Origin of the sequence: Streptomyces sp. NBC_00876, from assembly GCF_045207435.1 — a bacterium.
Lineage (GTDB): Bacteria > Actinomycetota > Actinomycetes > Streptomycetales > Streptomycetaceae > Streptomyces.
In genome coordinates this window covers 8,032,103-8,089,773 of the sequence record NZ_CP108800.1, presented here as the reverse complement: position 1 = coordinate 8,089,773, position 57,671 = coordinate 8,032,103, and the positions used below count along the sequence as shown (strand labels likewise).

Genomic DNA, 57,671 nt, shown 5'->3' with positions numbered 1-57,671 from the left:
CTGGTGGTAGTGGTTCTCCGGCGGCTCGTCGCCGGTGTTCGCGGGACGGAAGCAGTGCGTCCCGATCCCGTCCTTGTGGTAGACGGCCTTGGGGTGCGTCCCGTCCCACTGCATCTGGTCCCGGCCGTACACGTTGAAGGAGCCGTGGGCGGAGGTGGAGACGTACTTCGCCTCGTTGTCCTGTACCCAGACCACGACGTGCTCCCAGTCGTGGCGGTGACCGCCGAGACCGCTTCCGGCCACCGCCTGGTCCTTCTCGAAGTAGAGGCCGTACATGATGGCGCACCAGCCGTTGTTGCACTTGGAGCGCGCGTAGCCGTTGGTGTTGTCCAGGTCCCAGGAGTCGTGGCAACTCCCGTTGACGGCGCCCGTGGTCTTCAGTCCGGGAGCCACGGCCCCGTCCGCACCAATGGCGGGTGTCGGGTAGCACCCGTCACCGTCGTAGTCGAAGGCCGGCTGGAACGTCTGCTCCAGCCCGTCCGCGTTCGCCGGCAGGGCGCCTGGCACCGCCGCGAAGGCGCTGCCCGGCGAGGCCACGACCAGCACCGCGGCGGTGGCCAGGATGAGCGACGCCTTGCGGAGTCGTCCTGAGTTCTTCACTGCTTCCTCCTGGGTGACACATACGGACTCGGCCATGCGGTGACATGCCCATGCCTACGCTTAGGGAACCGCGTGACCCGGTCGGGCGCCATGGATCTCACCGCGGTGAAGGCTCGGCCAACAGCAGCGCGGTGGAACCGGGGTGACTCGGCAGTGCGACCGGGGTGACCCGGCGACGCGTCCGGCTCGGCACCGTCACGCCGCCGCCGGGGAAGGAGCTCCGCCCTCCGCCCCTGCGTCGACGTCACGGTGAATGGGCGTCCGCGAACCGGTCAGCGGGGCCCCCGTCCCACCCCGGCGCACCGCGACGATCTCGGCCGCGATGGACAGGGCGGTCTCCTCAGGGGTCCGGGCGCCGAGGTCGAGGCCGATCGGGGAGTGCAGACGGGCCAACTCGGCTTCGGTGAGTCCGACTTCACGCAGCCGCCGGTTACGGTCCTCGTGGGTGCGGCGCGATCCCATCGCACCGACGTAAGCGGCCGGCAGCCGCAGGGCCGCCTCCAGCAGAGGAACGTCGAACTTGGCGTCGTGGGTGAGCACGCACAGGACGGTCCGTTCATCGGTCTCGGTGTGCCGGAGGTATCGGTGCGGCCAGTCGACCACGAGATCGTCGGCGCCGGGGAAGCGGGCACGGGTGGCGAATACCGGGCGGGCATCGCACACGGTCACGTGGTACCCGAGGAACTTGCCCGCCCGCACGAGCGCCGTGGCGAAGTCCACGGCACCGAACACGATCATCCGGGGCGGCGGCACGCTCGATTCCACGAACAGCGTCAGCCCGCCCGGACAGCTCGTCCCGTCCTCCGCGATCTCGACGGTGCCGGTGCGGCCGGCGTCCAGGAGCGCCCGCGCCTCCGCGGCCGCCCTGCGGTCCAGGGCCGGACGCCCGTCGAGAGTGCCCTCGTAGGACCGGCCGGGCCGGACCAGCAGCGCCCGGCCGAGCAGCCCGTCCGGCCCGCGGACCACCCGGGCGAGCGCCGCAGGCTCATCACGGCCGACCACCGTCAACGTGGCCCGGAGCACCGGCGCGTCCGGACGCACCGGTGTGACCAGGACATCGATGACACCACCGCAGGTGAGTCCCACGGCGAACGCGTCCTCGTCGCTGTATCCGAACCGGCTCCGGACCGTCCGGCCGTCCTGGAGCGCCTGGACACACAGCTCGTACACCGCCCCCTCCACGCAGCCGCCGGAGACCGAGCCGATGGCGGTGCCTTCGCTGTCGACGGCCAGGGCGGCGCCGGGGCCCCGTGGCGCACTGCCGCCGACCTCCACCACGGTGGCGACGGCGAAGTCCCGGCCCTCCTGCGACCAGCGGAGCAGCGCCGAGGCGATGTCAAGCACCCCCGGCTCCCTCCGCCGGCCGCTGCCGCGCCTCTTGTGCCGCGGCCAGGACGCGGTCGGGACGGATCGGCAGCCGGCGGTGGCGTACACCGGTCGCGTGCCACACCGCGTTGGCGATCGCGGCGGCGACGCCCACGATGCCGATCTCGCCGATGCCCTTGATCCCCACCGGGTCGTCCGGGTCGTGGTCCGCCACCCAGTCCGCCTCGATGTGCGGCACATCGGCGTGGGCGGCGACGTGGTAGCCCGCGAGGTCGGCGTTGACGAAACCGCCGGATGCGTGGTCCCGGACCGCCTCCTCGTGGAGGGCCATGGAGAGCCCCCACGTCATGCCGCCGACGAGCTGGCTGCGGGCGGTGAGCGGGTTGACGATGGTGCCCGCCGCGAAGATGCCCAGCAGCCTGCGCACACGTACCTCGCCGGTGGTGATGTCCACCGCGGCCTCGGCGAACTGTGCCCCGTAGGAGTGCCGCTCCTTCTGTGCGAGGGCGGCGATGGCCTCGCCGGTGTCCGACCGGGTGGTGAGACCATCCGGCGGAACGGACGCGCCGAGCGCCAGCAGCTCCCGCAGTTCGTCCGCCGCCAGCTTCACCGCCCAGGCCCAGGAGCGCGTGCCCATGGAACCGCCGGCGATCCACGCCGGGCCCAGGTCACTGTCCCCGAGGCGCACCAGGATGCGGGCCGCATCCACCTTCAGCGCGTCCGCGGCGACCGACGTCATCGCCGTCCTCGCCCCGGTCCCGATGTCCGCCGCGTTGATCCGCACGGTGAAGCGGCCGTCCGGTTCCGCCGTCACGGCAGCCGTGGACGGGCCCACGCCCGCGGGGAATGACGCCGCGGCCATACCGGTCCCGAGAAGCCAGCGCCCCTCGCGGCGCAGTCCCGGGCGCGGGTCCCGGTCCGCCCATCCGAACCTGCGGGCGCCCTCCTCGAGGCAGGCGCGCAGGTTGCGGCCGCTGAAGGGCAGGCCGGAAACAGGGCCCGCACCGGGTTCGTTGCACATCCGCAGCTCGATCGGGTCCAGGCCGCACTTCTCGGCCAGCTCGTCGAGCGCCGACTCGACGGCGAAGGACCCCGGCGCCTCGCCCGGCGCCCGCATCCAGGTCGGGGTCGGCACATCGAGCCGCACCAGCCGGTGCGCGGTGCGATGCGCGTCTGCGTCGTACATGACGCGTCCCACACTGGCGCTCGTCTCGACGAACTCGTGCACGGTCGACGTGAGACTCAGCGACCGGTGATCGAAGGCGCACAGACGGCCGCCGGCGTCTGCGCCGAGCGTGACGCGCTGCGCCGTGGGGCTGCGGAACCCGACGAGCGAGAACATCTGGCGACGGGTCAGGACGACGCGGACGGGGCGGTGGAGAAGAGTCGTGGCCATGACGGCCGCCACCTGGTGCGGGGACAGGCCCTTCGATCCGAAGCCGCCGCCGACATGCTCGGACCGCACCCGGACGGAGCCCGGGTCCAGGGAGAAGAGCGAGGCGAGTTCACCGGCGACCCAGGCGGTGCCCTGGTTGGAATCGACGACGTCCAGCCGTCCGCCCTCCCAGCGGGCCGTCGCCGCGTGCGGCTCCATGGAGTTGTGGTGCTCCTCCGGGGTGGAGTACTCCTCGTCGACGACGAACGCCGACGCCCGCAGCCGGGCCTCCATGTCCCCCTTCTCCGTGTCGGCCTGGAGCATCGGATTGCCCTCGGGGGTGAACGCACCGGAGTGACCGGCGAAGAACGCCACGTCGTGCGGTTCCTCGTCGTAACGGACCACCAGCGCCTCGGCGGCCTCCCTGGCCTGCTCGGAGGTCTCGGCGACGACCAGCGCCACGGGCCAGCCCATGAAGGGCACCCGGTCGTGCTGGAATAGCCCGACAACCGGGTTGGGCCGCCCCAGCATGCCCATGTAGTCGGTGTCGACGCGCGGCGCGTTCCCGTGGTGCAGGACGGTGAGGACTCCGGGCATGGCCAGGACGGGAGCGTCCTGCACGGACCGGATCCGGCCGCGCGCCACGGTGGACAGCACCAGCCAGCCGTGGGCGAGTTCGGCGAACGGGATCTCCCCGGCGTAGCGGGCGGCACCGGTGACCTTCTCCAGGCCCTCCACGCGTGTACGGGCGGAGCCCACGGCCCCCGTCACAGCGGTGCTGTCGGTCGTCGTGGTCATCGGGCGGCCTCCTCTGCGAGTTCGCCGAGGACGGCCACGACGAGGTTGCGCATCAATGTCACCTTGTATCCGTTCTCCGGAAGGGCCTCGGCCGCGGCCAGTTCCGCGTCCGCCGCGGCGGCGAACGCCTCCGCGTCCGCGGGACCGCCGGTCAGCGCCCGCTCGGCCACGCGGGCCCGCCAGGGCCGGGATGCCACCGCTCCGAAGGCGAGGCGTACTTCGCGTACGACACCGTCCTGGACGTCGAGCGCGGCGGCGACGGAACCGATCGCGAACGCGAAGGAGGCACGCTCGCGCACCTTGCGGTAGCGGGACCGCGCGGCGACCTCGGCAGGCGGCAGGGTCACCCCCGTAATCAGCGCGCCGGGCGGAAGAGCTGTCTCGATGTGCGGGGTCTCACCGACGGGCAGGTAGAAGTCCGCGATCGCCAACTCACCAGGACCGTCAGCTGTTTCGTACGAGATGACGGCGTCGAAGGCCGCGAGCGCGACGGCCATGTCCGAGGGGTGCGTCGCCACGCAGTGCTCGGAGGCACCGAGGATCGCATGGTTGCGGTGCTCGCCCGCGGGAGCGGGACAACCGCTGCCCGGGGTGCGCTTGTTGCACGGCTGGGCGAGGTCGGCGAAGTAGCCGCAGCGGGTCCGCTGGAGCAGATTCCCGCCCACCGTGGCCATATTGCGCAGCTGTCCGGACGCGCCGGCCAGAACCGCCTGGGCCAGCGCCGGGTAGTGCCGCCGCACCTCGGCGTGTGCGGCGAGGTCGCTGTTGGTGACGGTCGCACCGATGCGCAGCCCGCCGCCACGGGTGAACACCACTTCGCCCAGAGGAAGTTCCTGGACGTCGACCAGAAGCGTCGGCCGTTCCACACCGACCTTCATCAGGTCGACGAGGTTGGTGCCGCCGCCGAGCAAGCGGGCACCGGGATCCTCGGCGAGCAGGGCCACGGCCCCGGAGACGTCGATGGCACGTTCGTATCCGAATTCCTTCATGCCACAGCCTCCTCGGCGTCGGCAGCGACCGCTTCCGCCGCATGCGCGACCGCCTCCACGATCGACACATAGGCGCCGCACCGGCACAGGTTGCCGCTCATCCGCTCACGGATCTCCTCGGCGGTGAGCGCGGGCACCCCCGCTTCCGGCCGGACGTCGTCGGTCACGGCGCTCGGCCAGCCCGCCGCGTGCTCCTCGATCACCGCGAGGGCCGAACAGATCTGCCCCGGCGTGCAGTAGCCGCACTGATAGCCGTCGAGGTCGAGGAAGGCCTGCTGTACCGGATGCAGGCGCTCGCCGTCGGCCACACCCTCGATGGTGGTGATCGCGCGCCCCTCGGCCGCGACCGCGAGCTGCAGGCAGGACACGGCCCGGCGCCCGTCGAGCAGCACCGTGCAGGCGCCGCACTGGCCCTGGTCACAGCCCTTCTTGGTACCGGTCAGATCAAGATGCTCGCGCAGGGCGTCGAGCAGGGTGGTGCGATGGTCGACGGGCAGCGTGTGCTTTTCGCCATTGATGTTCAGGGTGATGGCACTGGACGTCATCGGGGCCATGATCAGCCTTCTTTCGCATTGCTTATGCGCGTCGAACGAGACGTTCCCGGCAGCAGGCCCGGGAGGGAGAGGGCGATGCGGGTGAGTGAACCAGAGACAATGCGTATCGGTCAGCCGCAATGGCCGGATCCAACGCTATGGTGAGGCTAAACGGACAGCTGTCCACTTCTCTGTCGAACCTAGCGGACAGTTGTCCGGTCAGCAAGGACGAACTGTCGTGATTCCGGAAGGAGAAGGCGTGCCGGACGAGAAGGGCGACGCGCCCCTGCGTCCCGATGCCCAACGGAATCGCGAGCGCATTCTGGCCGTCGCACTGGCCGAACTGACGCGGTCCGCGGACGCCCCGGTAAGCGTGATCGCGAAGAAGGCCGGCGTCGGACAGGGGACGTTCTACCGCAACTTCCCCAACCGCGAGGCCCTCGTTCTGGAGGTGTACCGCTACGAGATGCAGCAGGTCGCCGACACCGCCGCCCAGCTGCTCCAAAAGCGCGCCCCCGACCGGGCGCTGAGGGAGTGGATGGACCGGCTGGCGCAGTACGCGATGGCCAAGGCCGGCCTGGCCGACGCTCTGCGCACGGCCGCCGGCAAGTACGGCAGCCTGGCCCGGCTGGGCCACGGCCCGGTGACCCAGGGCATCACCCTCCTGCTGGACGCGAACGAGGCGGCCGGCACCATCCGCCCCGGAATCACCCCCGACGACTTCGTACTCGCGATCGCCGGCCTCTGGCAACTCGACCCGCACAGCGACTGGCAGCCACGTGCGGCCCGGCTGCTCGACCTCGTGATGGACGGTCTGCGCGCGGGAGCGCCGGGAACCGGCGGGCGGCCGGCGGACCGGCCGGCGGACACGGGCAACTGAGCGGGAATTCCGGAGTGCTCGCAGCCCGGTCAGATGAAGAATGGACGGAAATAGAACATGAGGATCAGCGCGTTCAGGACGGTCGCGGTGGTCAGCGCGCCGGTGCGGGCTCGTCGTCTCATCAGCCTGATCCCGTACCACACGCCCGCAGCAGTCATGACAACAGAGCCGTAGAACACCACAGTGAAGAAGACCGCCCAACCGGTCGAATAGTCCAACTGCAGGACCACAGAAGTGATCACGTAGCTGACGAAGATCTGCGGCAGGCCGAGGATCCACACCCAGGCCGTCTCCTTGCCGGAGGGACGAAGTCGCGGTGGCGCCATGGAAGGCGCGTGAAGCGCCGTTTCCAACAGGCGCCCGAAGGCGGGATCTGCGGCCACCGCGTCGGTCAGAACCACGTAGAGAACATCCGTGGAACTGTCTCCGGGCTCATTCTCGAACCGGGCGAGGGCGGACGTTCCGAGCGGGGTCCGGGTGAGTTGTCTGCGCACGAGTTCGGATACCAGAGCCCGTTGGACCGACGAGGCGGCTCCTGCCGGCTCCGCGAGTATGCGTACGGCTGTTGCGGCCAGGTCCAAGCCCTGCATGTTCGCCCCCGCGTCCGCCTGGATGATCGAGGGGCGATCCTACGAGGCCGGCGCCGGTTCACACAGTACGCTTCGCGCCATTTCGGCCCCCCGTTCCTCGTCTCAACTCTTTTCTAAAACAGTCACGTTGCTTCTATGATCGCCCTCTGTTCGACCAACAAGGGGGGACGAGTGGACGCGGAACGTACGGCCACTATGGCGATCGAGATGCTGGTACTGGCCGCTTCGGGCACGGGATCAGCGAAGGACGCACGGGTGGGCCGAATGGTGGAGACCCGGCTCGAGGCATTCCCGGAGGGAAGCCGCGCCATAGCCGGTCTTCGACAGGATCCGTCCTCTCCCGAAGCGGAAGCAACCGCGCGCTCCTTGGTGGTCCGGGCCATCGCCGCAGATCCGGACTTCGCACGGATTCTGGAGCGTCTGGTGAGCACCGACGGCGCTCCTGAAGGTGGGCCCCTGACTGCTGCGGGCGTGACACCCCCTCCGGGCGGACCGGGGAACGGTGGATGGGCCGCAGCGGGGGTGACCACACCGAACGCGGCGTACCGAAGCCAGACTCTGCGCTACGAGCCGGTCGAGCTCGGCTTCGACGAGTCGGTCCCCTTCCATACCGTGCTTCAGATGGCGTTCAACGCAGCTCTGGCAGCGCTGGGCGTGTGGGTCATCGCCTTCCTCCTGATCTTCAGCACCTCCGAGGACAGCGGAGCCATGTTCGGCGAGGTCGGTGACTTCTTCGGGGCCATCGGCGGAGCGTTCGGCTGGGCCTTCCTGGCGTTCTGGGTGATCTTCCTGTCCGAGGGCAAGGACGAGCCGATCTCGGAGTGGAAGTCCCTGATCGAGGACCGGGCCGACGCTGCTGAACTGGCCTATGCCGCGATTCAGGGATCTCTGAGCCGGCGCAGGATGCCTCTGGGGTCCTCACCGGAACGTATACGGAGCGACCTCGGCCCGGAGATCGTGACGCATCGGCTCGTCATCGGTTACGGGCCCTACGTCGCCTACGTGACCGTGTTCGCCTACGGAACCAGTCTCTATCTCGGCTGGACGATGTGGCGGCGGCGCACCGGAATCTCCTACGTCGCGACCTTCTGGAAGGACGTGCTCGGGGGGTTGCTCGGCCGCACCGGAACGGTCAATCAGATGCTGCGTACGGAGGGGGCCAGGGCGATGCGCGAAGCCGTCCATTCCGCCGTCCGTGAGGGAGTGGAGGCGGTGGCCACGAGTCTGGACCGGCCGACCGCCACCACCTTCGGCGCGGCGCCTCCGCCCGGCCGTGCAACCCCGCCGGCCTCCCCCGTCCCGCCGGCGCCACCCCGCCCGGCCCCCGCTCCGCCTTCGCCCTTCGCTCCGCCGTCACCCCCCGCTCCGCCATCGCCTTTCGCGCCGCCTACGCCTCCGGCTCCACCGAGCCCCGGCGGTCCACCGGCCGATCCCCCGAGCAGCGGCTGACAGAGCGGGAGCACCTCCATGTCTCTGTCGTCGCCCAGCCCTGACCAGGGCGTCCTTACCGTCTCCGACGCCCACGGAACCTGGGCATGGACGTCGGTGCGCATCGACGCGGCTGCGGATCTTCCTGAGCTGCAGGAGTACGCGGACCTGTCCGAGACCAACCGCCGGATCAAGGCCATCGAGGCCGAGACCGCGTGGCTGGCCGGACAATGGGACCTTGCGCACGGTTCCCGGATCGAGCTGCGCTACCTCACCGATCCCGCGACCCGGCGCCTCTCCTGCGCGCTGCTCGGGAGGACCTTCGCCACCGACCGTGAGACGGCCGTGGCAGCCGCTCACGCGCTGCGCGTCCGGCTTTCCGCCGCACCACGCCATGTACACGCGAGCCCGGAGACCGATCCCGACGAAGTGGCGCGGTGGCTGACGCCGTTCTCCCCGGATCCCCGCGGCGTGGCGGAGATCCGGAAGCAGTACCGCTCCGGCCGGCCGCAACGCCCGGACGCAGGGGTGCACTTCTACCAGGTCCCCCAGCCGTTCACTGTGGCGATGCCGTCCTGGGAGTCGGTGTGGCAGGCACTGGTCACGCACCCGTCCCCGGTCATGCTCACGATCGGGCTCGAACCCTGCCGGGCACCGGCCGGTTTCGGAGCGATGCTCCAGGAGCTCGCCACTCATTACGGGCGGCTGGCCAGCCCCGGCCAGATGCCGGACGGTCTGTGGTCGTCCGGCATGCCGCTGGCACCCGACTCCTTCGCCGTCGACGCGGCACGGATCTACTCGGACGCCGCACGCCGCTACACCGATCGCGCCTTCCGCGTACGCATCGCCCTGGCCTCGCCCGCACCGCTGCCGGAACCACTTCTCGAACTCATCGGCTCCACCGTCTCCCCGCCCGAACTTCCCGGCACCGGAAGCAGCTTGACCTCGACGCTCAGCGGCAGTGCGCATCTCTCGGTCCGGCCGTACCGAGCGGAAGTGGACGCGTTGTGGCACAACCTCACCACCCTGGAGCAGGCGCCCTGGGGTGGTGACAGCGCCTGGCAACTGCCCGCACCCCTCACACCGCAGATGCGCCTGCTGGCCGACCTCGTCGACACACGTGAAGCAGCCGCCGCGTTCCGGCTGCCCCTCGCGACCCACGGCCATATGCCCGGCTTCCCGGTGCGCCGCCCCGGTCTGCCCACGGAGAGCGACTACACACCCACCGGACCGCAGATCACCCTCGGCAATCAGCTCATCGGCATCGCCCCCGCCGGACCGCTCGGAGTGGCCGTCGAGGACCTGACCCGCCACGCCCTCTTCGTCGGCACCACCGGATCAGGAAAGACCAACACCACCCTCGACTTCTGCGAACAGCTCTGGCGCGACCACCGCATCCCCTTCCTTGTCATCGAGCCCGTCAACACCGACCTCGACGACTACCGCTGGCTCGCCACCCGCCCGGGCTTCGAAGATCTGACGATCCTGACCGTCGGCGACGAGAGCACCGCGCCCTTCCGGCTCAACCCCTTCGAAGTACCCACCGGCGTACGCATCGGCGCCCACATCGCCGGACTGCTGGCCTGCTTCGACGCGGCCTTCGGCCTCTGGGACCCCCTGCCCAACATCTACAACCTCGCCCTGCGGGCGACATACGCACGCCGGGGGCTGGTCACCACCGACATCGCCGGCCCCGGCCACACCGGCCGGTGGCCAACTCTGCGCGACTTCGTCACCGAGATCCGCACGCAGTGCGAGCAGCTCGACTACGCCGGCGAGATCCGCTCCAACATCATCGCCGCCGCCCGCATACGTGCCGAGTCCCTCGCGGAAGGCGCCTGCGCCAGCACCCTCAACGTCACCCGCTCGTACCCCATCGAAGAACTCCTCTCCCGACCGGTCGTGCTGGAACTCGCCGCGGTGGGCGACAACGAGAAGGAACAGTCGCTGATCACCGCGCTGATCCTGCAGACCATGACCGAGCACTACAAGGCCACCCGCACCAACAGCGGCCTCAACCACGTCACCGTCATCGAAGAGGCCCACCGCCTGCTGGGCCGGCCCGCCGCCCAGGGCGACATCAAGGTCGGCAGCGCCCAGGCCCGCGCCGCCGAAGCCTTCGCCAACACCCTGGCGGAGAACCGTAAGTACGGCGAAGGCCTCGTCATCGTCGAACAGGTCCCCGGCAAACTCGTCGAGGACGCCTACAAGAACACCAACCTCAAGGTCATGCACCGCCTCCCCGCCGAGGCCGACCGCGAACTCATCGGCGGCACCATGCGCCTGACCCCCGATCAGGAACGCTACGCCGCCTCCCTCGCCCCCTTCCACGCCCTGGTCCACCACGACCGGCTCGACCGCCCCGCCCTCGTGCAGATTCCCAACGTCCGAGCACGCGCCGCCGCGGAAACCGGACTCGAACGCGCCCCACTGGCCACCAACCATGACCTGGCCCAACGCTTCCGCGAGCTCACCACCGCCACACCCGCGATCGACGCAGCCCTGGCGCCCTTCGAAGAATGCGAAGGCTGCGCACACCGCTGCCTCTTCCGCTCCCGCGCCGCCACAGCCATCCGGCCGCACCACACCACCGAACTCAAGAAGCGGGCCGCCGCCTACCCCAAAGACGCTGCCGGACAGTCCGCTTGGTGGCAGACCACGGCATCCTGGGTCACCGAAATCGGCGCCCCGGTCGCACCCGGCGCCCCCTCCCCCGAAGAGGCGAACGACTACCACGCCTGCGTCTTCATCCATGTCGTACGCGACGCCTGGGAGAACAAGACGCTCCCCTGGACCCGCCGCTTCCGCAACCAGCAGCGTGAGGACGCATGAGCGATGCCGTAGAAGAACCGCCGCCCCCGTCCGTCTCAGTCGCAACAGAGTCCACCGACGCCCCTGACTTGCCGGAACCCGAGACCGTAAGCCACGAGCCAGAGAACCGGCCGGGAACAGACGTTCAACACGAGCCGGAGAACCGCCCCGGGACCGACGTGGCACACGAGCCCGAGAACCGCCCCGGAACCGATGTCGCCGCTGAACCGGTAGTCGTAGACCTCGAGGGAATTCAACCCTCCGCCGAAGAGGTTTCTACCGCATCTGCCGAAGCCGGCCGCCAGGACCGGGAAGCCCCGGACCTCCCGGATCCCGTCGATGGGCCTGCACAGTCCGACCCCGCCCAAGTCAACGACGCGCAGAAGGCACAGGCTGACCTGGACGCAGGCAACGCCGCTGCCCAGGAGGCAGAAGAGCCATCTGACGACACACCGAGCCAGAATGACCTCGAATCGGACAACGTCGCCTCAGCAGGAACAGCTCCTCCTCTCGAATCAGACGGTGACGCAGACGAGCCGAGCGACACCCGTTCCGCCCCGCTGGACGGCCTCGGCACGAGCCCGGGCAACGACAACTCCGCTGAACAGGAAGATCAGGCTTCCGACAGGATCCAAACCGACGAGGCGAGCGAGACAGGCGACGACGAACCGCCGGGGCCGTCACTGACAGAGGACGGCGAGGAGGACAGCGGCGCGGCCGGTGATCACACCGAGTCCGACGAAGCTGCCCGTGCACAGGACACGAAACCGCCAACTGACAGCGCCAGTCCCAACACGCAACCAAACGAAGCAGACGAAGCATCATCCCAGCAGGTTGAATCACTAGGCGAGAACAGGAACTCCCCCTCACCTCAGGATTCCGCAGCCGATGGGGATCCCGACGATCACAGCAAGCCGATTGAGGAAGAGTCGCTCCAAAAGGAGCTTGAACCGGAACATCACATCGAACCCCCCGTCGCGATGACTGAAAGGGAAAGCAATGATATTTCCGCATCCATAGTCGAGGAAAAGTCAGCCCCGGGCCTCCCCGAGCCGGCAGAGTCCACTGGCGCGCCCGACCTACCGGAATCCGCAAGTCACGAGTCCCAGAACTTCACCGGAGCAGAGATCGCCACTGGACCAGAAGTCACAGACCTCGATGGAGTTCCTCCCTCCAGTGAACAGGCGCCCCTGCCATCCGCCGAAGCCAGCAGCCAGGACCGGGAAGTCCCAGACCTCCCTGATCCTGTCGATGAGCCTGCGAAAGCTGACCCCGCCCCAGCCAACTACACACAAAAGGCACAGGTTAGCGGAGACGCAACCGGTGCCCTCACACCAGAATCCGACAAAGCCTCAGATGAACGGGCTCGCGGCGAACGCGATCCCGAAGCCGTCGCACTGGAGCCCAGGACAGCACCACCACTCGACTCAACTAGTGACGCGGACAAAAACGGCAAAACCCATTCCTCCTCGCCGGACCGGCCACCCGCATCCCCGGATGCCAACAACTCTGTTAATCCGGTGAGCGCTGGAGCTCAGCACGCAGAACCGTCATTCGCCGGGGCCAGTACCGGCACGCGACCGGACGAAGAAGATGCGCACTCCACAGCACTGACAGACGGTGCCGGATCCAACTCGGCCGAAAATGACACCCTCGAACGCACCGAGATTGACGGGAGCCCCGAGCCCAACCAGCGGACAGATGATGAGCTGTACGCCTTCGGCAATAAGACGTCACCCCGTCCAGTTCGCCTGGAGAGGGATCTGCATGTCGAATCTGAAGATCAAACAATCGGACCCTTCGCACCAAATACGCCATCTGATAAAGTACTCGGCGCATCAACATTCATAGACCACGAAAGAGCGCCATTGAGTGGAAAGTATCTTGCGCTTCCACCCAATTATCAATTGTCCGAGGGGCTTGGTCTTCACGCAGACGGCGAGGATGTAGGCGGGCCGGAACCGTGGGGGCACCGCACCATCTATCCCACCCAGGCCATGTCGGCGGGAACTTTCAGGCAGAAAGTTGCCCAGCTCGACTGGGAGTACCGCGGAGACAAACCGAAGGGGAAGTAAGACACGTGAGTGACCAGACCAACGAATGGCAGAATTGGCTAAATGCCGCCAGCGCTGCAGAAGTATTCGAACAATCCCTCCCCGAGCTACGAATGGATCGAGCGGCAACATTGAGTGCCGCCCGAAGGGCCCTCGCCAACGTCGAGACGCGACGCGAGGCCTTGTTTATCATTGGATCACTCAGCACGGACTTCACCTCGCCACTGGTAGACGATTTGCTCGATATTGCGCTGAGCGATCGAGACACCCTTCGGGTACGCAATTTGCTCGGAAGGCTACCTCACGCCGAGGCTGGAGATATCATCCCTGAAGCGGTAGGAAGACTGCTGCACAAGGAGGATGACGGCTACGCATATCGGCGCATGGCAGAGCTGTTGCACCACCTCGGGCTCGCCGTTGCCTTGCAGACGCTGTGTGAGCAAGCGCGCGATCACATCGATGCAGAAGTCCGTGAAGTGGACCAAGACTTTCGATTCTCACTCGGGTGACGCTCCAGCGTGATCGGGGGCACCCAGCCACCTGCTCCAGCTTTCCGCTCATGTTTCACTGAGTGCTCAGCGGCGGGCGCCCCCGAGCACCGGCGGTCGCCCGTTCCAGCAGGACACCCCACCACGTGATCCATACACCGTCGCCGGGCTGGTCTCTGACGGAGCAGCCACGCGATCCACCCATCGCACGCCGCCCGCCGAATGCATCCTCGTCAGCACCTCGGCCTGGTGAGTCACCCGACAGCCGAACAACCATGCAAACACGGGGCGGCCCGTAAGCCTGCGCCCCCGTACCGATCCCGGATCGGACCATGTCAGTGCCTGATGGCAGGATCCAAGGGTGCTGATCAAGGGATACGACGACGGCCCGCTGGTGGCGGGCGAGTCACTGCTGACCCGCCCGGGCTTCTGGTCGAACTACCTGCTGGCGATGTGCAGTGACGGGGCGTGTGCCGAGCGGCCGGATCCGGAGTGGTTCGGCGACGACGGCGCCGATGCCGACGCCATGTCCGAGGTTCTCTTCGATCCTGAACACTGGCCGGCGTTCAGGGTGCCGGCCGAAGATGGCCCCGGAGCTGTGGTGATCTACCGCAACCTGGTTGGCGACTACGGCACCGACTACCTCCTCACCCATCCAGACAGGAGCTATGCCCAGCAGATCGCCAGTTGGGAAGGAGAATTCTCAGGGCATGGCCTGACGTGGCACGAACTGGTCTACATCGCTGACAACCCTTCCGCTTCGAACGAAGGCGTCCAGGACACAGCCGCCCGCCTGTTGCTGATCCTTCCCCTCCTCACCGACCCGGACCTTCCAGAGGCTGCCTCGGCAAGGCTCGCCACCGCCCTGACTGCGGTCGGCGCGCCCCAAGAATCCACCTCCACCACAGCCGAGCACCTGTTTGCCCACCTGGAGAGAAGGTCCGGACATGATCCCAGGTGGGAATCTCCTTTGAGCGGCAGCTAAACGGCAGGCCAACCCTCAGATCACCCCTTGGAATGTTCTCGGCATGCCCTGTGTGATTCCGGTGTCGGATTCGTGAGAGTGCGGATGCAGTCTGCAAGGGTCGACCATGGAGCCTCGCTGGCGAACCGTGCGCTGCTGGTCACGGCGTATTGGTGGACGAACTTGACGATGCGACAGATCGCGCCGCTGTTCGGCGTCTCGAAGCCTGCGCGCATGAAGACCTGGGCGATCCTCCGCGACTGTCGCCCAAGAAATCCTGACGAATTGAGTGGCGAGGGCAGCCCTTACACTCAGTGGCTATGAGTCAGAGCGGTTCGCAAGCGGCAGCATTCTTCCGAGACGTCCACAAAAGCAGAGTGGTCTGGTTTGTCCGGGATGACGAAGGAATGCCGACCTCTCTCTCCACGGACGGGACGCGAAGTCTTCCCTTCTGGTCGACCTGGGCCCGTGCCCAGAGAGCCACAAAGGTCTGGGGGCACGGGCTTCGCGTGGAATCCATGCCCTTGGACACCTGGCGCGATCGCGAACTGGCCGACTACGCCCGGGATGGGCTCAAGATCGGCATCAACTGGAGCGGGCCGCGCCTGGTCGGCTGGGACTTCACGTCCATGGAGGTTCTCAATCGACTGGCAGCGGCTGACTGACCCAGGGCATTGCTCGCCAGAGCGCGCAGGCGCCGCCAGCAGATGAGTGCGCATCCGAGGGTCCCGACCTCGCGGTCGGGCCCTCCACCGCGCCCATCGGCCGACACCACCTCGCTCAGCCGCCCATCGCCCCCAGCTGGAACAGCGAGGCTACGACGTGGCATCGAGGGGACGGAGGAAGCGGCGTTCGTACCTCTTGATGCAGCGGGTCCTGCGTGCCAGTTCGAACGCCTCCTGGCACTCCGGGTCGTTCATGCTCTCCGCACGGTACTGCTCGTACCTGGCGAGGCTGGGGAAGGAGAAGAGGGCGTAGGCGATGTCGCTGTCGCCCTCGCTGGGCAGGAAGTAGCCGTGGTGTGTCCCTCCGAGGCGATTCACGAGCCCCACCCAGCGCCGGCCGTACTCCTCGAAGTCCTCGAGCTTGTCGGCGTCGATCTCGTACTTCAGATGAATGGTGATCATGCGTCCATAGTGCCTGGTGGCGGCCGGGGACCACGGGACCGGGCGGGTACGGAACCGGCGAGGGCCGGGGCGTGGATGGTGAGGGTGAGGGTGAGGGCCGGATGTTCACGAGGCCGCGCGCCCGGCTGTCGCGTCGTGATCGGGATGGGCGAGGCCGAGGTGGTCGCGCAGTGTCGTGCCCTCGTACTCCGTACGGAACACGCCGCGTTCCTGGAGGAGCGGGACCACGGTGTCGGCGAAGACGTCCAGCCCGCCGGGGGTGATGTGGGGAACGAGGATGAAGCCGTCGGCGGCGTCGGCCTGGACGAAGTCGTTGATGGTCCCGGCTACGGTGGCCGGGGAGCCGACGAAGGCCTGGCGGTTGCCGGTCTCGATGACCAGGTCCCGGATCGACCAGTTCTTCGCGGCCGCGAGCTCGCGCCACTCGCGGGCGGTGGCCAGCGGGTCACGGTACATCCGTACCTGCGCGCGGCCGCGGGCGATGGTGTGCTCGCCGAGATCGGGATCGATGGAGGGAAGCGGTCCCTCGGGGTCGTACGCGGACAGGTCACGGTTCCAGACGAACTCGAGGTGTTTGATGGCGGTGGCGCCGCTGACCTGTTGCCGTCGGACCTCGCGGGCCAGTTCCTGTGCCTCGGCGTCCGTGTCGCCGAGGACGAAGGTCGCGGCGGGCAGGATCAGCAGCTGGTCGTGGGTACGGCCGTGGCGGGCGAGCCGGGCCTTGACGTCCGTATAGAACGCCTGGCCCTCGTTCAGGGTGCTGTACCGGCTGAAGATCGCGTCGGCGTCGGCGGCCGCGAACTCGCGTCCTTCGTCGGAGTCGCCCGCCTGGAAGATGACCGGGCGGCCCTGCGGGCTGCGCGGGACGTTGAACTGCCCCTCTATGTCGAAGTGCTGACCCTTGTGCGCGAAGGCTCCGGCGCACGCATCCCGGAGGAAGGCGCCTGCCTGCTGGTCGGCGACTATCTCGTCACCTCGCCATGAGTCGAACAGCTCGTTGGCGGTGGCCAGGAACTCCTTGGCCCGGGAATACCGCTCGTCCTGCGGGAGGAATCCGCCGCGCCGGAAGTTCTCGCCGGTGAAGGCGTCCCACGAGGTGACGACGTTCCACGCCGCCCGGCCACCCGAGAGGTGATCGAGGCTGGCGAACTGCCGGGCCACTTCGTAGGGCTCGTTGAAGGTGGAGTTGATGGTGCCGGTCAGTCCGAGGTGTTCGGTGACGGCGGCGAGGGCGGACAGCACAGTGAAGGTGTCGGGGCGGCCCACTACGTCCAAGTCGTATAGCTGGCCGCCCTGTTCACGCAGACGTAGTCCTTCGGCGAGGAACAGGAAGTCGAACTTGGCGCGTTCGGCGGTACGCGCGAAGTGCGCGAACGAGCTGAACTCGACGTGGCTGCCGGCAGCCGGGTCGCTCCACACGGTGGTGTTGTTGACACCCGGGAAGTGCGCCGCGAGATGGATCTGCTTCAACGGCTTGGCGGTGTTGCTGGCGGTGCTGCTGCCGGTGCCCTGGTTGGTGCTCATGTCGGTGGTCCCTCCGGCTCAGACGGTGGCGTAGCGGTTGGCGGGGCGGGCGAGTCCGAGCAGCCCGCGCAGGGTGTCGGCCTCGTAGGCGTTCCGGAAGGCGCCGCGGCTCTGCAGTTCGGGCACGAGTGCACGGGTGATCGCCGTGAGGTCGTGGCCGATCACGGCGGGGCGCAGGCGGAAGCCGGACAGCCCGGTCTGCTGCCATGCGAGGAGCAGGTCCGCCAGTTGCGCGGGCGTGCCGGTGAACACCTTCGCGTCGCTGGTGTACGGGCGGCCGGCCAGCCTGTCCAGGCGGTCGCGGCGGGCTGCCGCCGCTGCGGGGTCGTCGTCGAGGAACACCACGAGGTCACCGAAGATGTGCAGGGGTTCCGCGGCCCGGCCCGCCGCCGCCTGTTCGGCGCGGATCTCGTCGATGACGGCTGCGGCCTGCCCGGTGTCGTGCGGGGTGACGTAGCCGATGTCCGTCGAGCGGGCCACCAGTTGGAAGGGAACACTGCCGTGCGCCAGGGCACTGACGACCGGTTGCCCCTGCGGGGGCCGGGGCGTGATCGAGGGGCCCTTGACGTTGAAGTGGCGGCTCTCGAAGTCGATGTAGTGCAGCTTCTCGCGGTCGATGAAGCGGCCTGTGGTGACGTCGCGGATCTCCGCGCCGTCCTCCCAGCTGTCCCACAGCCGGCGTACCGCCTCGATGTGGTCACCGGCCTCGTCGAAGAGCTCGGCGGTCAGCTCCCGTACATCCGGACGGTCCAGGTCCTCGCCGCGCAGGGAGCGGAAGGCGGGGAAGGAGGGGAACGGACGGCGGCCGACGTGGGCCGCCTCATTGCTCCGGGCCGACACCTGGATGCGCAGACCGGCCCGGCCGGTGCTCACATAGTCGAGGGTGGCGATCGCCTTGGAGATGTGGAACGGCTCCGTGTGCGTGGCGACCACGGTCGGCACCAGCCCGATGTGCCGGGTCAGCGGGGCCACCCGCGCGGCGATGAGCACCGCGTCGAGCCGCCCGCGCACCTCGTCGGTGCGGCCGTCGGCCTCCGTGGGCTGCGAGGACTGGAGCCCGAACGCGTCCTCGATCGTCACGAAGTCGAGCAGGCCGCGCTCGGCCTCCTGGACGATGTCGGTCCAGTACGCGGCGGTGAGCAGATCGCGGGGACGTGCCGACGGCTCGCGCCATGCGGCCGGATGCCAGCCCGCACCGTCGAGCGCGACGGCGAGGTGAAGCGGAGAGGACAGGGCAGGGTGCGGCGATGGTGATGCGGACACGAAAGGGTGCCTTCCTGAACGACCGTGGGTGATCGCCGGGCCTCGTCGGGAGGTGCGGCGTCGCGGGTACGGGTCAGGAACGACAGAGCGCGCCGGCCACGCGCTGGAGATCGATGTGCGGCCGGGAGTACAGGTGGACGCGGCGCCTCGGAGCAAGAACCCTGACGAGCGGGCAGGAATCCGATGGCATGACCGTCGCCTCCGTTCGTCCGGATCGGCGGGCCCGAGGGCCTCGCGCCTGCGGGAACCCGGGCGGGTCCCGCCCGGTCTCCCCTGAAGCACCCCGCCACGCAGGAGGGTTGCCGGTCAGCGAGCCAGGGCTTGACGCTGACACTCATGACCTGTCAGGAACGCTACGCGCGGCGGCAGCGGCGCGCAATGCCCCTCAGATCATGGCCGTGCTCACACCGGGTTGCGTGCTCGTGTGACGTGCTCGTGTGACGTGCTCGTGTGACGTGCTCATGTGACCTTGAGAGGGAACACCGCGGCTGTGCCATCTGTTCCTTGTGCGTTCACGCGTTCACGCGTTCACGCGTTACGCGCGTCCCGCGGCCTTCTGGCTCCTGCGGGACAGGGAGTCGACGACCACGGCGGCGAGCAGGACCGATCCCGTGATCATGAACTGGACCGCGTTGCTGACGCCCATGATGTTCATCCCGGACTGGATGGATCCGATGACCAGCGCGCCGAGCAGCGCCGACCAGACGGAACCGCGCCCGCCGAACAGGCTCGTGCCGCCGATGACGGCGGCGGCGATGACGTTCATCAGCAGGTTGCCGCCTCCCGAGGTCTGACTCGCCGACTGGATCTGCCCGGCGAGGAAGAGGCCCCCGACGGCTGCCATGGTGCCGGCGATCGAGAAGACGGACATGCGGACGAACGGCACGCTGATGCCTGCCCTTCGCGCACCCTCCGAGTTGCCGCCGACCGCGAAGACCTTCCGTCCGTACGTGGTGCGGCGCAGTACGAAGTCCAGGACCACGAGCACGATCAGGAAGATCAGCAGGGCCAGCGGGAGGCCCTGGTACCGGTTGAGGATGTACGCGGTGGTGAAGGCGATCGCGGCAATGACGACCGTACGCAGCACGATTTCGGCGACCGGGCGGGAGGGCACTCTGGCTCTCCTGCGGCGCGCGGCGTCCAGCAGGGAGGCCGCCAGGAACAGTCCGACCCCTGCCGCCGCGGTCGCGTAGGCGGCTGCCGGGCTGTGGTAGATGGTCGAGTAGATCTCGGCGACGATGCTGTCGGCCGGGATGTTGACCGTGCCGCTGGAGCCGAGCACCTGAAGCATCAGCCCGTTCCAGGCGAGGTTGCCCGCAAGGGTGACGACGAACGCGGGTACTCCGACCTTCGCGAAGAAGAAGCCCTGGATGAGGCCGACGGCCGTTCCACCCAGCACGGCGATCAGGAGCGCCAGCCATTCGTTCATGCCGTTCAGGACGTTGAGTACCGCGAAGATCGCGGCGCACAGACCGCTGACGGACCCGACGGACAGGTCGATCTCGCCGAGGAGCAGCACGAAGACGATGCCGACGGCGATCATGCCGGTGCCGACGATCTGCTGGCTGAGGTCGGAGAGGTTCTGGGCCGAGAGGAACGTGCTGTTCAGACTGCCGAACACCGTCCAGATGATGATCACGGCGATGACGACGGGGAGGGAGCCCAGTTCCCCGCTGCGCATCTTGCGCCAGAACTCCCCGGCGTACCCGCGGATGCCCTCCTCGCGGACGAGCAGGCGGGTGTCGACGGCGGGCATGGCGTCGTGTGCGGGTTCCTGGGGGTCGTCGTGTGCGGGTTCCCGGGTCATCGCTCCTCCTCCTTCTCCTCCCGCTTTCGGGCCTGGCGGCGGGTGACGGCGCTGTCGGAGGCTCCGGTGATGGCGGAGATGATCTCCTCGGTGGTGGTCGAACGCCGGTCGAAGAAGCCGTTGTTGCGTCCCAGGCGCATCACCGCGATCCGGTCCGCGACCGCCATCACGTCCACCATGTTGTGGCTGACCAGGATGGTTCCGAGGCCGCGTTCCCTGAGCCGCTCGACCAGGTCTAGGACCTCGGCCGTCTGCTCCACGCCCAGGGCCGCGGTGGGCTCGTCCAGGATGACGACCTTCGGGTCGCCGATCAGGGAACGGGCGATGGCCACCGTCTGGCGCTGCCCTCCGGACAGGGAGGCGACGGGGATGCGGACGCTGGGGATGCGGATGGAGAGGGTGTCGAGCAGTTCGCGCGAACGCTGGTCCATGCGTACCTCGTCGAGCACGCCGAAGCGGCGGAGTTCGCGGCCGAGGAAGAGGTTGCCGACCACGTCGAGGTTGTCGCACAGGGCCAGGTCCTGGTAGACGGTCGCGATGCCGAGGTTCTGGGCGTCGTGGGGGCGGCCGATGGCGACCGGGCGGCCCTGCCACTCGATGACGCCCTCGTCCGGCGGGTTGACTCCCGCGATGGCCTTGACCGCGGTCGACTTGCCGGCGCCGTTGTCGCCGACGAGCGCGACGACTTCGCCGGGGTGGACCTCGAGGTCGAAGCCCGACAGTGCCTGGACGGCGCCGAAGCGCTTGGAGATCCCCCGCAGAGTGAGCACAGGTGCTTCCGGCAACGGAACCGCCTCCTGGGTTGCCCGTACGCACGGGCTGACACTCTCGGCCCCCGACGGGCGAGCCGCGCGGTGCGGCTCGCCCGGTTGCGTGGAGCCGGGGTTACTGGAGGCCGGCCTTCGCACAGGCGTCGGCGTAGGCGGGAGTGCAGATCTCATCGACGGTGTACAGGCCGTCCTTGACGACGGTTTCCTTGATGTTGTCCTTGTTGACCACGACCGGCGTCAGCAGCTTGGCCGGGACCTTCTGGCCGCTGCCGCTGGTGACGGTGATCGGCGTCAGGGACTTGGGGATGGCCTTGCCCTGGGCCAGGTCGACCGCCATCGCGGCCGCGGTGTCCGCCTCCGGCTTGTACGGCTTCTCGATGGTGATGGTCTGGGTGCCGGCCAGGATCCGCTGGATCGCGTCCAGCTGGGCGTCCTGCCCGGTCAGCGGAACGCTGATGCCGGCCGCCTTGAGTGCGGTGGCGATACCGGCGGCCAGGCCGTCGTTGGCCGAGTACACGCCGATGATCTTGTCCTTGCCGAGTGCGCTGATGGCGCCCGCCATCTGCTGGTTGGCGTTGTTCGGGTCCCAGTTCGGGGTGTCGTACTCCTTGCCGATCTTCACCTTGCCGTCGAGGACGGAGTGGGCGCCTGCCTTGAACTCGGCGGCGTTCGGGTCGGTCGGTGAGCCGTTCTGCATGACGATCTCGCCGCTGCCGGCCTTGTCGCCCAGTGCGGCGAGCAGTGCCTTGCCCTGCAACTCGCCGACCTTGTGGTTGTCGTACGAGACGTAGGCGTCGACGGGGCCCTGTGCGAGCCGGTCGTACGCCACCACCTTCACACCGGCGTCCCGCGCCTTCTGCACGGAGGACTGGATCGACTTGGCGTCCACGGCATCCAGGATGAGCACCTGGTCGCCCTTGGCGAGGGCGGTGTTCACCTGCTGCTGCTGCGTGGTGGCACTCTCGGCGGCGTTGTAGTAGTCGATCTGGGCGCCGGGGGCGAGTTCCTTGATCTTGTCCTCGATGTAGGGGCGGTCGAATTTCTCGTACCGGGTGGTTTTGCTCTCGGGCAGCAGCAGACCGATCTTCACCTGGTCGGCCGCGCGGCCCGCTCCCGGCTGCGCGGCGCCGCTCGTCGCCACCACTCCGAGTGACAGGGCTGCCGCTCCGGCCAGGGCTATCGCGCTCCGCAATGTACGGGTCATGGGAGGCTCCTTCTCGTACGGCGCCTCCCCTCCACCGGGAGAGCGCGGAAACGAAAATGCGCTTATGGCCTACATATCGACATTAGCGGCAACCCTGAGACCGGCAAGCGGGTGCCATCACCGCACGTCAGAGGGGTGGGAAGGCGGCTGGAAGCCGCTGCGGGGCGTGTTTCGCCCGTCCTGCGGGCGGATCGCGGGGCGGCATCGTACGGGCCCGTGCCGGTGACACCGGCACGGGCCCGTACGATGCCGCCGGGTCAGTCCGTCAGGCCGACGGCGAGAGTCGCCCCCAGCTCCCAGCACGCCTCGATATCGGCCTTGGCGGGCTCCCCCGTCACCGTCACGGCGTCCGCCGCGCGACGCCACCCCAGTCCGGTGGTGATCGACTCGATGGCCCGCACGGCCCCGGTGACGTCGTTGCCGCCATGCACGTAGTACCCGAAGGGACGGCCTCGCGTCGCGTCCAGGCACGGGTAGTAGACCTGGTCGAAGAAGTGCTTGAGAGCGCCGGAGATGTAGCCGAGATTGGCCGGGGTCCCGAGCAGAATGCCGTCGGCGGCGAGCACGTCGGACGCGGTCGCGGCGAGCGCCGCGCGCCGCACGACCCGGACGCCCTCGATCTCGTCGGTCGTCGCACCGGAGACGACCGCTTCGAACAGCGCCTGGCAGTTGGGCGAGGGCGTGTGATGCACGATCAGGAGAGTGGCCACACCCCGGAACCCTGCCCCGCCCGCCGCCCGGCCGCAAGCGAGGCACGCCTTGCGCGGCCGCGCCTCGCCCAGGGTGCGGCGCCTTGAGCCCCGAGCCGGCGGCCGGCGCCCTGTCCGATGGGCCGGCCCGTGTCGGCTCACGGACGTGTCTCAGCGGCTCCCCGAGCCACTCTGCCCTGACCGGCTCTCCCTGCTCCGTCAGGACCGGTGGCCGAAGAACTCGACCTCGGCGACGGCCACTCGACGGCCCTTGCCGGTCCCGAAGGCGGAGTCGACCGTGAGCCGGACCCGCACGATGTCCGTGCCCCGGGTATCGAAGGTCTGCTGACCCGCCTGGTCCTTCAGCGGGATCGTCCGCCTGGTCTCCTTGCCGTCCTTCGAGGTCAGGACCACGGTGATCCGAGCCGGCCTGGCCTGCGTGAGGAACTCGTCCTTGCGCGCGGACGTCCCGGAGAACACCACCATCTTCAGCGTACGAACGGGCTGCGCGAAGTCGCACTCCAGGTACTCCCCCGCGCCGTCACCGGTCTCCCGCACCGCCCAGTACCGGTTGTTGAAGCCGTCGAAGGCGGCACTCGCCCCGTGTCCGGACGCCGCGCCGGAACTGCGGAACGCCGAGGGCGGCAACGCCTCCGGCGCCCCCGTCTCCTCCTTGGCGAACCCGAGGAGGCCGGGCAGATGCGGCAGGGCGAACCAGATTCCGGTCAGCAGCAGGAGCAGGAGGATCGGCAGCATGATCCGGGGCCTGCGACGGGCCCGTGGCGGCCGTGTACCGGCGACATGGGCCTTGCGCGGCCCCCGGCGAAAGATCCGGCGCCACCAGGGCGGGCGGACTGCGGGAGGTGCTCCCGGATCGAGGAGCAGCGCGCAATGGATGCAGAGCGTGCGGTCAGGCGTGTTCTCCGTACGGCAGTTGGGGCACACCACCGGTACGCCAACGGCCGCCGGAGCCGACGATGCGGGGGCGCCGGGCTCCTCGCCGGGCGCCCAGGCCGCGGGGCCGGGCGCCGGCCCGTCCGGGGCGTCCCCGGGGCGCCGGGGCGCCGCCGCTGCCGGCGACGAAGGGGCCGGTGCCGTCAATGGGGGCGGTGGTATCCGTACGGAATCGGGCGCCTGAACGACGGGGGAAGCGGTCGGGCGGGCGGCCTGCGGAACGACTGGCGAACCGACCGGAGAAACGGTTGGCGAAACGGTTGGCGAAGCGGCCGGCGGAATGGGCCCCGGGCCGGGAGCAGAAACCGGCGCAGGACCGTATCCCGGGCCAGGACCGTATCCCGGGCCAGGAACGGGAACCTGCGCCGGCCCGGGGCCATGTCCGGGGCCGTGCCCGTGTCCGGGGAGTTGTCCGGGCCCCGGGGCCGACGGCGCCGGCGCCGGCGCCCCGGACGGACCGGTCGGGCCGCCCACCGGCCCCACCGGCCCCACGGGCTCCGGCGCGACGGCCACCGGCCCCACGGGCTCCGGCCCGTCCCTCTCATCCGGCTCCCACGCCAGAAACGCCTCGCAGGACGAGCAGAACTCCCGCCCCGGCGCGTTCCTGTGCCCACACGACTCGCAGATCACTGCGCAGCACCCCCCGCGCCCCCAACCGGGGGCAGGATCTCCAGTGTGAAGCCCACATGGGCCGGGACCTCCGTGCCGATGAGCTCCTCCAGCCGCACCCGGTCGATCGCCCGGCCCTCCTGTCCCCGGACCCGGATCGTCACCCAGGCGCGCGGCCCGCCGGGCAGAGCGGTGTACGGCACGGTCGACCAGGCCGTGCCGCCGCTCTCGGTGATCTCCGGCTCCGCACCGGTCTCCAGCCGCACGGCTTCGGCCAGCCCGCCCGCCGTCCCGCGCCGGGCGTGCCGGGCGACCGCGCCCTGTATCTCCGCCCGCCGCCGGTCGGCCGGAGCGTCCTCGTGCGGTTCCACCGCGACCCACTGGGCCAGCCACCCCAGGAAGTCCTCCGGGGCGCTGCGCGGGTCCAGGTGGGCGGGCAGGTTGTCGATCGTGAGCAGGACCGGGGCGAGCACGTCGTCGAGTGCGGCGAGGAACCGCTGGAGGAAGTCCTGCTCCAGGTAGACGGCCGGCAGCTGTTCGATCAGCGGGTGGGGGGTCGGGAGGCCGGTCACACCGGTACGCATCGTCCTAGGCTCCCCTCACCCGGAGCTGGTGTTCGTAGCTGAAGACCAGCGCGTGCCGGTCCAGCGGGATCTTGGTGGTGGCGTCGGTACGTACTCCGGTCACGGGATCGGCGCGGTAGAGCCGTACGTCCTCCACGAGGTCCACCCCCGGCACCCGCTGGAGCACGGCGAACGCCTCGCCCGACTGGACCGGCCGGCCGAAGGGCCAGCCCTGCCCGTTGGGCCCGCCGGACAGCGGGTTGAAGTATCCGTACAGGGCTGCGAGCGCCGCCTCCCGTACGCGTTCGGGGACCGTTCCGCGCTCGGCCTGCACCGAGGCGACGACGGTGACGCCCTGGTAGAACGGCGGCTCGACGGCGAGCCGGGCCCCGATCGGGCGCCGCGCCTCCAGATACCCGGCGATGTGGCGCAGCGTGTCCGCGGGAGGGATGAGCTCGTCGAACTCGATCCGGCCCTGCTCATCGCTGCGTCCGGCCGGTACGACGAGGAGCCGCACCCCGTTGGCGGACCCGTCGTTGTCGTCCCCGGTCCCGTCCGCGGACGCACCGGCCCGGATGCAGTGCACGCGTGCCGCGTCCGGGGCGACTTCGCGGGCCAGGAGTTCGTAGTCGTTCGGGACGACGGCCCGGTGCAGGGTGCGCAGGGTCATCGGTCCCCGCACCCGGGCGGCGTCGACGCTCTCCCCGTCGACGCCGCCGAGCGCCTGGCGGCGGTTCTCCACCCGTGCCACATAGGGGATCGCGCTGCGCAGGACCTTCAGCGTCGAGCGGGCGACGTTGCCGCGCAGCCCGCCGCCCGTGCGGTAGGAACGCACCCGTACGGTGGCTCCCTTCGCGGGGACCGCGCCGTAGTAGCGGATGCCGCCCTCCCGTTCCCGTACGGCAGGTCCGAACTCGACCCGGCCGGAGTTCGGATCGAGCGTGATGTGGCGGTCCTCCGGGCCGGAGTGCGCGAAGTCGTCGACCCGGGTCCACCGGGTGTACTCCGGCCCGTTCGCGGGGTCGGACACCTCGACCACGAAGTCACCGCGGACCACCGGCGGGCGGGCGAGTGCGAACACCTGGCCCGGCACGCCCTCCGCCGCGCCGAGCACCTCGTCGGCAACGGTTTCGGCATGCTCGGCGGCCGTGGTCGCGCCGATCGTGAAGGCGGCGACCCGGCGGACGACGGGCGGTGCCAGATAGGTCGGCAGTCCCGGCTCCGCCTCGATCAGGCGGCAGCGCAGCCAGCCGCCGGTGTGCCGCGCCACGGCGGTCGGGGTGTGTGTCGCCGGCAGATGGAGGATCAGTTCGCCGGAGCGGTTGAAGCCGCCGGTGTCGTCCTTCTCCACCTCGCAGCCCGCCCAGTCGGCTCCGTCCCACGCCTCCCAGACCAACGGGGGCCGCAGCGGATCGACGCCGACGCCCTCGACCTTGCAGTCCAGCCGCAGGACGACGACTCCCGCCGGCACGGCCGCCGACAGCCCCACATAGAGGCAGTCCCCCGGAGCAGGAGTGTCCGCGAAGCAGGCCACATCGCGGCCGATCGCCAACTCCTCCGTGCGGTCGGCCACTTGCCCGGACGCGGGCCAGGTGGCGAGGTGGGCGAAGGCGCACGGGACGATGGTCAGCTGGCTGCTGGTGGTGAAGACGACCGCTTCCTCCGTCTCCGTACGGACGGTCGCCACTTCGGTGCCGGCACGTACCACCACCGGGTCGGGCCGGGGGGCGGACAGCCGGAACGTCACCTCGGTCCGTGCGGCCGTGGGCGGGTGCAGCTGGACCCCGATCAGGTCGAGGAAGGTGAGGTAGTTCTTCTCCGGTACCCGGTTCACCCGGTAGACGAGCTGGTCGACCATGGCCGCGAACGCCTCGATGAGGGTGACGCCCGGGTCCGACACATTGTGGTCGCTCCACTCGGGACAGCGTTGCTGGACCCGGCGCTTGGCCTCGTCCACCAGGCCCTGGAAGCGGCGGTCGTCCAGATGGGGACTGGGCAGCGTCACGCGCCTGCCTCCTCGTCGTCGTGGCTCGTTTCCTGTGCGTGCTGCGGGATCACATAGAACGGGAAGACGAGGTTGCGGGGGTCGTTGGAGCCGCGCACGGTGTAGCCGATGTCGATGTAGAGGACCCCGTTGTCCGCCTCGTCGAACCGGACGGTGACCTCGGCCACCTCGATCCGGGGCTCCCAGCGCTCCAGCGCCAGCCGTACCTCGTACGCGAGCTGGCCCGCCGTACCCGCGTCGGCAGGCGCGAACACGTAGTCGTTGACGGCGCAGCCGAACTCCGGCCGCATCGGCCGCTCGCCGGGGGAGGTCGCCAGGATCAGCCGGATCGACTCCTCCAGCTCCCGCTCGCCGCGCACCAGGGCGATCGCCCCGGTGGCGTCCGTACGCGGCGGGAACGCCCAGCCTGCGCCGATGAACTGCTCTCCCATACCGGCTCAGCCCCCGATCAGCACAGTGGCGCAGCCCGACACGACCGGGGATCCGCAGCCGCTCAGATCCCCGACCCGGGCAGCCGGGCTCCCGCCGAACAGCACGGTGGTGGAGCCGGGCGGAATGATCACGGACGGCGGGTGTACGAGAGGGGAAGCGCACTGGTGGGTGGTGCCCACCGTGGCGGCGGGCTTCCCGCCGATCAGCACCGACATCACGCCGGGCGGCCCGACCGTGCCGGGGTGGCCGGTGGGGTCGGTGACCCGTGCGGCTGCTCTGGCTGCTGACGGCATGCGGTGTGCTCCTGTTCCACTGATTGCGGTACGTCAGTTGAGCTTGATCAACGGGGCGTTGACGGAGACCGAGCCGCCGCTCGTGACGTCCGTGCGCCGGCTGCCGTTGACCGTGACCTGCCCTCCCTGGACCTCCACCGCGCCGCCGGTGGAGAGTGCGACCTTGCCGTTCCCACCGTCGAGGGTCACGCCGCTGCGGGACGTCAGCGTGACGCTGTCCCCGGTGAGTTCCAGTGGCCCGCCGCCTGCGTCCAGCGCGACTCCCTCGGCCGCCTTGATGGAGACCTTCTCCTTGGCCTCGATCGTCACTCTTCCGTCGCTCTCGATGACGATGGCGGTGCCCCGGCGGTCCAGGTCGATCGTGAGTTTTCCGTCACCGGTGCTCAGCCGGACCCCCTGAGGGCCGTTCGCCGCGTCCAGCAGCTCCAGTTGATTTCCGCCCTTGGACGCGAACGCGCGGCGGTTCACCGCGCCGGTGGTGGGGTCGACGAGGTCACTCCCGCCACCGGGAGCCGCCGCACCGGCCGGGGCGGCGGGCCCACCACCCGCGGCGCCTCCGCCACCGCCACCGCCACCGCCACCGGGGCGGTCCTTCCCGTTGTACAGCCCCGCCAGTACGTACGGCCGGTCAAGATGCCCGTGCTCGAACCCGACCAGCACCTCGTCCCCGACCTCCGGGATGAAGGCCTCGCCGCCGCCCGTCCCGCCGGACTGCGCGGTGCGCGCCCAGTCGCTCGCGTACTCGTCCGACAGCCAGGGAAAGCGCACCTTCACCCTCCCGGACCCCTCCGGGTCCTGGGTGTCCGTCACCGTCCCGCTGACCAGCCCGGTACAGCGCCCGCCGCCCCCGGGCAGTCCCGCCGCACCCGGCCCGCCGCCTCCGGTGAGCCCGAACAGGGAGCGCTCCTGCTGCCCGGACACGGTGATCCACGTCTCGTAGCCGCGTACGGCGTCGAAGACATGACGTGAGGACGTGACGGTGTACCGGCCCTCGAACGGGGCGCCCACCGCGTTGAGTGCCACCGCGCTTCCCGCCCTGACCTCGGGGTTCCCCCGGATCACCGCCTCCAGCTCGGCGAACGAGCCGGCGATCCGCTCGGCCAGTGCCTTCGCCGCCTGGTCCACCTGTGCCTGCGCCCCGTACGCCGCATCCGTCACGACGAACCGCGCCTCGCCGAACGGGGCGGAGACCTCCGCCGCCGTCACCCCGAGTTCCAGCGTCGACGAGGTGCCGGCCGGGGCCCTGCCCACCAGGGCCTCCTTCGCCTGGACGTCCCAGCCGCGGACCTCCACCTCGGAGACCTGCTCCGCGGCCGACACCCCGGCGCGGCAGCGCAGCAGGTTGTCGCCCAGTTCCAGGACGAGTGGGTTGCCGCCGGCGCGCGCGGAGCCGTCGGGGGCCCCGCTCGCCTCGGCGGGCCGGGTGATGTGCAGCTCCCCGTCGCGCACGTAGGCCTGAGCGCCGGCCTCCTCGGCGAGTCCGCGCACGAACTCCCAGTCGGTGACGTTCGGCTGGGCGATGTGCTCGATGACGGGTCCGGCGACGTCCACGTTTCCCGGCTTCAGTCCGGCGCGCTGGGCGACCTGCCCGCAGATGTCGGCCAGTGTCATGTTCTGGTAGCTGGCGACCCGCCTGCCGCGCAGGAGCCGGTGCGATTCGTCCAGTCCGCGCACCACCGTGAACGTGCCGGTCTCGTCGAGCTCCACCTCCAGGGCCGTGACCACGCCTTCGAGCAGCGGTTTCGGGGCCGTGTCACCGCCCGCCCTGGCCAGCAGCCGGGCCTCGCTGCCGATCTTCAGGCCGGTCTGTTCCAGCAGCACGCGGTCGGGGTCCCGGAACCGCAGCAGGAACAGGTCGGGGAGCGTACGACTGTCGTCGACGTACCCCTCGACCAGGGTGTTCAGGAACTTCGGCGGCAGTGGTGTGCCTGCGAACTCCACCATCAGCGCGCTGGCGACGCCCTGTTGCGTCATCGGCCCGGCCTCCGGTCCTTGTCGTCGTCCATCCGGCTCAGTTCGTCGAGCGCGGGCAGCAGGAGCTGCGTCCCGGGCCGGAGCCGGATCGGGTCGTCGATGCCGTTCGCCTCGGCGATGACGCGCCAGGCGCCGGCGTCCCCGTACTCCCGGTGGGCCAGCGAGGGAAGCGAGTCCCCTGCCGCCACCCGGTGCACGCGCCGGGAGGCCAGCGCGCCCGATGTCGGGTTCTGGCCGGGTGTCTCCCCGCTGATCTCCTCCATGGTGACCTGGCAGACGGCCCGGATCGGCACCCCGGAGGTCGTGAACAGCGTGTATTTCGCCGCGACTTGACTCACGTAACCCGGGAATCCGGTGAGGCCTCCCCAGTGGAAGACCACCCACGGCGGTGACGACCGCTGCTGCTGCCGGGTCTCGCTCGTCGGCACACAGCAGGCGAACAGCTGCTCCACGGAGGTCACGACCCGGGTGTCCTGGGTGTCGCTGGCGTCGAAGAACATCTCGACGGTGAGCTTGCTGGGCTGCGAGCCCTGGTACTCCGGCGGCCCGGAGCTCTTCGCCCCCTTGGCCGGGGTGCGCTTCCACGAGGCGGCCTTCGTCAGGCTCAGCTCCTTGGGATTGAACTGGAAGTCGATCCGTCCGCACGGGCCGCCGGGCGTGAGTCCGCCACCGGTGGGGGGCGTCCGCAGTTCCAGGTACGCGTGCTCCAGCTTGGGCCTGGCCGAGCCGCCCTTCGCCGCGGACGCCACGCCGGACGTGCCGGCCGCGCTGAAGGCGATGGGTCCCGCACCACTCACGCCCCTCAGCCCTCCATCACGTAGCCGTGGTGGGCGATCTCGATCGTCTCCATCGCGACCTTCGGCGATTCCGGGGTGAACGAGGGACCTGTCCAGCGCACGGGTACGACCTCCAGCAGCCCCCACTGGGCCACCTTCCGCCCGTCGCCGGTCCGCGCCTCGATGTGCGCCGTCTTGCGGCTGAACCCGGTCGTCATCGTGGCGAACCAGCGCGCCACCTTCTCCGTTTCCCGGGTGAGCGGGCGGGAGAGCTTGACGTTGGAGTACTTCAGCCGGGTCGGGAGCTGCCAGAGGTGACCGTTGTTGCCGCCCTCCTCGCGGGTTTCGAGCACGACTTCGCAGCCCAGTCCGTCGCACGTGTTGAACGACCCGAGTTCGATGTCGTCGATGGTCACGACGAAGCAGACGCTGACGGCGGGGTCGTCGTCCGGGGCGGTGGCCATGGCACGTGCCTCTCGATCGTTGGCTCAGTGGCGGGTGTTGATGAGGTATCCGGCGCGTTCGCGTTCGAGGCGGAGGTCGGCCTTGAGGAGACGGCTGAGCGGTGCGTAGAGGGCCCGGACCAGTTCGTCGGTGACGGGCGGCGCGCCTTGGCCGGCCGGTGCCCCGGCGCGGGTCTCCGGCCCGGTCCCTCCCTCGCCGGCCGCGGGTCCTGCCTCCGGCCCCGCGTCCCCCTCCGGTTCCGGTACGGGGCCGGGCTCGGGTTCCGGTAACGGTGGCGGCTCCTCGGCGATCTCCGAATCCCGCTGGACGACCGGCCGTGAGGTGCCGCTCATCGGCGCGGAACCGAAGACGACGCTGCCGTCGGCCATGCGCTGGGCGACCCCGGCCGCGACCGCGAAGGCACCGGCCGTGGGCAGGGGCGTGCGGGAGCCGCCGCGAGCCCCGGGTCCGGCGCCGGAGACCGGCGCGGATCCCGGTACGGGCGGCCCGCCGCCGGTGTGCCGCTGCAAGGGGACTGCCGCAGCCGGCAACGGCGCTGCGGACGACGCGGAGGGCATACCCGGATCCGCGGTGACCCAACGGACGGGAACGCCGTCGGACACATTCCCGGACGGCCCGTCCGGCAGTGAGGGCCGCGATGCTCCGCCGCCCCCGGCGGAACGCTGCACCACCGCCCCGGCCGACGGACCGGAACGGTCCGGGCCCTCGGCGGCGCGGAGGGACAGCGGGCGGTCCCCGAGCAAGGGGGCGGTCGGCAGCCCGGCTCCGGTCCCGGGCACCGGGTCCGGCGCGGCGATGGAGCGCTGGACGGGGAAGGCCGGCGTAGCGGCCGGGTCGGCTGCGGGACTGTTCCCCCCGGACTCGTCTCCCCCGGGTCCCTCTCCCCCGGCCACCGCACCGGTCAAGGGGTCGTCTCCGAGCAGCGGGGCGACCGGTTCAGCGGACTCCGCCCCCGCGGAAGCCTCGGCCGGCTGCGGATCCACCGGCCCCCCGCCGTCACCGGGATCGGCCGGACCGCCCGGCGGCGGCGCCGATACCGGTGCGACCTCGCGTTGAACCAGTGGCGGCCGGGGCAGCGGCGGCTGAGCTGCCGGAGACTGAGCAGCCTGCCGTTGCGCGGTCGGCGGCAGACCCGGCAGCGGCGCCCCGAGTCCTGGCACGCGCCGGGGCGGCTGCGCCGGTGGTGATGCGACGACACGCTGAACGGCCTGCGCGTCCGTCCCCGACGCGGGCCCGGTCGCAGTCCCCGCCGCCGGATCCGTCCCCGATTCCGGCGGCCCGGCCTGTTCCATGCGCGGTACGAGGGGCTGCTCGCCGACGAGTTGCCGAACGGGCAGTCCGGCCGCGGCTGTTGAGGCCTCGGCGGAAGTCAGGGCCGGTGCGCTGTCCCCGTAACCGCGCTGAACAGCGACTGCGACGGGACCGGTCCGGCTCTGCGGCCGCAACGGCATCTCGACGACCCGCTGCACGGCGGGGGCGGGGCTTCCCGGCGCTGCGTCGGCGACGCCGTGCACGAGGCCGGCGGGCGCCTCCGGGCTGACCAGATGGCCCAGTGGGGTGCCGAGCGCGGTCTCCTGCCGGGTGGCCAGGGCCGCCTGGAATCCACCGGGGTCGATGACGAGGTCCTGCTCGGTCACGGACCGCTGGACGGGTGCCAGCCGGTTCACATCGACGCGGTCGCCCCGGTCCGGCCGCGGATTGTCTTCCCTGGCCGGGGACGGGGCACCGCTTGTGGAACGGCCGCCGCGCAGCCAGGACATCAGCCCCATGGTTCCCTCGTCCTCCTCTGTGCTCCTGGCTACTGCCCGTTGAGGCGAGCGACCTGTGCGACGAACTTCAGGCGTTCCGGGTGTTCCAGGTCCAGCAGGTCATCGAGCGGCCAGTGGAAGTGGTAGGCGAGGTACGCGACCTCCTCGTAGAGCAGGTCGGCCGCGTACGTCACGATTCCCCCAGGCGACCGCCGGCGAGATTCACCGCGAACTCCTCCTGGCAGGAGGGACAGGTGACCGCTGCGCGGGTGTGCCCCTCGGCGTTGATCCGCCGGTAGAAGTCCTGGAGGAACGCCAGATCGGATGCGAACAGGTCCTCGATGACACCCGGGTGGATGTCCTCGACCGTGCCGATGCGGGTGACGACACGGGAGATCAGGACGACGGACAGATACGCGGAGTTCTCCCGCACCCGGTCGTCCCGCAGCGGCACCAGCTCGTCGCGGGCGGTCGCGAGCCGCATCACGCCGGTGCGGTGCACGGTGCCCGACTCGTCGACGTACCCGCGCGGGAGATCGAAGGGGAACTCCGTCCGCAGCGGTTCGGGCCGTCCCGCACCGGCCCGGTCCGCGGATTCGCGCTCGGTGGGATCCTGGAACTGGACCGTACGCCGCATCAGTCGAGCTCCATGCTCTCGTACGTGATGGCCAGCTTCTCCGTCAGGACGGAGGTGTCCCCCGCCTTGAGGGTGCCGATCTCCAGCGACTTGGGCCAGGCGTTGATGAGCTTGTACCGCTTGATGGGCAGGCCCTCGTAGTCGTACACGATGACCGCGCCGTTGCGGCGGGCGTTGGTCATGCGGCCGAACCGCGAGTCCCTGATCCAGCGTTCGAAGCTGTTGTCCTCCGTGAGGCCGCGCGTGACGGTGACCTCACCGGCCTTGGGGCGGCCTGGCAGCTTCTTGATGGCGTACTTGCCGTCGGCGGTGTTCTGCTTCAGCTCGATGACGTCCTGCTCCATCTTCAGACCACTGATCTCGGTGATCTGCTTGATGATGACGCTGTCGAACTCGAGGCCGAAGGAATGCCCGACGGAACTGTCGAGATCGGGAAGTGGCACAACAGGCTCCTTACGCCAGGTCCGGGAAGGGACCGGTCACTGATCCGGTGGTGGGCGTGCCGGTCACTCGTCGACGCCGCCGGTGCCGCCGGTCAGCTGGGAGAGCCGGAACACCACGAACTCCGCCGGCTTGACGGGTGCGACACCGATCTCGCAGATGACCTGGCCCAGATCGACGCTCTCGGGCGGGTTGGTCTCCCGGTCGCACTTCACGTAGAACGCCTCGTCCGGTGTCAGCCCGAACAGCGAACCCTTGCGCCACTCGTTCACCAGGAACGCGGAGACCGTGCGCCGGATACGTGCCCACAGCGCATCGTCGTTCGGTTCGAAGACGACCCACTGCGTGCCGGAGAGGATCGACTCCTCCAGGTAGTTGAAGAGCCTGCGCACATTGAGGTAGCGCCAGGCCGGGTCGGAGGCCAGGGTCCGCGCACCCCACACCCTGATGCCGCGCCCGGGGAAGGACCGGATGCAGTTCAGCCCGATCGGATTGAGGAGATCGTGCTCGTTCTTGGTCAGCTGCGTCTGCAACGCCACGGCCCCGCGCACCACTTCGTTGGCCGGCGCCTTGTGCACACCGCGGGTGTCGTCGTTGCGCGCCCAGATCCCCGCGATGTGCCCGCTCGGCGGTACGAGGGTGGCGCGGCCGGAGGCCGGGTCGGCGACGCTGATCCAGGGGTAGTAGAGCGTGGCGTACTTGGAGTCGAAGTTCGCCCGGTCCGTGCGCCAGCCCCTGACCTGCTGAGGTGAGAGTCCCGGCGGCGGGTCGAGGATGGCGACACGGTCGCCCATCAGCTCGCAGTGCGTGATGAGCCCTTGCTGGACGGCGATGACCGACTCCAGGTCGAGCAGCCCGCGTTCGTACGCGCCCATCAGGTCGGGCACGGCGATCATCGTGATGTCGTCCACCGCCTCGAGCCCGCCCAGCCCGGTGCGACGGTCGGCGTCACCGACGTACACCTCGGGAGCCAGCGCACCGGCGCCGCCCGCTGCGGGGGCCGCGGGGGCGAGCGCGACCGTCTGGATGTCGGGCCGGGCGGGGGCCGCGCCGCGCCCCGACTCCCGGATCTCGATGAGCTCCGACTTCGCGTTGACCCGGGTGGCGACGTTCTCCTTGCTGCGCTTGGTGGTGACGGCCGGATACGTCTCCGCGACCTGCCCGTCCCGCTTCACGATGAGCTGGAAGACGTCGGAGGGCGGATCGTCGCCCTCGGCCTGAGCCACCTCCACGGTGATCTCCCCGGCCACGCCCTGCCGGGGCTTCACGGCGTAGGGCCCGATCTGGACCTCGGCCCCCGCAGCGAGCTCCCCGTCCTCACCGCCGGCGACGGAGTCCGTCCCGTCGCCGATCCGTACGACGTAGCAGATGCCGCCGCCGTTGGCGAAGAACCCGTAGACGGCGGACGCGAGGTACGTACCGTCGACGAAGTCACCGAAGGTACTGACGAACTGGCTCCAGTTCGTGATGAGCGTCGGCTCGTCGAACGGACCCCGCTGGGCGAAGCCCACGAAGGCGGCGACCGAGGTGCCCACCCCTTCGATCGGCCGGGATCCGGACTCGACCTCTTCGACGTAGACGCCCGGGGACAGGTACGACGGCATATAAGCCTCTCCTTGACGCTCTCCTCGACTTGCTCCTCGACCCGTTCCACGGCCGGGGCCGCGAACGATTCTCGCCACTCACGCGATCACCGGGAACGGATACTCGGCCGCCCCGCCGTGCACGGGAGGCTGCCCGAAGAGGCAATCCGGCGGCACCCGACGCACCACGCGGACGTGCCCCGGCCGCGGCGCGCGCACGCTCCACCTGGCCGGTACGCGCGCGGCAGCCTGACACACCACGTCCGGGCGGAGCTGTGCTGGCGGGAGGGACGGATGAAGGCGGTTCCGGAGAAGACCTCCACCGCACCGGCCCGCACCGAGGCCGCTCCCCGCACGGACCGGGCCCCTACCTCCCCCTCGCCGGCCCCGGACCGCCGAAGCATCCAGCGCCTGCAACGGGCGGCCGGCAACGCGGCGGTGTCCCGCCTGGTCGCGCAGCGCTACACGGCCCCGGTGAAGTCGGCGCCGGCCCAGGCGCCCGGGTTCCGCAGCATGAAGGCGGCCGTGGCGGCGAAGAAGACGCGGATCGCCGTCCACCCGCCCGCGGCCGCGGAGTCCAAGGCGTCCCAGGACGCGGCGGTTGCGCCTCCGGACGACAAGGAAGCCCAGGGCAAGGCCGCGAACGCGGAGAAGATGAACGCGGCGAAGCCCGGCGAGTTCGACAAGAAGGCGTTCGTCGACGCGGTGAACAAGGCGATCGACGCGCAGGCGCCGAAGAACCTCGACGAGGCCGACAAGTTCTCCAAGTCGGGCAAGGCCGAGAAGGTCAAGGCGGAGGTCGACGGGAAGGTCACGGACGGCAAGGAGTCCTCGGCCAAGGACATCGACACGGCGACGAAGGCACCACCGGACACCTCGGCCGCCAAGGACAAGCCGGTCACCCCCCTCACCCCGGACCAGCCGCCCGGCAACCCCGGCGCTCCCCCGGCAGCGGACGCGATCCCGGACAAGCAACCGGCCTCGGTCACGGACTTCTCCGAGGGCCCGGCGCAGAACGACAAGGAGATGGCGGACGCCGAGGTCACCGAGGACCAGCTGGCCAAGGGCAACGAACCCGAGTTCAACGAGGCCCTCTCCGCAAAGAAGACAGCAGAGACGGACTCCGCGAAGGCCCCCGCCAAGGGCCAAGCGGCCGAGAACCAGCAGCTGAACATCGCCAAGGCAGGCGCTGCGGCCTCCGGTGCGGCCGCCATGTCCACCCTCACCGCCACCCGGGCGCAGGCGGGCCAGAAGGTGGATGGCGGTAAGGGCGAGACGAAGTCGAAGGACGAGAGGAAGCGCGCCGAGGTCACCGCGAAGCTTCAGAAGGTCTACGACGGAACGAAGAAGGACGTCGAGACCACGCTCTCGGACCTGGACAAGAAGGTCGACACGGCGTTCACCGCGGGCGAGAAGGCGGCCAGGGACGCGTTCACGGCGGACCACAAGCGCCGGATGAAGAAGTACAAGGACAAGCGGTACTCGGGCTGGACGGGCAAGGCCCGCTGGGTGAAGGACAAGTTCGCCGGCCTGCCCCAGGCGGCGAACGACCTCTACCAGGAGGCCCGCAAGCTATACGTGGCCCAGATGCAGACGGTGATCTCGTCGGTGGCCGACATCATCGGCGCCGAACTGGGCAAGGCCAAGGCCCGTATCGCCAAGGGCCGCACGGAGCTGAAGGCCGAGGTCGACAAACTCCCCGCGGACCTGCGTCAGTTCGGCGAGGACGCGGCCAAGGACTTCGCCGGAAAATTCGACGACCTGGAAACCACGGTCAACGAGAAGTCGGAACAGCTCGTCCAGGACCTCGCGTCGAAGTACACGGCCGCACTGAACAAGATCGACGAGGAGATCAAGAAGCTCCAGGAAGCCAACAAGGGCCTGATCGACAAGGCGAAGGACGCGATCGTCGGCGCGATCAAGACGATCAACGAACTGAAGAACCTCCTCCTGGGCATCCTCGCCAAGGCCGCCGGCGCCATCATGAAGATCATCAAGGACCCCATCGGCTTCCTGGGCAACCTGGTCTCGGCGGTCGGCGCGGGCCTGAACCTCTTCGTCACGAACATCGCGGAGCACCTCAAGACCGGCGTCGTCTCCTGGCTGCTCGGCACCGCGGTCAAGGCGGGTCTGGATCTCCCCCAGAAGTTCGACCTGAAGGGCATCATCCAGCTCATCGGCTCACTGCTGGGCCTGACCTGGGACAACATCAAAGCCCGCGTCACCCGCAAGGGTGTCCCCGACGAGGCGATGGCGGCGGTCGAGACGTCGGTCCCGGTCGCCCAGAAGATCGCCCGGGAGGGCCCGGCCGGCGCGTTCGAGGAAATCAAGGAAGAAGCGGGCGACCTCAAGGCCACGATCCTGGAAAAGCTCACCAGCTACCTGATCCCCACAGTCATCGTCGCGGGCATCACCTGGATCATCTCCCTCCTCAACCCCGCCTCCGCCTTCGTCCGCGCGGTCAAGGGAATCATCGACATCGTCACATTCATCGTGAACCAGGGCTCCCAGATCGTGGAGTTCGTCAACTCGGTCCTCGACGCAGTGGTGGCCATCGCCAACGGCGGCAAGGCCGGCGTCCCGAAGATGGTCGAGGCCGCACTCGCGGCGAGCGTGCCACTGCTGATCGGGTTCCTTGCGTCACTGCTGGGCATCGGCGGCCTGGCCAACAAGGTCAAGAGCGTCTTCCATGCGGTGGGCAAGCCCGTCGGGCGCGCCATCGACAAGATCGTCGACTTCATAGTCAAGAAGGGCAAAGCCCTCTGGAGAAAACTCAAAGGCAAGGGTAAGGATGGCAAGGGTAAGGAAGGGAAGGAAGACGGTACGATTCGCCTGCCAAAAAAGCGGTTCAGCACAGAGACCGGCGATGGGCACCTTCTAAACTTTTCCGACAATAAGCAAAATGCAAAGCTCATGATCCACAGCACTCCCCTCACCATGGAGAAATTCCTCTCAGACTGGCGCGAGGACATAGATAAGTGTGATGAACCCACTGGGCGCGAGGTTCAGAGCAAAGCACACATCGACGCAACCAATAGGCATGACGACGTCAAAACCGCACAGGACACACTTGAAGCCAGCGCGGGAGCAGCGAGACAGCAACACCTCCAGACCCTGGTCGGCCTGCTCGACAAATTGGCAGTCGCCCTGGCGAAGCACGACCCCGGAATGATCGCACCCATACCTGCGCCGATACTTCCTCCGTTCACGGATCACGTGATCGCGACGAAATTTACGGCACACTACATCAACAACGATTCAAAGGGAGAGCCATCAAGTAAACACAAGAAGCATGATGGAGTGAACAATGTTTGGAAGTATATGAAAACACTCAACACGGGCGCGAACCAAACCGCCTGGGTCAAAATGCATCTGCTTCCGGACTTCCTTGGCGGTTTCGCTACTGATTCCAATCTCGTCCCCGCCCGCGGATTCGTAAACAATCCCCTGTTCCTCATTGCCGCAGAGAATCCCGCAAAGAGCGCACTCAAGCCACCTCCGGATGGCACGGAGAAGATAATCTGGTATCGAGTGAGCGAATTGACGTACCACAAGAGCCAGAATGGAGAATTCCCAGACGACGCATTCCCTCACCAGCTCGGCGTCGAATGGGGCGGATACGAAAGATCCGAAGGGAAATGGACCGCCAAGAGCATGAGTGGATCCTACTCCGATGAACAGGATCCACCCACCCTGAACCTCTGGCGAATAAACAAGGAGGGGGCGACAGCCGCAGCGCTCCGACTGGGGCTTCCAAAGAAGCACAAGATGGGAGAGGCCATCAAGAATGGCCGCCCATATTCCGGCATCACCGAGCTCACGGTGAAGTGGCCAGATTTTGCGGATAAGTTCACCGACCTGGAATCCCGCGGAATAATCCGATGGGACTGAATCAAGAATCGTAGACCGAATGATGGGATACACATCCGGTGATGTTGGAATTCGAGGCAAAACTTCTCAGAATGATCGAAGAGATCACCGACTGCAGCGAGATCCGCATCCTGGAGCACGAAGAGGGACCACTCGGCGACTTCCTTGGTGACGCAGACAATGCATTCAATGTATTGCAACAGCTCAAAACCAGAACGCTGGCTCCCTCTCTCAAACGCGCTTTCCATCGCTACAACGGGTTGGGCACCTACTGGTGCGGGGTCGGAGAAAGAGAATCCTTGGCGGGCGAATTCCGTCTGGTTCAACTTCTTGACGCGATTATTGGCGGAGCTCCGGCATGGCTGACGCAGGAAGGATGGCCGGAGGACCAGCGCGAGCTTCATGCGGATTTTCGAGTATTTGACAGTCAATTCTACGGCGGAGTGGGAACATTTTCTGCACTCCGCCTCCAGGATGGAGTCGAGAATCCGGAGGTCTGGTATTTCAATACCACCTACGGAAGTCTGAAATTGGATCTGGACTACGCAGAATACATGGACCGCCTGTTGATTACCCGTGGAATCTACTATTGGCAGTACCTGTTCGCCGACGTGCCGCCCGAGCACTACAACTTCGAAACAATTGGATTGGGACTGAAGGAATCAATCGATTTTCTGGAGGAAATCTTTCCAGATAACGACTACAGCGAATTGAGGACACGGCTGGATGCACGGCTTACCCGATGGCACACTCTCTGAGCCACGAACATCGATACAGCGAACCACGGCGCTGCATCCTTGGACGGCGAGTCGGAGACTGTCACCGCCTTTTCGACGGACATCTCGTAGTGATCTGCTGAACGCCGGCCCGCCGCTCTCCCCAGCGCCAGATACGGTCCGAACTCCGAAGCCAGGGTCAGCCGCCCCAGCTTCTGGTACTCCCGCTGGATCGCGTGGATCAGCGTCACCCCACCCCGTGTCCGCCGCCGTCACTGCGATCGAGCGGATGCCGCCGCCCACCAGTTCCAAGCGCTCGGCCCCGAGAGCGTCGTCGAGGTTGGCGGCATCGATCCGCTGGGCTCCTTCGGGGTTCCAACCGACTCCAGTCGTCACGCATCAACCACCCGCACGGGCAACGACTTCACCCCGTTGATGAAGTTCGACACCAGGCGTCGCGGCGGGGCCGCGAGGCGGAGGTGGCCAGGCGGGAGCACCCGGCACGCCTCCTCGTACAGCGCGCGCAGCTGCAAGCGTGCGAAGTGCGCGCCCAGGCAGACATGCGGGCCGTCGCCGAAGGAGATGTGCGGGTTCGGGGACCGGGAGAGGTCCAGGGTGAACGGGTCGGGGAAGACGCGTTCATCGTGGTTGGCCGAGGCGTGGAAGACCACCACCTTCTCGCCCGTGCGGATACGCGTACCCGCAAGGTCCGTGTCCTGCGTCGCGGTGCGGCGGAAGGTCAGGACCGGCGGGTGGCGGCGGAGAAGTTCGTCCACGGCGGTGGTGAACTCCACCTCGCCGTTGCGCAGGCGGTGGTACTCCTCGGGGTGCTCGGCCAGGAGGTGCAGGCCGCCGGGGGCCGCGCTGCGTACCGTGTCGTTGCCCGCCACCACCAGTAGGAAGAAGAACATCTCCAGCTCGGGGGCCGTCAGTTCGGGGTCCGTGGCGAGAGCCGTCATCACGTCGTCGGCGGGGTGCCGTCGCTTGTGGGCCGCCAGGGCGTGCGCGTAGGCGAACATGTCGCGCAGTGACGCCGGGGAGCGAGGGTTGACCGGTTTGCCGTCCGGGCCGAGTGCCGGCGCTCCCGCCTCGTCCGGGTCCTGGTAGCCGATGACGCGTTGGGTCCAGTGGAGCAGGAGTGCGCGGTCGGTGTCGGGTATGCCCAGCAGGTCGGTGAGGTTGAGCAGGGCGTAGTCGTCCGTGACCTGGGTGACGAGGTCGCACGTGCCGTCGCCGGCCCGTGCTTCGGCGACCGCCCGGGTGAGCAGGGAGCGGGCGCGTTCACGTACGACCGTCTCGAAGCGGTCCATGCGTTTCGGGGTGAAGGCGCGGCTGACGAGCGTGCGCAGTCGTCGGTGGTGCGGTGGGTCCTGGTTGAGCATCATCCGGCGGATGAACGGCAGGTCTGCGGGGTCCGGGTCGCGGATCTGGGTGGCGCCGAGGTACGAGGAGTACGTGGCCGAGTCCCTGAGTACGCGGACGGCGTCCTGGTGCCGGGTGACCGCCCAGAAGCCGGGGCCCGCCGGCCAGCCGAGCACCTCCGGCTCCTCCTGCCATGCGACGGGGTGGTCGTCGCGCAGGTGGCGGTAGCGGTCGTGGGGGATGCCTCGCGCGTACTGCCTCGGGTCGAAGACGTCCGTGGCGGAGGATGGGGAGGGGGCGCGGCTCACGCCTTGGCCTCGCCGTCCTCCGCATCCGCATCCCCCCGCAAGAAGTCCTCCATCACGCGGATCACGTCGAGCGGAGCCTCGTCCAGCGCGTAGTGGCCGCACGACGGCAGCTCCACCAGTTCCGCGCGGGGGAACCAGCGCATCCACGTGGCACGCTGCAGGTCGGCGGAGAGGGCCGGGTCCAACGCCCCCACGACCGCCAGGGCCGGTACGGGCGAACCGTCGATCCGGTCGTGGAAGTCCTCGCTCGCCCAGGAGTCCAGCCAGGCACGGAACGCCTTCGCATCGCTGCACTCGACCGAACGGCGCACCATGCGATCCAGCCAGGCCGCCGGACGCCGGCCACCGGTGGTGCTGTCGAGGATGACCCGGCGGTTGTCCGGGTTCTGCGCCGCCTCGGCGAACAGCTCCCACTGCTCGGGAGGCAGTGGCAGGCCGGATGCGGGGACAGGTGACAGTCCGACGATCCTGCGTACCCGATGGGGCGCGGCGGCCAGCGTCCGCTGGATGACGGAGCCGCCCATCGAGTGGCCGATCAGCGAGAAGCGGTCCCAGCCGAGCAGGTCGGCCAGCGCGAGTACGTCGTCGGCCCCCTCCGCCGTGGTGAACGTACCGTCCGCGCCCTTGGCCTCGCCGTATCCCCGGAGGTCGACGATCGCGTACTGGAACGCACCGGTGTCGAGATCCGGCAGTACGGGGTCGTAGGCGGAGCGGTCGGCGAGCCAGCCGTGTACCGCGATGACCTTGTGCGGGCCGTCGCCATGCAGGACATGAGGCAGAACGGACGATGCGGTCACACCGGCTCCTGTCTTAGTACGGCGGCGGACCGTCTGTCTTCAGCCCGCCCACCCGTCCACGGTGACGGCAGCCATCGGTCCGCGCAAGGGCACGCCCGCGGCATTCGTCACCCCTGCACCAGCGCCAGATACGGCCCGAACTCCGAGGCCAGCGTCAGCCGCCCCAGCTTCTGGTACTCCCGCTGGATCGCGTGGATCAGCGTCGCCATCGTCACCCCACCCCCCGTGTCCGCCGCCAGGTACGCCGCCGTCACCGCGATCGAGCGGATGTTGCCGCCCGCCAGCTCGAAGTTCTCGGCGCAGAACGCGAGGTCGAGGTCCGTGCCGCGCGGGAGCACTGTCCCCAGGCAGCGCTCCCAGAGGACCAGGCGTTGTTCCGGGTCCGGGACCGGGAAGTCGATGACCAGGTCCAGGCGGCGCGTGAAGGCGTCGTCGAGGTTGGCGCGGAGGTTGGTGGCGAGGATGGCCAGGCCGTCGAAGGACTCCATCCGTTGGAGGAGGTACGCGCTCTCGACGTTCGCGTAGCGGTCGTGCGCGTCCTTGACGTCCGAGCGCTTGCCGAAGATCGCGTCGGCCTCGTCGAAGAGCAGGACGCCATTGACGCCCGCCGCTTCCGTGAAGATGCGTTCCAGGTTCTTCTCGGTCTCCCCGACGTACTTGTCGATGACCGTGGCCAGGTCGACCGTGTAGAGGTCCAGGCCGAGGTCGGCCGCGATCACTTCCGCCGACATGGTCTTGCCCGTGCCGGAGTCGCCTGCGAAGAGGGCCGAGACGCCTCGGCCCCGGCCGCCGCCCGGTCGCATGCCCCACTCCCCCAGGACCCGGTCGCGGTGGCGGGCGCGGGCGGTGAGTTCGCGGAGCTGGGCGTGGGTGTCGGGTGGGAGGACCAGGTCGTGCCAAGTGACAGCGGGTTCGATGCGGCGGGCCAGGCGGTCCAGCCCGGCCGCGTTCTGGGCGCGGGCTCCCTGGCGTACGTGGTCGGGGGTGAGGGTTCCGCCGTCGAGCTGCGCCGTCTGGGCGGCGCTGCGGGCGGCGCCGGTGACCTGTTCCGGGGTGAGGAGGAAAGGGGCCAGCAGGTGGTCCGGGTCGATCCCTGCCGGGACAGACGCCGAAGTCGTGCGCTCGTACGCGTCGCTCCACAGTGTGCCGCGTGCCGACGGCTCCACCCTCGGGGCGTGCAGGAGCAGTGGCGGGATCGTCGACCAGGACGCGTCCCACGGCGCCCTGCCCACCATGACCGTCGGGACGGGCGTGGCCGTGAGCAGCCGCAGCAGGTGCGGGTGTTCGCGGGAGACCGCGTCCAGCGGGGCACAGACCAGGCCCGAGCCCGTCAGGCGTGCCTCGCGCACCAGGGAACGTACCGCGTCGGCCGGCGCCGGGTCCTGCGACAGCCGGGCCAGGTCCAGGCCCAGGACACCGCGGCCCGCGAGCGTCAGCGCCGACGCGGCCAGTGCCGTGCCCGCCCCGCCCTGGTCCTCGCTGAGGTAGGCCAGCGGGAGCCCTCCGGCGAGGACCCGGGCCAGCGGGGCCGGATCGCCCACGCCCGCCACCGCGTGCCAGGGCGCCAGGAGGTCGGCGAGGCGCGGGTCCCTCGTGTCGTCGCCCAGGAGGTGCGCGGTGACCCGGTCCGGGACGCGCAGTGCGCGGCTCAGGAACGGGCGGTCCAGGTCCTCGGCCAGGAGCAGGCCCGCCTCCCGGAGCGGGGCGCGCGCCGCCAGCCGGCCCCGTGCCACCGCGTCGGCCGGTGACAGCCCGCACAGGCCGAGCGCCAGGCCGATCGAGGGGCGGCGGCGGGTCACGTCGTCGTTGAGGTAGCCGTAGAACGCCTCGAAGCGGTCGTCCAGGTCCGGTACGAGCGCGATGACGAGGATCTCGATGTCGAGTGCGGTGAGCCCGAAGTCGGCTTCCAGGGTGGTGAGACGGGAGGCCGCGTACCCTGACAGGTCGCCGTCCCCCGGCACCGGCTCCGGGAAGCCCCGTACTCCGTCCTCGTCCAGCAGCCGCGCCACGTTCTCCGCCGTGAGGTACAGCCCCCGGAACTCGTCCTCCGGGTCCGGATCCGTGCGCTGCCGGACCTCGACCGCGTGGCGGATGCGCTGCTCGACGCCCACCGCGCGCGCGAGCAGGTGGCGCAGGTTCGGGTCGTCGTCGGGGTGGCCCGGGGGCGTCATGCGGTGGGGTCCTCCGTACGGCCGTCCTGGTCGGCGCGGTTCTCGGTGATCCGGAGCGAGAGGCCGCGGCGGGGCTCCGTGGAGCCGGCTGCGGCCGCGGATGCCGGGCGGCCGGGGTGGTTCCCGTACACCGGAAGCCCGCCGCGTCCCGGCATCGGCTGCCGGAGCGGTTCCGCGAGCGGCGGTATGTCGCCGAAGTGTGCCCGGAGTCCTTCGTCTCCCACCGGCGGGCCCGCCGTGTATGTCGGCGAGGCGGTCACGGGCACGCTGACCACCAGGTCCAGCGAGGGTTTCAGCTCGCCGCCCAGTGCGCTCCACACATCGGCGAACGAGCGGTCCTCGGGCGGCGGCAGCGCGATCGACATCGGTACGGCGGCTCCGATGTCCGCGAGGGAGCCGGTCAGCCGTTCCGGGGGCAGTGCCTCGTGTGCCAGCAGGCAGGCGAGCAGGGAGGACAGCAGCCGGTGCTCGTCCTCCGGGCGCTTCGTCCACGCGGTGATCAGGTACGACAGCTTGAAGTACCGGGGCGGGCGGCGCCGCGACACGATGGCGCCCCGTTCGTCGTACTCGTTGTGCAGGCCTCGCTCCCGGCGTCGCATGTCCTCGCGGATGTCGTAGAGGTAGAGGTTGACCATGGGGGCGTTGACCTTGGCCGCCCATTCTCTGGTGGGTGCGTCGAAGACCACGGCGATCTGGCCGCCCTCGAGCACCTCCGCCCGGATCAGGGACCGAAGTACGTCGTCCACCTCGTGGATCACCTGGAGACCGTCCCTCTCACGTCCGCACCTCGCACCTCTGACGGTTCCTCGTCCGGCACCGTCACGTCCGTCCCTTGAAGTCCGGTGGCTGGAGGTTGCGTTGGACGACCAGGACCGGCTTCTGGAGCCGGGGAAGACGTGGGGCGGTCGCCCGCAGGATGCGGGGGCCGAGGGTGTCCTTGCGCAGGACCAGCATCTGGACCTCGAACGTGCCGTCTCGGCCCACCTTCACGCCCGAGCGGTCGGCCGTGATCCCGATGTTCCATGTGAGGGTGACTCGCTCGCCGGGCGGATAGTCCTTGCCGCGGGCCAGGACGGGCTGGCCCGGTTTGGCGACCTTCGGGGTGACGGTGAGGGAGGGTTTGAGTACGCGCAGCCGGTCGGTGTCCTGGTTGTTGGCCGGGCGAAGGTCCGAAACGGTGCCGCGCACCTTGGCCCGGACGTCCCCGGAGATCGCCTCACGATATGTCGCGTTCTGCGTCACCTCGATCCGTCCGCCCGCGGGGATGGTGCACGGTTCGGCCGCTGTGCAACGGGTGAGCGCCGGCAGGCTGCGGTCCTTCGACCGGGACGGCGTCGGCCAGGTGGCGCCGATGACGACTCCGGTCGCGGTGTCCGGTCCGGCGTTGGTGACGGTGAAACGGGCGCGGGCCGGGCGGCCGACGTAGGTGCGGTCGGGGCTGACATCGGTCTTCACCGCGACGTCTGTCGCCGGGGGCGGGGGCGGCGACGGCGGCACCGGTGCGAGGACCTCGAACTGGGCGGTGTCCGTACCGGAGTTGCCCGCCGCGTCGGTTGCCGAGCAGGTGACCGTGGTCGTCCCGACGGGGAAGAGCGAGCCGGACTCCGGGGTGCAGGTCACAGGGAGGGCGCCGTCCTGGGCGTCCGTTGCCGTGGCGGTGTATCCGATGCGCGTTCCGTCCTCGTCGTCCGCTCTGGCGATGCGGTCGTCCACGGTGACGACCGGGGCATCGACGTCGTTCACGTCGATGATGATCTTCTGCTCGAAATCGGGATCCGGCAGGGCGGAGGGGCCCACGGTGTCCGTTCCCGGGATCTGCGGTCCGAGCAGGAACTGCACGGTGCAGGTGAGTGTGGTGCCTTGGGGGGCATCGGCCGATACATCCACGGTCTCCGCGAAGTGTGCGGTCCCGCCACTGGTCAGCTGCTGGGTGGGAGGGTCGAGGGCGACCGTGAGGTGGGGATCGCAGGCGTCGAGTTGATAGCTGACGGATGTGGGGAGGTTGTCGAAGCCGTCGATGATGGCCTGGGCGACCTCGTCACCCTGGATGCCCTCCAGCAGCCTTCCCTGCGTCGCCTCGATGATGCGTGTGGCCTGTCCCGGAGTGGTGGGCGGGTTTTCGACGTACTTCGGGTTGGTCGGGTCGTGTGCGTCGCCGTTGCCGTTCAGGCCGTCGCCGATCGTGCTGTCCACGTCCACACCGATGACCCGGACGCCCTTGTCCTGAAGGTCGAAGATCGTGTCGTCGATGGTGTGGCCGTTGCTGGGCGCGTGGCTGGAGGCGTCTCCGACCAGCACGATGACCGGGTTGGCCCCCTCGCGGAAGACCGTCTTGCCACCGGCCCCATTGGCTATCTGCCACAGCCCGTTGATCCAGTCCTCGGAGGGGCCGCGGCTCGCCCCTCCCAGTACCGTCTTCAGACCGTTGACGCCGGTCTGCACCTTGTCGACGTCATCGGTCAGCTCCTGCAGCACCTGGAATCCGGCATCGACGTCGCCTTCCTGGTCGCCGAACGTGGCGACGGCGAATCGCGAGTCGGGCTGCTCGGCCAGGATCTTGGTGGTGATGGCGGGGAGGTTCTGCTGCACGCTCTTGATGGGCCCGGCCATGCTCTTCGTGCCGTCCACCAGCAGGATGACTTCCGGCTTCGGCGGGATGGCAGGTGTGCGTACCTGTTTGTCCACCCCCGTCGAGCCCCCCGGGTCGACGGACTCGTGCAGGATCGCCGGAGTGACCCAGGGGTCAGGGACGGGCATGGCCGCGGCCACACCCGGACCGCCCGAGGCGGGGGTGAGGCCGGCGGCCAGCAGCAACAGCGCGAGCGCCACCGAGCGGCGCGCGCCGGTGAAACCACGTGGCCGTTTCGCCGGCTGGTTCCACCGCACAGAATCTCTCCCCCGCACCCGGACCTCCCACCGAAGAACAGCGCCCACACGGTCCCGCAGACACGGACATCGCGCAGCGGGAGGTCAGCCACTTCCGCGGGAAGCCATCGCTGCCCTTTGGGGCAATTCCCAGCGGTCCGGGCCAATGGAGTGAGACGTCGGGGTGAGAGCGGTGAGAGGTCCGGGCGAGGGATCAGATCAGGCCCTGGCGCATCGCGTACGCCACCGCGTGGGACCTGTTGCGCAGTTGCAGCCGGGTCATCACCGAGTGCAGCACGTTCTTGATCGTGCGTTCGGAGTACGCCAGTTTCGTGGCGATGTCCGCGGTGTCGTACCCCTCGGCCACCAGCCGCAGCACGTCCACCTCACGGGCCGCCAGACCGGTGAAGTGCAGCCCGCGCGGTCCGAGTACCTGCCCCTGGAGCCGGCCCACCTCGGCGAGGAGTCTGCCGAGCAGGTCGGACGGCAGGTGGCCCTCGCCCCGCGCCACCGTCTCGATGACGCGCACCAGGTGTTCGGGCGTCGACTCCGCCCGCCTGATCACGCCGACGACCCCGCACTCCGCCGCGCTCACCAGCTTCTGCTCATCGATGTCCGTGGTGACGAGCACGGTGCGGGAGTCACTGGTGCGCTGGATGTGACGCAGCGTCCTCAGTACGTCCTCGTCGACCGTGTCCACGACCATGACGACGACTTCGGGTGCGGACTCCCCCTCGCCCTCGCCCCATTCCATGACGGTGACTTCGGGCCGGGCCCTCAACTGGCTGGCCACACCCGCCTGTGAGATCGGATCCTGGGCCCGTAATGCAACCGTGGTGCGCTCCATGCCAATGCTCCCCCTTGGGCAACAGCTGGAAGGCCACTGAGAAACACATGCCTCGCAGCTGTGTTCGTTCGCCTCAATCGATATGAGGCGGACGGAAGATGCCCCTGTCTACTGACGGGGAAACAAATCTGTCTGACAGGGGCATTGAATCTGCCCGAAAGTGTTCCTTCGCGGCCGATGTCCGATGTCTCTGGCGACCTTACGGTCCGCCGTATGAGTCTTACGGCAAGTCTCGATGCATCGTCCGTCAGCGCCGCACCGGGCGAGGAGACGGCTGTCCCCCTTCAGGTCCGCAACTCCGGCCAGACCGTCGAGGAGTACCGCTTCGAGGTGGTCGGTGCGTGCGCCGCCTGGTCGGCCGTTGAGCCGGCGGTGCTGTCCCTCTACCCGGGTGACTCCGCAACCGTATCGCTCATGCTCCGGCCGCCCCGCGATTCGACGGTGCCCGCGGGCGAGACGCCGTTCGGCATCCGGGTGGTGCCCACCAGCGAGCAGGGCGAGGCGGTGGTTCCGGAAGGCCGGGTGACCGTACTGCCGTTCACCGCGACGACTGCCGAGCTGGTCCCGCGCAGCTCACACGGTTCGCGGCGCGGACAGCACCAGCTCGCGGTCGACAACCGGGGCAACACACCGGTGACCGTACGGCTCGGCGCCCAGCCCGGCACCGAACTCGCACGCGTGTCCTTCGCCGTCACCGAGCTCCAAGTAGCTCCGGGTCAGGCGGAGTTCGGAAAGCTGCGCGTCCGCCCGGCCAAGCGTATGTGGCGCGGCACTCCGCTCACGCATCCCTTCCAGGTGTTCGCCGCCACGCAGGTGGCCGAGGGCCAGGAGCCGGTGGAACCGGTCCTCGTGGACGGCTCCTACCAGCAGGAGCCCCTCCTTCCACGCTGGCTGCCCCGTGCGCTCATCACGGCGGCCGTCCTGCTGATCGCTCTGGTCGGACTCTGGTACGCGGTGCTGCGTCCGGCCGTGAAATCGGCGGCGCGGGAGGCGGTCACCCCCGAGGCGGTACGTTCCGCCGCCGCGGCCGACAAGAGCAAGGCACCGGATCAGGGTGACGCGGCGGGGACCGGCGCGGACGGCGGGACCGGTGATTCGGCCGGGACGGGCTCGGGCGGCGGCACTTCGAAGCCCACTCCCACGCCGAACCCCTCCGCCACGCAGGACGGTGCGGCAGCGACCCCGACGAGTGCCCAGGTCCGGGTCAGGGACTCGGTGGGCGGCGGTACGAATTCGGGATCGGCCCTTCAGGTACCGGACGGTCACACGTTCCAGCTGACCGACATCGTCGTGCAGAACCCGCAGGGGGACGCCGGTACCGTCGTGATCTCCGCCGGTCAGCAGACCCGTGTGCTGAGCCTCGGGCTGGAGAACTTCCGTGACTCCGACTACCACTTCGTGACGCCGATCCTGGTGCCGGCGGGCGGCAAGGTCACCATGACCATCGACTGCCGGAAGGTGGGGAAGCCGGTGGGCGCCCGCACGCCTTCGCGATGCTCGGAGTCGCTGTTCCTGGGCGGCACGATGCGCACGGAATCACCGGCGGGCTGACCTCGCCTGCCGGGGACCCGGCCGGCTCGGTCCAGAAAGGTCCGTCAGGCCGGCGGGGCCTCTTCCTCCTCCTCCGCGCCCTTCTCCTCGGCCCGTTGGACGAACGAGCCCTGGACGTCCGCCGGCTGTTCGTCCTCGTCCTCCGTGGCCGCCCGCTGTACGGCGGGGGTCGAGGGCGACGGGGACGGGGCGGCGGTCGGGGCCTGCGCCGGAGCCGGATCCGCCAGGACCCGGTCCGCGTTCGCCACGGCCTCCCTCTCGTAGCGGTCGGAGGGATCGCTGACCCGGATGCCTCCGGGCGCCTCCGTTCCCTCCACCGGACCGCTGCGCTGCTGCATCACATGGGTCAGCTCATGGGCCAGGGTGGTGCGGCCCTGCGGTGACGACGGGTCGTACGCGTCGCGCTGGAAGACCACGTTGTTGCCCACGGTGTAGGCATGTGCGCCGACACCCTTCGCGGACTCGTGCGCGGCGGAGTCGTTGTGGACGCGTACGTCGGAGAAGTCCGCCCCCATCCGGCCCTCGAGGTCCGCACGGGTATCGGCGTCCAGCGGCGCACCGCCGCCGGACGAGACGACGTCGTGCACGGGTGAACGCGGCTCCTCCTCGGCCTGTTCGGACGCACCGGCCCTGGCACGCTGGATCACGGGGCCGAGCGCGGCGTTGCCGACGGTCCGCTGGAGCACACCCATGCCGGACGCGCCGACCACGTGCGCCCGGCCGGTGGCCGCCGCGCGGAAGACGTGGTGTGCGTCCGCTCCTGCGTCCCGGCCGTCCGTCGCCCGCTGCGTCGTGGGGGCATCGCCGTGCAGGTGAGCCCCCTGAAGACGCTCGTGCCCGTACTCGCTCTCCCGCGACAGGGTGTGGCGGTCCCGCTCGGGGTCCTGCTCGTGCTCATGGTCGTGGTCGTGGTCCTGTGCGTTCATCGTCTTCTCCCCTGACCGCACCGTCGCGGGCCCGAACCGCGAAGGGCGCAGTGGCCCGTCTTCCTACGGTTCTCCACCTTCACGGCAGATTCCCTGCCCCGTCCAGCCCGCCCCCGACCGGCCCGGGGCACCCGGCGCTGCCTCTTCGGGCAGTCCGCCCGTACGAACGGCCGCTGCCCGCGCCCTTGGTGGGCCGGCCGGCGGGCGCACGGCCGACAGGCCTACGGCGCTTCGCCGCCCGCCGGGCGGTCGCGGGCGTCCGACCAGTAGGACGGGTCGAGCATCTCGCCGGGCCAGGCGGGCTGCCGTACCGGTCCTCGCGGCCCCATCTGCTCGAAGTACGGAGCCAGGTCGATCACGGGGCTGCCCTCGACGGCGTCGAGGTCGGTGACCAGGAGGTCCCGGCCGTCCACCCCGAGCAGGCGCGGACAGCTGATCGCGAGCTGGTTCGGCCTGCGGTGATTGCGGTGGACGAAGGTGCCTGTCGCCGGCCACCGTGCGTCGCCCCGCGGGCTCCGGGCGTGGAGCTGTACGTCCTCGGGGCGTGCCAGGTGGAAGCGCCAGGTCACGGTCAGGTGGCTGAACTCCTCGATTCCCTGGAGGGTTTCGAGCGGATACTCCTCGTGGAGGCGGATGATCGACCGGACCCCGCCCTGATGGTCGTCCAGGACACTGGTGTGCCCCCCGACCACGGTCGCGATCGAGCTGACCTCATACGTGGACACGGTTGCTCCCCTCCTTGCCAGGGCGCCTGGTGCAGCGTCCCGTTTACCGGCGCCACGCCCTGACGCTGGACCGTCAGCCTAAGGGCTGTCCCATCCCCGGCGGATCAGCGCGCGGCGTCAGATGCGGTGCATCGCAAGGCGGAGGGACGTCCGCGTACTGGATGTATTCGGGCGTTCCGACAACGCGGCGAGGTGCCGTAGCTGTCGTCGTGCGCCCGCCGGGGATCACGGGACAGCCCTTAGGGTGTGCAGTGCTTCGCGCGCCCGGCGGTCCAGTTCCACCACATGCCGTCCGCCGCGGTTCCGGAGGGGCGAGAGGTCTGCGCGCATACGGACGATGACGTCCCGGGCCCGGCCGGAATGAATCCCGGACATCGCGTCGAGGGCGTGGTTCCAGGTGGCACAGGCCTCGTCGAGATGTCCCTGCCGGAGCTGAACGGCGCCGAGGTAGCCGAGCGTCACGCTGTGCGTGCGGGCGTGGAGACGGTGGCGGCGCGTGGCGACGCTGCGCCGGAAGTGGATCTCGGCGTCCCTGGGGTTGCCGAGATCGCGCAGGGCGCAGGCGGTCTCGTGCGCCAAAGACGCCTCGGCGAAGAAGCCGACCCGGCTCGGCGCGTCCCCGGTGTCGCGGCCCAGGTCGCGTTCGGCTCGGCCGATCGCGGCGAGTGCGCCGGTGCGGTCACCGGAGACGGCCAGAGCGCGGGCGTGGACGATGGACAGCAACGCCTTCTCCCGCCGGCTCGCCCGCCCGTACCGAGTGGATTCCATGGACGCGGCGGCCAGGTCCAGAGCCTGGCGGGGGTGGCCGAGGTCGACGGCCTGATGGGCCATGGCGCGCAGGATGTGCCCGGCCAGCGGGCCGTCGCCCGCTTCGGCCGCGAGCTTCACCGCAAGGATGAAGTAGCGCTGTGCGGTGCGGTGTTCGGAGGCGTCGAATCCCATCCAGCCGGCCAGGTAGGCCATCTCGGAGACCGCGGTGTACAGGTCGCGACGGACCTGATCGCCGGCGAAGCGTCCCGTCAGGTGCTGGGCAGCCTCCATCGTCAGATGTGCCGCGAGTGCGGAGCGGCCCGCTCCGCCTCCGCGCTGCTGGTCCCGCGCGGAGAAGAAGGCAGTGGTCTGGCGGATGTCTTCGACGTCGGCAGCGGTGGCTGTCCCTGTCGAGTTCGCGGGCCGTTTCCCGGCCGTGGCCCCGGCCTTCTGCCACCATGCCGCTCCGGGGATGGTGAGACCGGCCACCGAGTAGGCGGAGGTTGCCAGGATCTGGCGCCGGTGCACCCTGTCGAGGTCGTCCCGTCCCAGCGCCGCCAGCATGGTCAGCGTGTCGGTACCCCAGTCGGAGCCGTCAGCCGCGGGCCGGGCCGGTTCGGATTCCAGTCCGATGTCCGCCAGGGTGATGGGCCGGCCGAGCCTGCGCGTCAGTGTCTCGCAGAGGATGCGGGGCGCCCGGCCACTGGGGCGGGTCCCCTGAATCCACATGGCGATGTGGGACCGGCTGATCCCGTAGAGCTCGGCGGCTCCGCTCTCCTGCGCCACGCGGAGGACAGCGGCGGCTGTTCTCGGCTGCGACCATCCCGTCTCCGCGATACGAGCGGCCAGACGTTCATTGCGTATGCGACCCATGGATGCCCCCCGGCTTCGAAACGATCTTTGACGCGTTTGACGGAATTCCCGCCGGTGCGGGCCACCCGCCGACGGTCTTTCGCGTCTCTCTCAACATAGCTTCTGTTGCGTGGAGTTCGGGGAGCCGGCAGATCATCCGTCGGGAGGCGACCGCCCCGCGCCACCCGATATGGCACAAGGAGGAAAGATATGTCTCTTCACTTAGCACCACCTCTCTTCACGTTCGCGAATCCTTCACCTGTGAGCGCGGGATGAACGCGCCGGTACCCACGATCGGCGATCTCTTCCCGCACTCGAAGCGGGCCACGGTTCCGTTCGACGTGGCGATCGGCCAGGACTTCGACACCGTCCGCCTTCCCGAGCAGGCCGCCCGGCAGATCCTCCGCCTCTGCGCACACATCCGCCCCCACCCGGTGGGCGCCGCGATCGCCCACGGCGACGATTGGGTACTGATCCTGCCGCCCCGCTCCGGGTACGGCGTCCGCTGGCCCTGGCCGGTGAACCACTTCGAAGCAGGAACTCTGTCCGTGCCGCCCCTGAGCGCCGGCCCCGACCGGGCCCCGTACTGGGTCCGGCGCGGCAACGACGACGGCCGGGTGTTCACCGCGCCGCTGCACCTGCACGCCGTACTGCCGCTGCTCGCGTCCGCCCCGCGCCGCACGCACCACAGCCGCACCGGCTGAAGCAGCCCGCACGCCGGACGGCCACGCCCCGGACGGATGTCGCGGGAGCAGTCCGGGCAGCGGGGATTCGCACGGCGTCACCGACGGGCAGGATCTTCGTGCCGCAATGGCCGGAGCCCGCCCTTGTGGATCCACGAAACACGGGCTTCGCTTGCGCAACGCAATCCCCCGATCGAGCGAGAGGACCCCGCACGAGTGATTCGAACGCAGCATCACGCTCTGTGGACCCGCAGCACAGGGGATGTCCCGAACTTGGAACTCACGTACGGGATTTCGACGCTCCGGACCCGTTACTCCGCCTCACGCACCCCCGTTGTCCGAGCACCTGTCCGCTTCACCGACGCGCGGGAGTCGTCATGCATCGCTCGCCCTGCTCCACCGCCCTTCATCCTGCGTTCGAATCTTCCGCGCCGGCAGCCACGCCCGGAAGGTGCGGCGCGGCCGCGGGCCGCTCGGTGACCCAAGGCCCGTCGCACCTGGTGCCGCGCACGGGGAGCACCGCCCTGGGAGGCAGCGAGTGAGGAGGTTCCTGGGCCGTGTCCGTATGGCCGAACCGGCGGTCTCCGCCGCCGAACAGGAGCTGTTCGGCGGCCCGTTGCGCTACGACATGGGCTTCGCAGAGCACGAGCGCGCCGGACTGGACCTGACGATGCTCTCGGCGATCCGGGCCATGCCCCGGCTGGTGGGCAGTACGCTGCGGCGGGCGTGGGCGGCCGACCGCCCGGCGCTCCTGGTCGTCGGTGTCAGCGAGGTCGGCCAGGGCATCGCGGCAGCTGTGGGACTGCTGGCCGTCAACTCCGTGATGCATGCGCTGCTCGGCAGCGGGGACACCGTCGACCGGCTGCACTCCGCACTGCCCGCGCTCGTCGTCGGCGCGGTGGTCGCCGTGGTGAACGCCGGCTTTGCCGGCCTGTCCACCTCGCGCGCCGGCCGGCTGGAGCCGCTGGTCGAAAGGATCGCGACGACGGAGTATCTGGCTGCGGCCACCGTGGTCGAGCTGGAGGCGATCGAGGACCCGGAGTTCCGCCATCTGATCGACGTGGCCCAGTTCGGGGCCGCGTCCGCCCGGCGGATGATCAGTGCGTGTGTGGCGGCGTTGAACGGCACGATCTCCCTGGTCGCCACAGCGAGCATCCTGACGGTTCTGCACCCGGCTCTGCTTCCGATGCTGCTGCTGATCGCGACGCCTCGGGGCTGGGGGGCGATGCGGGTGGCGCAGGAGCGGTACGTGTCGGTGATGACGTGGGTCGAGCACGTTCGTGCCGGCCGTCTGATCGGGAATCTGCTGACCGAGCGCAGTGCGGCCCAGGAGGTGCGGATCCACGGTGTCGGTACGTTCCTGCTCGAGAAGTACCGTGCCATGGCCGAGAGCGCCGAGGCCGAGCAGAAGCGGCTCGCGAACGGGAAGGCGCTGACCGAGCTGGTGGCGGCCGCGCTGTCCGGTCTGGCGATGGCCGGGACGTACGGGGTGATGCTCTGGCTGATCGTGGCCGGTCACATGAGTCTGGCCGTGGCAGGCACCGCGGTGATCGCCGTGCGGGCCGGATCGGCGAGTCTGGGCGCCCTGGTCATGAACGTGAACCAGTTGCACGAGGAGAGCCTCTACGTGCAGGACCACGACCGGTTCCTGGTGAAGGCCGCGCAGCGCGCCATCCCCGACGGCGGGCGGCCCCTGCCGGAGCGGGTGGGCCAGGTGGTCCTCGACGACGTCACCTACCGCTACCCGGACCGCGACGATCCGGCGCTGGACGGCGTTTCGATTGCCCTGCCCATGGGCTCGGTGACCGCGGTCGTGGGTGAGAACGGATCGGGCAAGAGCACCCTGATGAAGATCCTCGCCGGCCTGCTGCTCCCGCAGACCGGCACGGTGCGCTGGGGCACGGAAGAACTCTCCGGCCTCAACCGCTCACAGGTGTTCGACCGTGTGTCCCTGCTGACCCAGGACTTCCAGCGCTGGCCGGTGACCGCAGCGCTCAACATCCGTATCGGCCGCCCCGGCCTGCACGCCTCGCACGAACAGCTCCAGCCCTCCGTCGACTACGCCGGTGCGACCCCCGTGGTCGAGAAACTCCCGCACGGGTTGCAGAGTCTGCTGGCCCGCATGTTCCGCGGCGCGTCCGAACTCTCTGGTGGTGAATGGCAGAAGATCGGTCTGGCCCGCACCCACTGGCGCACGGAGACCTGCCAGGCGGACAGCGTGCTCATCGTCGACGAGCCCACCTCGGCCCTCGACCCCGAAGCGGAGATCGCCGCGTTCGACGCCATCCGCCGGCTCGCGGGGCCGCACCGGGCCGTCGTACTGGTCACCCACCGCATGTCCGGCGTCCGCCACGCCGACGCCATCTACGTCCTCGGTCGGGGCCGCCTCACCGAGCACGGCAGTCACGACGAACTCATGGCCGGCCAGGGGCGCTACGCGGCCATGTTCGCGACGCAGGCGGCCCAGTACGCGGCCGAGCCCCGGCCCACCGTCCCGCATCCCAGTGCGCCCCCCGTCCCGGAACGCTCATGACCCCGCTTGCCGAGGGAGTCACCGTGCCGGCCAGGTCCCCTGCCCGGCGCCGCTCGCCGGGCACCCCGCACCGCCCGGGACCACGACCATGAACCCACCGAGCGACCCCATGGAGCCAAGCATGGATCCGGAGCAGACGAACACCACGGCATGGCAGCTGTACGGTGCCCACCACATCGGCCGGCAGACTCCCGTCCCCGAAGTGGAACGCATCGACTGGGGGGTCAGGGACGCGGCCCCGGGCATCGAGGTACTGGGCGATCTCACCGGAAAGCGGGTGCTGGATCTCGGCTCCGGCATCGGGAGACACGCCGCGCATCTCGTACGCGAACACGGGGCTGTGGTGGATGCCGTCGACGCGTCGGCGGGACAGCACCGGCGTGCCCGCGACCGGTACGGCAAACTGGACGGGCTGCAGTTGTTCCTGGGCGATGCCGTCGAGCACCTGGAGCGCGCGGAGCCGTACGACGTGATCTACTCCATCGGCGGCGTCCCCTACATCGACCCCCGCCGGCTGCTTCCGGCTCTCGCCTCGGCGCTCGAGCCGGACGGGACCCTGTTTTTCACCGCACTGCACACCAACAGCCTCGGCGACGGCCCGTCCGCGTCGGTGACCTCCCGCCCCGAGATCCTCCCCTTGGCAGGCGGCGGCGAACTCACCGTACAGATGTGGGTACTTACGCAGGAGCTCTGGGAGGGTCTGCTCGTCGAACACGGATTCCTGGTCGAGGGCGTCGACGTCCTGGACCCGCCCAACGGCTCCAACAGCCCGGTGTCGTACCGGCTGTTCAGGGTTCGCCGTCGTGCCCGAGTCTCCGCCCGGCCACGAACTTCCCGGCCGCCGGTGGCACATGCGGCTCTCGGAGTCGGAGCGATCCTCCACGGTCCGCGAGGACTGCTGCTCGGGCGGCATCGAACAGGCACCTGGGAGCTGCCGGGCGGAAGCGTGGAGCCGGGCGAGACGCTGGAGGAGGCGGTCGTCCGCGAGCTGCACGAGGAGACGGGGCTCCGGGCC

At 69.4% G+C, this 57,671-nt stretch carries 49 protein-coding genes, 1 pseudogene and 1 riboswitch (2 of these 51 running past the window's edge); of the genes and pseudogenes, 14 read left to right on the top strand and 36 right to left on the bottom strand.

Annotated features, from left to right (window positions below):
* The 5 genes from OG782_RS35275 to OG782_RS35255 form a co-directional block, all read right to left on the bottom strand.
* Positions 1–636, bottom strand: partial view of an NPP1 family protein gene (locus tag OG782_RS35275; RefSeq protein ID WP_406458120.1) — the 5' portion only. Its footprint begins 168 nt before the window's first position; only the first 636 of its 804 coding nucleotides appear in the window; it begins with the start codon at positions 634–636; its stop codon lies beyond the left edge, outside the window.
* A 159-nt stretch (positions 637–795) separates the two neighbouring features.
* Positions 796–1,944, bottom strand: a complete 1,149-nt coding sequence (locus tag OG782_RS35270; protein ID WP_406458118.1) for an XdhC family protein — start codon at positions 1,942–1,944, stop codon at positions 796–798.
* Positions 1,937–4,099, bottom strand: coding sequence for a xanthine dehydrogenase family protein molybdopterin-binding subunit (locus OG782_RS35265; protein ID WP_406458116.1), 2,163 nt, complete (start codon positions 4,097–4,099; stop codon positions 1,937–1,939). The genes OG782_RS35270 and OG782_RS35265 overlap by 8 nt, the downstream gene beginning before the upstream one ends.
* Positions 4,096–5,088: an FAD binding domain-containing protein gene (locus OG782_RS35260; protein ID WP_406458114.1), complete on the bottom strand. Its 993-nt coding sequence runs from the start codon at positions 5,086–5,088 to the stop codon at positions 4,096–4,098. The genes OG782_RS35265 and OG782_RS35260 overlap by 4 nt, the downstream gene beginning before the upstream one ends.
* The gene (locus OG782_RS35255; RefSeq protein ID WP_406458112.1) at positions 5,085–5,642 is read right to left on the bottom strand and encodes a 2Fe-2S iron-sulfur cluster-binding protein; all 558 of its coding nucleotides are present in this window, start codon (positions 5,640–5,642) and stop codon (positions 5,085–5,087) included. Before OG782_RS35255 ends, OG782_RS35260 begins: the two co-directional genes overlap by 4 nt.
* 238 nt (positions 5,643–5,880) lie before the next feature.
* Between OG782_RS35255 and OG782_RS35250 the strand changes: the two genes are divergently transcribed.
* Positions 5,881–6,501: a TetR/AcrR family transcriptional regulator gene (locus tag OG782_RS35250; protein ID WP_406458110.1), complete on the top strand. Its 621-nt coding sequence runs from the start codon at positions 5,881–5,883 to the stop codon at positions 6,499–6,501.
* A 29-nt stretch (positions 6,502–6,530) separates the two neighbouring features.
* On the opposite strand, the gene OG782_RS35245 is transcribed toward OG782_RS35250, so the two are convergent.
* Positions 6,531–6,902, bottom strand: a complete 372-nt coding sequence (locus OG782_RS35245; protein ID WP_406458109.1) for a hypothetical protein — start codon at positions 6,900–6,902, stop codon at positions 6,531–6,533.
* A 711-nt stretch (positions 6,903–7,613) separates the two neighbouring features.
* Between OG782_RS35245 and OG782_RS35240 the strand changes: the two genes are divergently transcribed.
* The 7 genes and pseudogenes from OG782_RS35240 to OG782_RS35210 all read left to right on the top strand — a co-directional run bounded on the left by OG782_RS35240 (position 7,614) and on the right by OG782_RS35210 (position 15,501).
* Positions 7,614–8,540, top strand: coding sequence for a hypothetical protein (locus OG782_RS35240; RefSeq protein WP_406458107.1), 927 nt, complete (start codon positions 7,614–7,616; stop codon positions 8,538–8,540).
* An 18-nt stretch (positions 8,541–8,558) separates the two neighbouring features.
* Positions 8,559–11,351 carry an ATP-binding protein gene (locus tag OG782_RS35235; RefSeq protein WP_406458105.1) on the top strand — a complete coding sequence of 931 codons (2,793 nt, stop codon included), beginning with the start codon at positions 8,559–8,561 and terminating at the stop codon, positions 11,349–11,351.
* 158 nt (positions 11,352–11,509) lie between these two features.
* Positions 11,510–13,405, top strand: a complete 1,896-nt coding sequence (locus OG782_RS35230) for a hypothetical protein (protein WP_406458104.1) — start codon at positions 11,510–11,512, stop codon at positions 13,403–13,405.
* Between the two features lie 5 nt (positions 13,406–13,410).
* A complete protein-coding gene (locus OG782_RS35225) occupies positions 13,411–13,893 on the top strand; it encodes a hypothetical protein (RefSeq protein ID WP_406458102.1) in 483 nt (160 codons plus the stop codon).
* 340 nt (positions 13,894–14,233) lie between these two features.
* Positions 14,234–14,857, top strand: coding sequence for a hypothetical protein (locus OG782_RS35220; RefSeq protein ID WP_406458100.1), 624 nt, complete (start codon positions 14,234–14,236; stop codon positions 14,855–14,857).
* 74 nt (positions 14,858–14,931) lie between these two features.
* Positions 14,932–15,067 (top strand): annotated as a pseudogene (locus OG782_RS35215) (IS5/IS1182 family transposase); the annotation flags it as partial.
* Between the two features lie 89 nt (positions 15,068–15,156).
* Positions 15,157–15,501, top strand: a complete 345-nt coding sequence (locus OG782_RS35210; RefSeq protein ID WP_406458098.1) for a DUF2750 domain-containing protein — start codon at positions 15,157–15,159, stop codon at positions 15,499–15,501.
* A gap of 150 nt (positions 15,502–15,651) precedes the next feature.
* Here OG782_RS35210 and OG782_RS35205 read toward each other — a convergent pair whose 3' ends face one another.
* From OG782_RS35205 to OG782_RS35105, 21 genes are all read right to left on the bottom strand, one after another.
* Positions 15,652–15,963, bottom strand: coding sequence for an NIPSNAP family protein (locus OG782_RS35205; protein ID WP_406458096.1), 312 nt, complete (start codon positions 15,961–15,963; stop codon positions 15,652–15,654).
* A 105-nt stretch (positions 15,964–16,068) separates the two neighbouring features.
* The gene (locus OG782_RS35200; RefSeq protein ID WP_406458094.1) at positions 16,069–17,487 is read right to left on the bottom strand and encodes an NtaA/DmoA family FMN-dependent monooxygenase; all 1,419 of its coding nucleotides are present in this window, start codon (positions 17,485–17,487) and stop codon (positions 16,069–16,071) included.
* Between the two features lie 18 nt (positions 17,488–17,505).
* Positions 17,506–18,750 carry an LLM class flavin-dependent oxidoreductase gene (locus tag OG782_RS35195; protein ID WP_406458092.1) on the bottom strand — a complete coding sequence of 415 codons (1,245 nt, stop codon included), beginning with the start codon at positions 18,748–18,750 and terminating at the stop codon, positions 17,506–17,508.
* Between the two features lie 73 nt (positions 18,751–18,823).
* Entirely contained in the window at positions 18,824–18,940 is a 117-nt protein-coding gene (locus tag OG782_RS35190; RefSeq protein WP_406458091.1) for a putative leader peptide, read from the bottom strand.
* Between the two features lie 39 nt (positions 18,941–18,979).
* Positions 18,980–19,092: riboswitch (SAM riboswitch) on the bottom strand.
* A gap of 193 nt (positions 19,093–19,285) precedes the next feature.
* A complete protein-coding gene (locus tag OG782_RS35185; RefSeq protein ID WP_406458089.1) occupies positions 19,286–20,557 on the bottom strand; it encodes a sugar ABC transporter permease in 1,272 nt (423 codons plus the stop codon).
* Complete coding sequence (locus OG782_RS35180) at positions 20,554–21,342, bottom strand: ATP-binding cassette domain-containing protein (protein WP_406458087.1); 789 nt, start codon at positions 21,340–21,342, stop codon at positions 20,554–20,556. Before OG782_RS35180 ends, OG782_RS35185 begins: the two co-directional genes overlap by 4 nt.
* Before the next feature lie 100 nt (positions 21,343–21,442).
* Positions 21,443–22,531: a sugar ABC transporter substrate-binding protein gene (locus OG782_RS35175; RefSeq protein WP_406458085.1), complete on the bottom strand. Its 1,089-nt coding sequence runs from the start codon at positions 22,529–22,531 to the stop codon at positions 21,443–21,445.
* A 257-nt stretch (positions 22,532–22,788) separates the two neighbouring features.
* Positions 22,789–23,241 (bottom strand): flavodoxin family protein, encoded by a 453-nt coding sequence (locus OG782_RS35170; protein WP_406458083.1) that lies wholly within the window; start codon positions 23,239–23,241, stop codon positions 22,789–22,791.
* Positions 23,242–23,439: 198 nt separating this feature from the next.
* A complete protein-coding gene (locus tag OG782_RS35165) occupies positions 23,440–23,976 on the bottom strand; it encodes an NADase-type glycan-binding domain-containing protein (RefSeq protein ID WP_406458082.1) in 537 nt (178 codons plus the stop codon).
* Positions 23,977–24,800: 824 nt separating this feature from the next.
* Positions 24,801–25,367: a phage tail protein gene (locus tag OG782_RS35160; protein WP_406458080.1), complete on the bottom strand. Its 567-nt coding sequence runs from the start codon at positions 25,365–25,367 to the stop codon at positions 24,801–24,803.
* Between the two features lie 4 nt (positions 25,368–25,371).
* A complete protein-coding gene (locus OG782_RS35155; RefSeq protein WP_406458078.1) occupies positions 25,372–27,351 on the bottom strand; it encodes a putative baseplate assembly protein in 1,980 nt (659 codons plus the stop codon).
* Positions 27,348–27,782 carry a GPW/gp25 family protein gene (locus OG782_RS35150; protein WP_406458076.1) on the bottom strand — a complete coding sequence of 145 codons (435 nt, stop codon included), beginning with the start codon at positions 27,780–27,782 and terminating at the stop codon, positions 27,348–27,350. Before OG782_RS35150 ends, OG782_RS35155 begins: the two co-directional genes overlap by 4 nt.
* A 6-nt stretch (positions 27,783–27,788) precedes the next feature.
* Positions 27,789–28,076, bottom strand: a complete 288-nt coding sequence (locus tag OG782_RS35145; protein ID WP_406458074.1) for a PAAR domain-containing protein — start codon at positions 28,074–28,076, stop codon at positions 27,789–27,791.
* A gap of 33 nt (positions 28,077–28,109) precedes the next feature.
* Positions 28,110–30,050, bottom strand: a complete 1,941-nt coding sequence (locus OG782_RS35140) for a VgrG-related protein (RefSeq protein WP_406458072.1) — start codon at positions 30,048–30,050, stop codon at positions 28,110–28,112.
* Positions 30,047–30,847: a peptidase M23 gene (locus OG782_RS35135; protein ID WP_406458070.1), complete on the bottom strand. Its 801-nt coding sequence runs from the start codon at positions 30,845–30,847 to the stop codon at positions 30,047–30,049. Before OG782_RS35135 ends, OG782_RS35140 begins: the two co-directional genes overlap by 4 nt.
* Positions 30,848–30,852: 5 nt before the next feature.
* On the bottom strand, positions 30,853–31,290 hold the full coding sequence (locus OG782_RS35130; protein WP_351002529.1) for a phage tail protein: 438 nt from the start codon (positions 31,288–31,290) through the stop codon (positions 30,853–30,855).
* Positions 31,291–31,314: 24 nt separating this feature from the next.
* The gene (locus OG782_RS35125) at positions 31,315–33,060 is read right to left on the bottom strand and encodes a hypothetical protein (protein WP_406458067.1); all 1,746 of its coding nucleotides are present in this window, start codon (positions 33,058–33,060) and stop codon (positions 31,315–31,317) included.
* A gap of 29 nt (positions 33,061–33,089) precedes the next feature.
* Positions 33,090–33,233 (bottom strand): DUF6760 family protein, encoded by a 144-nt coding sequence (locus OG782_RS35120; protein WP_018099790.1) that lies wholly within the window; start codon positions 33,231–33,233, stop codon positions 33,090–33,092.
* Positions 33,230–33,676, bottom strand: coding sequence for a hypothetical protein (locus OG782_RS35115; protein WP_406458065.1), 447 nt, complete (start codon positions 33,674–33,676; stop codon positions 33,230–33,232). Before OG782_RS35115 ends, OG782_RS35120 begins: the two co-directional genes overlap by 4 nt.
* Positions 33,676–34,119 carry a phage tail protein gene (locus OG782_RS35110; RefSeq protein ID WP_406458063.1) on the bottom strand — a complete coding sequence of 148 codons (444 nt, stop codon included), beginning with the start codon at positions 34,117–34,119 and terminating at the stop codon, positions 33,676–33,678. Before OG782_RS35110 ends, OG782_RS35115 begins: the two co-directional genes overlap by 1 nt.
* 63 nt (positions 34,120–34,182) lie before the next feature.
* Entirely contained in the window at positions 34,183–35,721 is a 1,539-nt protein-coding gene (locus OG782_RS35105; RefSeq protein WP_406458061.1) for a phage tail sheath family protein, read from the bottom strand.
* Between the two features lie 273 nt (positions 35,722–35,994).
* Here OG782_RS35105 and OG782_RS35100 point away from each other — a divergent pair, with 273 nt between their 5' ends.
* The gene (locus tag OG782_RS35100) at positions 35,995–39,591 is read left to right on the top strand and encodes a hypothetical protein (protein WP_406458059.1); all 3,597 of its coding nucleotides are present in this window, start codon (positions 35,995–35,997) and stop codon (positions 39,589–39,591) included.
* 71 nt (positions 39,592–39,662) lie between these two features.
* On the top strand, positions 39,663–40,328 hold the full coding sequence (locus OG782_RS35095; RefSeq protein ID WP_406458057.1) for a hypothetical protein: 666 nt from the start codon (positions 39,663–39,665) through the stop codon (positions 40,326–40,328).
* A gap of 350 nt (positions 40,329–40,678) precedes the next feature.
* Here OG782_RS35095 and OG782_RS35090 read toward each other — a convergent pair whose 3' ends face one another.
* From OG782_RS35090 to OG782_RS35065, 6 genes are all read right to left on the bottom strand, one after another.
* A complete protein-coding gene (locus tag OG782_RS35090) occupies positions 40,679–41,956 on the bottom strand; it encodes a cytochrome P450 (protein WP_406458055.1) in 1,278 nt (425 codons plus the stop codon).
* Positions 41,953–42,753, bottom strand: coding sequence for an alpha/beta fold hydrolase (locus OG782_RS35085; RefSeq protein ID WP_406458053.1), 801 nt, complete (start codon positions 42,751–42,753; stop codon positions 41,953–41,955). Before OG782_RS35085 ends, OG782_RS35090 begins: the two co-directional genes overlap by 4 nt.
* Positions 42,754–42,860: 107 nt before the next feature.
* Positions 42,861–44,924: an ATP-binding protein gene (locus OG782_RS35080; RefSeq protein WP_406458051.1), complete on the bottom strand. Its 2,064-nt coding sequence runs from the start codon at positions 44,922–44,924 to the stop codon at positions 42,861–42,863.
* The gene (locus OG782_RS35075; protein WP_406458049.1) at positions 44,921–45,682 is read right to left on the bottom strand and encodes a DUF4255 domain-containing protein; all 762 of its coding nucleotides are present in this window, start codon (positions 45,680–45,682) and stop codon (positions 44,921–44,923) included. The genes OG782_RS35080 and OG782_RS35075 overlap by 4 nt, the downstream gene beginning before the upstream one ends.
* Before the next feature lie 61 nt (positions 45,683–45,743).
* A complete protein-coding gene (locus tag OG782_RS35070) occupies positions 45,744–47,810 on the bottom strand; it encodes an HYR domain-containing protein (protein WP_406458047.1) in 2,067 nt (688 codons plus the stop codon).
* 193 nt (positions 47,811–48,003) lie between these two features.
* Complete coding sequence (locus OG782_RS35065) at positions 48,004–48,636, bottom strand: response regulator transcription factor (protein ID WP_406458045.1); 633 nt, start codon at positions 48,634–48,636, stop codon at positions 48,004–48,006.
* A gap of 213 nt (positions 48,637–48,849) precedes the next feature.
* Here OG782_RS35065 and OG782_RS35060 point away from each other — a divergent pair, with 213 nt between their 5' ends.
* Positions 48,850–50,187 carry a hypothetical protein gene (locus tag OG782_RS35060; protein WP_406458043.1) on the top strand — a complete coding sequence of 446 codons (1,338 nt, stop codon included), beginning with the start codon at positions 48,850–48,852 and terminating at the stop codon, positions 50,185–50,187.
* A gap of 44 nt (positions 50,188–50,231) precedes the next feature.
* Here OG782_RS35060 and OG782_RS35055 read toward each other — a convergent pair whose 3' ends face one another.
* The 3 genes from OG782_RS35055 to OG782_RS35045 all read right to left on the bottom strand — a co-directional run bounded on the left by OG782_RS35055 (position 50,232) and on the right by OG782_RS35045 (position 53,461).
* On the bottom strand, positions 50,232–51,113 hold the full coding sequence (locus OG782_RS35055) for a DUF4157 domain-containing protein (RefSeq protein ID WP_406458041.1): 882 nt from the start codon (positions 51,111–51,113) through the stop codon (positions 50,232–50,234).
* 221 nt (positions 51,114–51,334) lie between these two features.
* Positions 51,335–51,838, bottom strand: a complete 504-nt coding sequence (locus OG782_RS35050; protein ID WP_406458039.1) for a TrmO family methyltransferase — start codon at positions 51,836–51,838, stop codon at positions 51,335–51,337.
* Positions 51,839–52,063: 225 nt separating this feature from the next.
* A complete protein-coding gene (locus OG782_RS35045) occupies positions 52,064–53,461 on the bottom strand; it encodes a Tat pathway signal protein (RefSeq protein WP_406458037.1) in 1,398 nt (465 codons plus the stop codon).
* A gap of 251 nt (positions 53,462–53,712) precedes the next feature.
* On the opposite strand from OG782_RS35045, the gene OG782_RS35040 reads away from it, so the two are divergent.
* The 3 genes from OG782_RS35040 to OG782_RS35030 all read left to right on the top strand — a co-directional run.
* Positions 53,713–54,144 carry a hypothetical protein gene (locus OG782_RS35040; RefSeq protein ID WP_406458035.1) on the top strand — a complete coding sequence of 144 codons (432 nt, stop codon included), beginning with the start codon at positions 53,713–53,715 and terminating at the stop codon, positions 54,142–54,144.
* A gap of 544 nt (positions 54,145–54,688) precedes the next feature.
* Positions 54,689–56,656, top strand: coding sequence for an ATP-binding cassette domain-containing protein (locus tag OG782_RS35035; RefSeq protein ID WP_406458033.1), 1,968 nt, complete (start codon positions 54,689–54,691; stop codon positions 56,654–56,656).
* A gap of 121 nt (positions 56,657–56,777) precedes the next feature.
* Positions 56,778–57,671: the 5' portion of an NUDIX domain-containing protein gene (locus OG782_RS35030; RefSeq protein ID WP_406458031.1), read on the top strand. Its footprint extends 738 nt past the window's final position; 894 of the gene's 1,632 nt are visible here — the first part of the coding sequence; it begins with the start codon at positions 56,778–56,780; the stop codon falls past the right edge of the window.

Coding starts and splice junctions, on each gene's coding strand:
- OG782_RS35165 (WP_406458082.1), bottom strand. CDS start 23,976: ATGCTGCCGATCCTCCTGCTCCTGCTGCTGACCGGAATCTGGTTCGCC.
- OG782_RS35260 (WP_406458114.1), bottom strand. CDS start 5,088: ATGAAGGAATTCGGATACGAACGTGCCATCGACGTCTCCGGGGCCGTG.
- OG782_RS35175 (WP_406458085.1), bottom strand. CDS start 22,531: ATGACCCGTACATTGCGGAGCGCGATAGCCCTGGCCGGAGCGGCAGCC.
- OG782_RS35115 (WP_406458065.1), bottom strand. CDS start 33,676: ATGCGGCGTACGGTCCAGTTCCAGGATCCCACCGAGCGCGAATCCGCG.
- OG782_RS35190 (WP_406458091.1), bottom strand. CDS start 18,940: ATGCCATCGGATTCCTGCCCGCTCGTCAGGGTTCTTGCTCCGAGGCGC.
- OG782_RS35150 (WP_406458076.1), bottom strand. CDS start 27,782: ATGGGAGAGCAGTTCATCGGCGCAGGCTGGGCGTTCCCGCCGCGTACG.
- OG782_RS35065 (WP_406458045.1), bottom strand. CDS start 48,636: ATGGAGCGCACCACGGTTGCATTACGGGCCCAGGATCCGATCTCACAG.
- OG782_RS35035 (WP_406458033.1), top strand. CDS start 54,689: ATGGCCGAACCGGCGGTCTCCGCCGCCGAACAGGAGCTGTTCGGCGGC.
- OG782_RS35265 (WP_406458116.1), bottom strand. CDS start 4,099: ATGACCACGACGACCGACAGCACCGCTGTGACGGGGGCCGTGGGCTCC.
- OG782_RS35125 (WP_406458067.1), bottom strand. CDS start 33,060: ATGGGGCTGATGTCCTGGCTGCGCGGCGGCCGTTCCACAAGCGGTGCC.
- OG782_RS35140 (WP_406458072.1), bottom strand. CDS start 30,050: ATGACGCAACAGGGCGTCGCCAGCGCGCTGATGGTGGAGTTCGCAGGC.
- OG782_RS35130 (WP_351002529.1), bottom strand. CDS start 31,290: ATGGCCACCGCCCCGGACGACGACCCCGCCGTCAGCGTCTGCTTCGTC.
- OG782_RS35200 (WP_406458094.1), bottom strand. CDS start 17,487: ATGAGCACCAACCAGGGCACCGGCAGCAGCACCGCCAGCAACACCGCC.
- OG782_RS35185 (WP_406458089.1), bottom strand. CDS start 20,557: ATGACCCGGGAACCCGCACACGACGACCCCCAGGAACCCGCACACGAC.
- OG782_RS35080 (WP_406458051.1), bottom strand. CDS start 44,924: ATGACGCCCCCGGGCCACCCCGACGACGACCCGAACCTGCGCCACCTG.
- OG782_RS35060 (WP_406458043.1), top strand. CDS start 48,850: ATGAGTCTTACGGCAAGTCTCGATGCATCGTCCGTCAGCGCCGCACCG.
- OG782_RS35040 (WP_406458035.1), top strand. CDS start 53,713: ATGAACGCGCCGGTACCCACGATCGGCGATCTCTTCCCGCACTCGAAG.
- OG782_RS35210 (WP_406458098.1), top strand. CDS start 15,157: ATGAGTCAGAGCGGTTCGCAAGCGGCAGCATTCTTCCGAGACGTCCAC.
- OG782_RS35095 (WP_406458057.1), top strand. CDS start 39,663: ATGATCGAAGAGATCACCGACTGCAGCGAGATCCGCATCCTGGAGCAC.
- OG782_RS35100 (WP_406458059.1), top strand. CDS start 35,995: ATGAAGGCGGTTCCGGAGAAGACCTCCACCGCACCGGCCCGCACCGAG.
- OG782_RS35105 (WP_406458061.1), bottom strand. CDS start 35,721: ATGCCGTCGTACCTGTCCCCGGGCGTCTACGTCGAAGAGGTCGAGTCC.
- OG782_RS35160 (WP_406458080.1), bottom strand. CDS start 25,367: ATGCGTACCGGTGTGACCGGCCTCCCGACCCCCCACCCGCTGATCGAA.
- OG782_RS35055 (WP_406458041.1), bottom strand. CDS start 51,113: ATGAACGCACAGGACCACGACCACGACCATGAGCACGAGCAGGACCCC.
- OG782_RS35145 (WP_406458074.1), bottom strand. CDS start 28,076: ATGCCGTCAGCAGCCAGAGCAGCCGCACGGGTCACCGACCCCACCGGC.
- OG782_RS35045 (WP_406458037.1), bottom strand. CDS start 53,461: ATGGGTCGCATACGCAATGAACGTCTGGCCGCTCGTATCGCGGAGACG.
- OG782_RS35255 (WP_406458112.1), bottom strand. CDS start 5,642: ATGGCCCCGATGACGTCCAGTGCCATCACCCTGAACATCAATGGCGAA.
- OG782_RS35205 (WP_406458096.1), bottom strand. CDS start 15,963: ATGATCACCATTCATCTGAAGTACGAGATCGACGCCGACAAGCTCGAG.
- OG782_RS35235 (WP_406458105.1), top strand. CDS start 8,559: ATGTCTCTGTCGTCGCCCAGCCCTGACCAGGGCGTCCTTACCGTCTCC.